46 protein-coding genes and 6 pseudogenes (2 of these 52 only partly in view) are annotated in these 57157 nt (G+C 71.3%); 27 read left to right on the top strand and 25 right to left on the bottom strand.

The window, feature by feature from the left end; all coding sequences use genetic code 11:
• Nucleotides 1–143, top strand: partial view of a dihydroxyacetone kinase subunit DhaK gene (locus QFZ82_RS06535; RefSeq protein ID WP_307717641.1) — the end only. 1258 nt of this gene lie to the left of the window's left edge; only the last 143 of its 1401 coding nucleotides appear in the window; its start codon lies beyond the left edge, outside the window; the stop codon is at nt 141–143.
• A gap of 258 nt (nt 144–401) precedes the next feature.
• Here the strand turns inward: QFZ82_RS06535 and gap are convergent, their stop codons facing one another.
• From gap to QFZ82_RS06560, 5 genes and pseudogenes are all read right to left on the bottom strand, one after another.
• Nucleotides 402–1400, bottom strand: a complete 999-nt coding sequence (gap, locus tag QFZ82_RS06540) for a type I glyceraldehyde-3-phosphate dehydrogenase (protein WP_307712227.1) — start codon at nt 1398–1400, stop codon at nt 402–404.
• A gap of 107 nt (nt 1401–1507) precedes the next feature.
• Nucleotides 1508–2464, bottom strand: coding sequence for a GlxA family transcriptional regulator (locus QFZ82_RS06545; RefSeq protein ID WP_307712228.1), 957 nt, complete (start codon nt 2462–2464; stop codon nt 1508–1510).
• Between the two features lie 10 nt (nt 2465–2474).
• Nucleotides 2475–4309 (bottom strand): annotated as a pseudogene (locus QFZ82_RS06550) (putative PEP-binding protein).
• Nucleotides 4306–4926 carry a dihydroxyacetone kinase subunit DhaL gene (gene dhaL / locus QFZ82_RS06555; protein WP_373429242.1) on the bottom strand — a complete coding sequence of 207 codons (621 nt, stop codon included), beginning with the start codon at nt 4924–4926 and terminating at the stop codon, nt 4306–4308. Before dhaL ends, QFZ82_RS06550 begins: the two are co-directional and overlap by 4 nt.
• A 152-nt stretch (nt 4927–5078) precedes the next feature.
• Nucleotides 5079–5303, bottom strand: a pseudogene (locus QFZ82_RS06560) (dihydroxyacetone kinase subunit DhaK); the annotation flags it as partial.
• On the opposite strand from QFZ82_RS06560, the pseudogene QFZ82_RS06565 reads away from it, so the two are divergent.
• Together QFZ82_RS06565 and QFZ82_RS06570 are read left to right on the top strand one after the other, a co-directional pair.
• Nucleotides 5297–6298 (top strand): annotated as a pseudogene (locus QFZ82_RS06565) (SpoIIE family protein phosphatase); the annotation flags it as partial. The pseudogenes QFZ82_RS06560 and QFZ82_RS06565 overlap by 7 nt on opposite strands.
• A gap of 36 nt (nt 6299–6334) precedes the next feature.
• Entirely contained in the window at nt 6335–6469 is a 135-nt protein-coding gene (locus QFZ82_RS06570) for a hypothetical protein (protein ID WP_307712230.1), read from the top strand.
• Nucleotides 6470–6589: 120 nt separating this feature from the next.
• Here the strand turns inward: QFZ82_RS06570 and QFZ82_RS06575 are convergent, their stop codons facing one another.
• Nucleotides 6590–7153 carry a TetR/AcrR family transcriptional regulator gene (locus QFZ82_RS06575; RefSeq protein WP_307717643.1) on the bottom strand — a complete coding sequence of 188 codons (564 nt, stop codon included), beginning with the start codon at nt 7151–7153 and terminating at the stop codon, nt 6590–6592.
• Nucleotides 7154–7288: 135 nt separating this feature from the next.
• On the opposite strand from QFZ82_RS06575, the pseudogene QFZ82_RS06580 reads away from it, so the two are divergent.
• The 5 genes and pseudogenes from QFZ82_RS06580 to QFZ82_RS06600 form a co-directional block, all read left to right on the top strand.
• Nucleotides 7289–7396: pseudogene (locus QFZ82_RS06580) on the top strand (FAD-dependent oxidoreductase); the annotation flags it as partial.
• 126 nt (nt 7397–7522) lie between these two features.
• Nucleotides 7523–7747 (top strand): SDR family NAD(P)-dependent oxidoreductase, encoded by a 225-nt coding sequence (locus tag QFZ82_RS06585; RefSeq protein WP_307712231.1) that lies wholly within the window; start codon nt 7523–7525, stop codon nt 7745–7747.
• Between the two features lie 249 nt (nt 7748–7996).
• Nucleotides 7997–10528, top strand: coding sequence for a LuxR C-terminal-related transcriptional regulator (locus QFZ82_RS06590; RefSeq protein ID WP_307712232.1), 2532 nt, complete (start codon nt 7997–7999; stop codon nt 10526–10528).
• Between the two features lie 154 nt (nt 10529–10682).
• Complete coding sequence (locus tag QFZ82_RS06595) at nt 10683–11390, top strand: dioxygenase (RefSeq protein ID WP_307712233.1); 708 nt, start codon at nt 10683–10685, stop codon at nt 11388–11390.
• A gap of 30 nt (nt 11391–11420) precedes the next feature.
• On the top strand, nt 11421–12581 hold the full coding sequence (locus tag QFZ82_RS06600; protein ID WP_307712234.1) for a hypothetical protein: 1161 nt from the start codon (nt 11421–11423) through the stop codon (nt 12579–12581).
• Between the two features lie 635 nt (nt 12582–13216).
• Here the strand turns inward: QFZ82_RS06600 and QFZ82_RS06605 are convergent.
• Nucleotides 13217–14482, bottom strand: coding sequence for an IS701 family transposase (locus QFZ82_RS06605; RefSeq protein WP_307712235.1), 1266 nt, complete (start codon nt 14480–14482; stop codon nt 13217–13219).
• A gap of 79 nt (nt 14483–14561) precedes the next feature.
• Between QFZ82_RS06605 and QFZ82_RS06610 the strand changes: the two genes are divergently transcribed.
• Nucleotides 14562–15446: a DUF2268 domain-containing protein gene (locus QFZ82_RS06610; protein WP_307712236.1), complete on the top strand. Its 885-nt coding sequence runs from the start codon at nt 14562–14564 to the stop codon at nt 15444–15446.
• 10 nt (nt 15447–15456) lie between these two features.
• The gene (locus tag QFZ82_RS06615; RefSeq protein WP_307712237.1) at nt 15457–16215 is read left to right on the top strand and encodes a MerR family transcriptional regulator; all 759 of its coding nucleotides are present in this window, start codon (nt 15457–15459) and stop codon (nt 16213–16215) included.
• A 302-nt stretch (nt 16216–16517) separates the two neighbouring features.
• On the opposite strand, the gene QFZ82_RS06625 is transcribed toward QFZ82_RS06615, so the two are convergent.
• Genes QFZ82_RS06625 through QFZ82_RS06645 form a run of 5 tightly spaced genes read right to left on the bottom strand, consistent with a single transcriptional unit; the run spans nt 16518 to nt 21795 of the window.
• Nucleotides 16518–17774 (bottom strand): ABC transporter substrate-binding protein, encoded by a 1257-nt coding sequence (locus QFZ82_RS06625; RefSeq protein ID WP_307712238.1) that lies wholly within the window; start codon nt 17772–17774, stop codon nt 16518–16520.
• Nucleotides 17771–19027 (bottom strand): branched-chain amino acid ABC transporter permease, encoded by a 1257-nt coding sequence (locus tag QFZ82_RS06630; protein ID WP_373429243.1) that lies wholly within the window; start codon nt 19025–19027, stop codon nt 17771–17773. The genes QFZ82_RS06625 and QFZ82_RS06630 overlap by 4 nt, the downstream gene beginning before the upstream one ends.
• Nucleotides 19020–19910, bottom strand: coding sequence for a branched-chain amino acid ABC transporter permease (locus QFZ82_RS06635; RefSeq protein WP_307712239.1), 891 nt, complete (start codon nt 19908–19910; stop codon nt 19020–19022). Before QFZ82_RS06635 ends, QFZ82_RS06630 begins: the two co-directional genes overlap by 8 nt.
• Nucleotides 19907–20935: an ABC transporter ATP-binding protein gene (locus tag QFZ82_RS06640; protein WP_307712240.1), complete on the bottom strand. Its 1029-nt coding sequence runs from the start codon at nt 20933–20935 to the stop codon at nt 19907–19909. Before QFZ82_RS06640 ends, QFZ82_RS06635 begins: the two co-directional genes overlap by 4 nt.
• Entirely contained in the window at nt 20932–21795 is an 864-nt protein-coding gene (locus tag QFZ82_RS06645; protein ID WP_307712241.1) for an ABC transporter ATP-binding protein, read from the bottom strand. The genes QFZ82_RS06640 and QFZ82_RS06645 overlap by 4 nt, the downstream gene beginning before the upstream one ends.
• 355 nt (nt 21796–22150) lie before the next feature.
• Between QFZ82_RS06645 and QFZ82_RS06650 the strand changes: the two genes are divergently transcribed.
• The 3 genes from QFZ82_RS06650 to QFZ82_RS06660 all read left to right on the top strand — a co-directional run bounded on the left by QFZ82_RS06650 (nt 22151) and on the right by QFZ82_RS06660 (nt 25673).
• Entirely contained in the window at nt 22151–23452 is a 1302-nt protein-coding gene (locus QFZ82_RS06650; RefSeq protein ID WP_307712242.1) for a CdaR family transcriptional regulator, read from the top strand.
• A 332-nt stretch (nt 23453–23784) separates the two neighbouring features.
• A complete protein-coding gene (locus QFZ82_RS06655) occupies nt 23785–24054 on the top strand; it encodes a hypothetical protein (protein WP_307712243.1) in 270 nt (89 codons plus the stop codon).
• Complete coding sequence (locus QFZ82_RS06660) at nt 24054–25673, top strand: cation acetate symporter (RefSeq protein WP_307712244.1); 1620 nt, start codon at nt 24054–24056, stop codon at nt 25671–25673. Before QFZ82_RS06655 ends, QFZ82_RS06660 begins: the two co-directional genes overlap by 1 nt.
• A gap of 352 nt (nt 25674–26025) precedes the next feature.
• On the opposite strand, the gene QFZ82_RS06665 is transcribed toward QFZ82_RS06660, so the two are convergent.
• The 3 genes from QFZ82_RS06665 to QFZ82_RS06675 all read right to left on the bottom strand — a co-directional run bounded on the left by QFZ82_RS06665 (nt 26026) and on the right by QFZ82_RS06675 (nt 29320).
• Nucleotides 26026–28359 carry a tetratricopeptide repeat protein gene (locus QFZ82_RS06665; protein ID WP_307712245.1) on the bottom strand — a complete coding sequence of 778 codons (2334 nt, stop codon included), beginning with the start codon at nt 28357–28359 and terminating at the stop codon, nt 26026–26028.
• Nucleotides 28356–28775, bottom strand: coding sequence for a hypothetical protein (locus tag QFZ82_RS06670; RefSeq protein WP_307712246.1), 420 nt, complete (start codon nt 28773–28775; stop codon nt 28356–28358). Before QFZ82_RS06670 ends, QFZ82_RS06665 begins: the two co-directional genes overlap by 4 nt.
• 278 nt (nt 28776–29053) lie before the next feature.
• Nucleotides 29054–29320: a hypothetical protein gene (locus QFZ82_RS06675; protein WP_307712247.1), complete on the bottom strand. Its 267-nt coding sequence runs from the start codon at nt 29318–29320 to the stop codon at nt 29054–29056.
• Between the two features lie 24 nt (nt 29321–29344).
• Between QFZ82_RS06675 and QFZ82_RS06680 the strand changes: the two genes are divergently transcribed.
• The 4 genes and pseudogenes from QFZ82_RS06680 to QFZ82_RS06695 all read left to right on the top strand — a co-directional run bounded on the left by QFZ82_RS06680 (nt 29345) and on the right by QFZ82_RS06695 (nt 32754).
• Entirely contained in the window at nt 29345–29833 is a 489-nt protein-coding gene (locus QFZ82_RS06680; protein WP_307712248.1) for an aldehyde dehydrogenase family protein, read from the top strand.
• Nucleotides 29834–30065: 232 nt separating this feature from the next.
• Entirely contained in the window at nt 30066–31289 is a 1224-nt protein-coding gene (locus QFZ82_RS06685; RefSeq protein ID WP_307712249.1) for a cation:proton antiporter, read from the top strand.
• A gap of 576 nt (nt 31290–31865) precedes the next feature.
• Nucleotides 31866–32217, top strand: a pseudogene (locus QFZ82_RS06690) (transposase); the annotation flags it as partial.
• Between the two features lie 204 nt (nt 32218–32421).
• On the top strand, nt 32422–32754 hold the full coding sequence (locus QFZ82_RS06695) for a hypothetical protein (protein ID WP_307712250.1): 333 nt from the start codon (nt 32422–32424) through the stop codon (nt 32752–32754).
• Between the two features lie 61 nt (nt 32755–32815).
• On the opposite strand, the gene QFZ82_RS06700 is transcribed toward QFZ82_RS06695, so the two are convergent.
• Nucleotides 32816–34066, bottom strand: a complete 1251-nt coding sequence (locus QFZ82_RS06700) for an MFS transporter (RefSeq protein WP_307712251.1) — start codon at nt 34064–34066, stop codon at nt 32816–32818.
• Nucleotides 34067–34126: 60 nt separating this feature from the next.
• Between QFZ82_RS06700 and QFZ82_RS06705 the strand changes: the two genes are divergently transcribed.
• Nucleotides 34127–35128, top strand: coding sequence for a helix-turn-helix transcriptional regulator (locus tag QFZ82_RS06705; RefSeq protein ID WP_307712252.1), 1002 nt, complete (start codon nt 34127–34129; stop codon nt 35126–35128).
• Between the two features lie 357 nt (nt 35129–35485).
• On the opposite strand, the gene QFZ82_RS06710 is transcribed toward QFZ82_RS06705, so the two are convergent.
• Nucleotides 35486–35638, bottom strand: coding sequence for a hypothetical protein (locus tag QFZ82_RS06710; protein WP_307712253.1), 153 nt, complete (start codon nt 35636–35638; stop codon nt 35486–35488).
• The gene (locus QFZ82_RS06715; protein WP_307712254.1) at nt 35614–36219 is read right to left on the bottom strand and encodes a carbonic anhydrase; all 606 of its coding nucleotides are present in this window, start codon (nt 36217–36219) and stop codon (nt 35614–35616) included. Before QFZ82_RS06715 ends, QFZ82_RS06710 begins: the two co-directional genes overlap by 25 nt.
• A 158-nt stretch (nt 36220–36377) precedes the next feature.
• Here QFZ82_RS06715 and QFZ82_RS06720 point away from each other — a divergent pair, with 158 nt between their 5' ends.
• Complete coding sequence (locus QFZ82_RS06720) at nt 36378–36635, top strand: hypothetical protein (RefSeq protein WP_307712255.1); 258 nt, start codon at nt 36378–36380, stop codon at nt 36633–36635.
• Nucleotides 36636–36685: 50 nt separating this feature from the next.
• Here the strand turns inward: QFZ82_RS06720 and QFZ82_RS06725 are convergent, their stop codons facing one another.
• The 4 genes from QFZ82_RS06725 to QFZ82_RS06740 are packed head-to-tail and all read right to left on the bottom strand — an operon-like array spanning nt 36686 to nt 46258.
• Complete coding sequence (locus QFZ82_RS06725; protein ID WP_307712256.1) at nt 36686–41116, bottom strand: serine protease; 4431 nt, start codon at nt 41114–41116, stop codon at nt 36686–36688.
• Nucleotides 41113–41487, bottom strand: a complete 375-nt coding sequence (locus tag QFZ82_RS06730) for a CU044_2847 family protein (RefSeq protein ID WP_307712257.1) — start codon at nt 41485–41487, stop codon at nt 41113–41115. The genes QFZ82_RS06725 and QFZ82_RS06730 overlap by 4 nt, the downstream gene beginning before the upstream one ends.
• 53 nt (nt 41488–41540) lie before the next feature.
• Nucleotides 41541–45872 (bottom strand): trypsin-like peptidase domain-containing protein, encoded by a 4332-nt coding sequence (locus QFZ82_RS06735; RefSeq protein ID WP_307712258.1) that lies wholly within the window; start codon nt 45870–45872, stop codon nt 41541–41543.
• Nucleotides 45869–46258, bottom strand: coding sequence for a CU044_2847 family protein (locus tag QFZ82_RS06740; RefSeq protein ID WP_307712259.1), 390 nt, complete (start codon nt 46256–46258; stop codon nt 45869–45871). The genes QFZ82_RS06735 and QFZ82_RS06740 overlap by 4 nt, the downstream gene beginning before the upstream one ends.
• Before the next feature lie 515 nt (nt 46259–46773).
• Here QFZ82_RS06740 and QFZ82_RS06745 point away from each other — a divergent pair.
• From QFZ82_RS06745 to QFZ82_RS06770, 6 genes and pseudogenes are all read left to right on the top strand, one after another.
• The gene (locus tag QFZ82_RS06745) at nt 46774–47514 is read left to right on the top strand and encodes a VOC family protein (RefSeq protein ID WP_307712260.1); all 741 of its coding nucleotides are present in this window, start codon (nt 46774–46776) and stop codon (nt 47512–47514) included.
• Between the two features lie 336 nt (nt 47515–47850).
• A pseudogene (locus QFZ82_RS06750) lies at nt 47851–48027 on the top strand (IMP dehydrogenase); the annotation flags it as partial.
• A gap of 549 nt (nt 48028–48576) precedes the next feature.
• Entirely contained in the window at nt 48577–50847 is a 2271-nt protein-coding gene (locus QFZ82_RS06755; protein ID WP_307712261.1) for a sensor histidine kinase, read from the top strand.
• A complete protein-coding gene (locus tag QFZ82_RS06760; protein ID WP_307712262.1) occupies nt 50844–51248 on the top strand; it encodes a roadblock/LC7 domain-containing protein in 405 nt (134 codons plus the stop codon). Before QFZ82_RS06755 ends, QFZ82_RS06760 begins: the two co-directional genes overlap by 4 nt.
• Entirely contained in the window at nt 51248–51613 is a 366-nt protein-coding gene (locus QFZ82_RS06765; RefSeq protein ID WP_307712263.1) for a DUF742 domain-containing protein, read from the top strand. Before QFZ82_RS06760 ends, QFZ82_RS06765 begins: the two co-directional genes overlap by 1 nt.
• Nucleotides 51600–52190 (top strand): ATP/GTP-binding protein, encoded by a 591-nt coding sequence (locus QFZ82_RS06770; protein ID WP_307712264.1) that lies wholly within the window; start codon nt 51600–51602, stop codon nt 52188–52190. Before QFZ82_RS06765 ends, QFZ82_RS06770 begins: the two co-directional genes overlap by 14 nt.
• A gap of 147 nt (nt 52191–52337) precedes the next feature.
• Here QFZ82_RS06770 and QFZ82_RS06775 read toward each other — a convergent pair whose 3' ends face one another.
• On the bottom strand, nt 52338–52877 hold the full coding sequence (locus QFZ82_RS06775) for a PP2C family protein-serine/threonine phosphatase (RefSeq protein ID WP_373429244.1): 540 nt from the start codon (nt 52875–52877) through the stop codon (nt 52338–52340).
• An 81-nt stretch (nt 52878–52958) separates the two neighbouring features.
• Here QFZ82_RS06775 and QFZ82_RS06780 point away from each other — a divergent pair, with 81 nt between their 5' ends.
• Both QFZ82_RS06780 and pstS read left to right on the top strand, forming a co-directional pair.
• Nucleotides 52959–53690, top strand: a complete 732-nt coding sequence (locus QFZ82_RS06780) for a hypothetical protein (RefSeq protein ID WP_307712265.1) — start codon at nt 52959–52961, stop codon at nt 53688–53690.
• A gap of 186 nt (nt 53691–53876) precedes the next feature.
• Nucleotides 53877–55001: a phosphate ABC transporter substrate-binding protein PstS gene (gene pstS, locus QFZ82_RS06785; RefSeq protein WP_373429245.1), complete on the top strand. Its 1125-nt coding sequence runs from the start codon at nt 53877–53879 to the stop codon at nt 54999–55001.
• Between the two features lie 43 nt (nt 55002–55044).
• Here pstS and QFZ82_RS06790 read toward each other — a convergent pair whose 3' ends face one another.
• Together QFZ82_RS06790 and QFZ82_RS06795 are read right to left on the bottom strand one after the other, a co-directional pair.
• Nucleotides 55045–55614 carry a DoxX family protein gene (locus QFZ82_RS06790; RefSeq protein ID WP_307712267.1) on the bottom strand — a complete coding sequence of 190 codons (570 nt, stop codon included), beginning with the start codon at nt 55612–55614 and terminating at the stop codon, nt 55045–55047.
• Nucleotides 55615–55850: 236 nt separating this feature from the next.
• Nucleotides 55851–57157, bottom strand: the 3' portion of a protein-coding gene (locus QFZ82_RS06795; protein WP_307717645.1) for a bifunctional transcriptional activator/DNA repair enzyme AdaA. The gene runs 67 nt beyond the window's last position; the window shows 1307 of its 1374 coding nt (coding positions 68–1374); its start codon lies beyond the right edge, outside the window — the gene reads right to left on this strand; it ends in the stop codon at nt 55851–55853.

Consider the following 57157-nt stretch of genomic DNA (forward strand, 5'->3'; position numbering starts at 1 on the left):
CCGCCGTCCAGGGCGCGTTGAGCACAGCGCCCCTCACCCCCCGGCGCGGCCGCGCCAGCTACGTCGGCCAGCACGCCATCGGCGTCCCCGACCCCGGCTCCTTCGGCGTGGCACTGCTGTTCACCGCGCTCGCCAGCGTCTAAGAGCCGGCCACCGCCACGCGCCTGCCCGACCCCCAGCGCATCACCTCGCGCTGAGCTGGACCGGCGCGGGTCACGCCGACCACGCCACAGGTTCGGCACGGCATCCCCGGCCAGAAGACCCGCGCCCTGCACGGGCCTGAGGGCGCGATCGCGCCCTCAGGCCCGTTCTCTGCGTCCAAGGCAGCAAGCCACCCAGGCAACGGGATTTCCAGCACCGCGTCGCTCGAAATGTGCTCGTGACCGCTCCACGGCGTCCGGTCAGCGGGAGGCCAGGAGCTGGAGCGTGTCGATCACGCGGTTCGAGAAGCCCCACTCGTTGTCGTACCACGCGACCACCTTGACGTGGCGGCCGTCGACGCGGGTGAGGGCCGAGTCGAAGATCGACGAGGCCGGGTTGCCCACGATGTCGGAGGAGACGAGCGGGTCGTCCGAGTACTCGAGGACGCCGGCGAGCGGCCCCTCCGCCGCCGTGCGGTACGCCGCCAGCACGTCCTCGCGCGTCACGTCGCGGGCGACAGTCGTGTTGAGTTCGACGATCGAGCCCACCGGCACCGGCACGCGGATCGAGTCCCCCGACAGCTTGCCCTCCAGGTTCGGCAGCACCAGGCCGATCGCCTTGGCGGCGCCCGTCGTGGTCGGCACGATGTTGACCCCGGCGGCCCGGGCACGACGGGCGTCTCGGTGCGGACCGTCCTGCAGGTTCTGCTCCTGCGTGTAGGCGTGCACCGTCGTCATGAACCCGTGCTCGATACCGGCGAGTTCGTCGAGGACCGCGGCCAGCGGCGCGAGCGCGTTGGTGGTGCAGGAGGCGTTCGAGACGATCGTGTGCAGGTCCGGGTCGTAGGCGTCGGTGTTGACCCCGAACGCGAGCGTGACGTCGGCGCCGTCCGACGGCGCGCTGACGAGCACCTTGCGCGCGCCCGCGTCGAGGTGGGCACGGGCGGCCTTGGCCGAGGTGAAGCGGCCGGTGGCTTCCAGGACGATGTCGACGCCGAGTTCGGCCCACGGCAGCTGCGCCGGTTCGCGCTCGGCCAGCACAGTGATCCGACGGCCGTCGACGACGAGGGCGTCCCCGTCGACGGTCACCGGACGCCCGAGCCGGCCGGCCGTGCTGTCGTAGGCGAGCAGCCGGGCGAGAGTGGCGGGCTCCGTCAGGTCGTTGACGGCGACGATCTCGAGGGCGCTGTCGCGCTCCAGCAGTGCGCGCAGCACATTGCGTCCGATGCGGCCGAATCCGTTGATGGCGATGCGAGTCATGAATGGTGTCCCTTCCCTTCGCCACCAGGCTCGCCCGCGGCTCGCGCCGCTGACAGTGGCGGGATCGCCACGGTTCAAAAGGATCCCGCCACACGGGTGCCGGGCAGCTATTCGCCCTGGGTGAAGGTGCGCCGGTACTCGCTCGGTGCGGTGCCGAGGATGCGCTGGAAGTGCAGGCGCAGGTTCGCGCCGGTGCCGAGCCCGACGTCGGCGGCGATCTGTTCGACGCTGCGCTGCGAGCGCTCCAGCAGTTCGCGGGCCTGGTCGATGCGGGCGCGCATCACCCACTGCATCGGCGTGTAGCCGGTCTCCTCGACGAAGCGCCGGGAGAACGTGCGCGGCGAGACCCCCGCCTGCCGCGCCAGTATGTCGAGGGTGAGGGGCTCGCCGAGCCGGTGCAGCGCCCACTCACGGGTGGCGCCGAAGCGCTCGCCGAGCGGCTCGGGGACGCTGCGCGGCACGTACTGGGCCTGGCCGCCGCTGCGGTAGGGGGCCGCGACCAGGCGGCGGGCCGCGTGGTTGGACGCGGCCACTCCGAGGTCGCCGCGCAGGATGTGCAGGCACAGGTCGATGCCGGAGGCGGCCCCGGCCGAGGTGAGCACACTGCCCTCGTCGACGAACAGTACGTTCGCGTCGACCTGGACGAGCGGATACCTGGCCACGAGTGCCCGCGTGTAGTGCCAGTGCGTCGTGGCGCGCCTGCCGTCGAGCAGCCCGGTGGCGGCGAGCGCGAAGGCGCCCGTCGAGATGGCGGCGAGCCGCGCGCCCCGAGTGTGGGCGGCGACCAGCGCATCGATGACGGGCTGCGGCGGGTCGTCGCGGTCCGGGTGCCGGTAGCCGGGGACGAAGACGATGTCGGCCCACGCGAGCGCGTCGAGGCCGTGGGCGACGGAGTACGACAGGCCATCGCCGCCGGTCACGAGACCGGGCGCCGCCCCGCACACCCGCACCTCGTACGGCATGCTCGCGCGGGTCGTGAACACCTGCGCGGGAATTCCGACATCGAGCGGCTTCGCACCCTCGAGCACAAGGACGGCGACGCGATGCAGGCGGGAGGCTGGCACGGGGAAGAGGTTACGCGGGGCGGGACTTCGATACGCACACTGCGCGGACCGGGCTGACGGATCGCACAGCGCTTGGGGAACGGGAAATCCCCAGCTCGCTGTCCGGGTGTCCGGTGCGCATGGAGGTCTGAGCCGGGGCGGAGCGGCGGGCCGGCGTTGCGGCAGGCGTCATGGCAGCGACGGCATGCAGGACTGCTGGACGAGTTCCCAGACCTCTTCGGGGGTCTCGCGGGTGAGGGCAACGGCTGCCAAGGAGGCGCGTGTCGAGGCTGAGGCGGCGGATGCGGGTGCGGACCTCGTCGAGCGCTGCGGGGGCTACAGAGAGGGTGTCGCAGCCGAGGCCGATGAGCAGAGGGGTGACGAGGGGGTGCGCCGCGGCGTCACCGCAGACGGAGACCTGACGGTGGTGACGGTGCGCGGCGGTGACGACCTGGGCGATCGCGCGCAGTACAGCCGGGTGTGCGGCCATGGCCGGGGTGGCGGCGGGATCGCGTCTGTCGATACCCAGGATCTGGCTGGTGAGGTCGTTGCTGCCGATGGAGATGAAGGCCGCTTCGCGGGCGAGTGCATCAGCCGCGGCGACGGCTTCGGGCAGTTCGACCATGATGCCCAGCGGGGGTGCGCTGACGTCGAGTTCGGCGGCCGCGGTATCGAGAAGGGCGCGGCAGGCGCGCAGTTCATCGATCTCGCGACCATGGGGATCATGATGCGCAGGTCGGTGTCGGCTCCGGCGCTGAGCAGACTGCGGAACTGGTTGGCGAAGGCGTCGGGTTGGGCCAGCATCAGAGGCAGGCCGCGGCCGAGCCGCTCTCCCTCGCGGCCCTGGGCGAGGAACGGCGGCAGTTTGTCGTCGGCGAAGTCGAGGGTCCGGGCGGTGACGGTCTGGCCGTGGAGGGTGCGCAGGACGGGGACGAGGGCGGCCGCATGCTGGTTGCGGGTGGGCCAGGCGGCGTGGTTGAGGAAGGGCAGCTCGGTGCGGAGCAGGCCGACACCGTCGGCGCCGGCCGTCAGGACTGCCCGGGCCTCGGCCGGCGTGGCCACGTTGGCCCGCAGAACGACGTCGTGCTCGTCCAGTGTCCGGGCCGGCAGGTGGCGCTCTTCCGCGAGCGCGCGCCTGCGGATCCGGGCAGCGTCGATGGCATCAAGAGCGGTGGCGCGTTCGTCGTCGTCGGGATGGACGACTGCGGTGGCCCGGTCCGTGTCGAGGAGGATTTCCTGCCCGTCGGGCAACTCGAGCAGCTGCGGGTCGACGCCGAGCAGGAGAGGGATGTCCTGCGAGCGGGCGACGATCGCGGCGTGGGAGTTCGGGCCGCCGGTGACGGAGATGGCACCGGTCACGGTCTGCCCGGGTTCCAGCAGGTCTGCCGCGCCGATCTCCTGGGCCACCAGAACGAGGGGCTGATCGGGTGCTGGACCGGGGTCGCCGTACAGGTGGGCCAGGACACGGCGGCCGACCTGCCGGACGTCGGCCGCTCGGTCGGCGAGGGTCGGGTCATCCAGGGCGGCGATGATTCCGGCGTAGGCGTCGATGGCCTGCCTCACGGCGACGGCCACCGGCTGCCCGTCGTTGGCTCGCTTGACGCGCAGATCCGGATCCTGCGCGATGTAGCAGTTGACCTCCATGATGTCGGCCTGTTCGTCCTTGGCCTGTTCACGCAGAGAGGTGGACAGGTCGAGCAGGCGGGCGGCGACGGCGTCAAAGGCGTCGGTGATCTGCTGCGCGCCGTCGCCGCTGGTGCGCTGGGGCAGCGAGCTGCGGGTGGTGGGGCGGTCGGTGCGGCGCAGGAAGCCCAGGGCTGTACCGGCTGCGGCAGTGCGCCCGTCATAGGTGCGGCGGTCGGTCATCGGGCTGCCGCCGTCTCGGCGAGAGCGCGGAAGATCAGAGCGGTGGAGGCGCTACCGGGGTCCGGGTGGCCGATACTGCGGGCGCCGAGGTAGGAGGCGCGGCCCTTGCGCGCCTGCATCGGGGTGGTGGCGCACATGCCGTCCTCGGCGGCGTCCGCTGCGGCCAGGGCGGCCGCAGCGAGGTCGGATCCGGCATCGGCCTGCTGCTGGAAGGCGGCCAGCGCGGGCGTATAGGCGTCGATCATGGTCTTGTCGCCCGGTGCGGCCGCTCCGAGATTTTGGCTGTCCAGGCCGGCGGCGAGTGCGGCGGCAAGTTGCTGGGTGGTGGCCGTGGGGTCCAGCATCTTGCCGATGGCGCGGAAGGCACCCCCGTACAGCGGGCCGGAGGCGCCCCCGACGCTGGAGATGAGGGTGGTGCCGGTCTTGACCAGCAGGGCCCCGACGGTGTCCGGCTCGATGCCGTCCAGGGCCGTGGTGACGGCGGAGAAGCCGCGTTGCATGTTGACGCCGTGGTCGGCGTCGCCAATGGCCGAGTCGAGCTGGGTCAGGTGGTCCTTGTGCTGGCCCACGGCGGCGGCGATGGCCTGCACCCACGCGCGGGCGAGGTCGATGTCCACGGAATTCTCCGTTCGATGCTTGCGTAGCGGGTTCACGAGGGGATGAGCCGGGGGCGAGGCCGGAATGCGCAGGGGTGCGGTCCGGGGAGAGCAGGCAGCGGGGAGACTCTGGCCCGGCCCTCGCGTATCGCGGGGCCCGCCCCCGGCTCGGTTCAGGCGCCCCAGCGCAGGGCGGGGGTGTTCACGGGCGCGTCCCACAGGGCGAGCATGTCGGCATCGGCCTTGCACACGGTGATGGAGACGCCCGCCATGTCCAGACTGGTCACGTAGTTGCCGACCAGGCTGCGGGCGATGGTCACGTTCTTCGCGGCGAGCGCGGAGGCCACTTCGTTGAACACCACGTACAGCTCGATGAGAGGGGTCGCGCCCAGGCCACTGGTACGACGTGATCACGCTGTCCGGCGCCCGCGTCGCCCTCGTCGTGGGCGACGTCGTCGGCCGCGGCCTGCACGCCGCCGCAACCATGGGCCGCCTGCGCACCGCCGTCCGCGCCTTCGCGGACATCGACCTGATGCCCGACGAACTGCTCACCCACCTCGACGACGTGGTCATCCGTCTCCAGAGGGAGGAGGCCCGCGAGGACGTCGAGATCAGCGCCACCTGCCTGTACGCGGTCTACGACCCCGCCACCCGCCTCTGCTCCCTCGCCAGCGCCGGGCACGTACCACCGGCCGTGGCGACTCCTTCGGCCGCTTCCAGGGCGGTCGACTTCCCGGATCTGCCGATCGGTCCGCCGCTGGGACTGGGCGGACTTCCGTTCGAGACGGCCCAGTGGGAACTGCCGGAGGGCAGTCTGCTCGCCCTCCACACCGACGGCCTCATCCAGGGCCGTGCGCGTGACGTCGGCGCCTCGCTGACGCTGCTGAGCGACGCCCTCGCACAGGCGTCACGGTCCTCGATGTCGCCGGACGAGGTCTGCGACCGGCTGCTGAGCACCTTGCTCCCGGGACGCCCCGCCGACGACGTGGCGCTCCTGGTCGCGCGCACCCGGGCACTCGACCCCAGCCACGTCGCCACGCTGCCCCTTCCCTCCGACCCGGCAGCCGTCTCCGGCGCCCGCCGCTTCACGACCGGGACACTGACCGCCTGGGGACTGGACGAGCTCTCCTTCGCCACGGAGCTGATGGTCAGCGAACTGGTGACGAAAGCGATCCGATACGGCAAGCCCCCCGTCCACCTGCGCCTCATCCTCGAATCCACCTTGACCTGCGAAGTCTTCGACGCCAGCAGCACCGCCCCCCACCTGCGGCGCGCCCGGACCTTCGACGAGGGCGGTCGCGGCCTGCTGCTGGTCGCCCAGCTCGCCGAGCGCTGGGGCACGCGGCACAGCCGTGAGGGCAAGGTCATCTGGGCGGAGCAGGCGCTCGCGTAGCCGCGCCTGTCGTCACCGGGCGCGACGCTGCTCGACATGCTGCGTACGCACGTCGACATCCGCCCCGACACCGAAGCGGTCGTCGAGTTCGGCGCGGACCGGCTCACGTACGCGCAGCTGTGGCGGAGCGCCACGCGGGGGTGGCCGGAGGGCTGGGGGCCCGCGGTGTGACACGCGGGGACCGGCCGGCCGTGCGGTACGCGGCGGGCACGGACTGAGCCCTCACCTTCTGAGGCACCGTGATGGCGGCATCGCCGTGGCGGTCAACACCCGGTCGGCGCGGCCGGAGAGTCAGCCGCGCCGCCCTGGCCCTTCGGAGACGTACGTCTCGAGATACGCGGTGACGAGGCGGCGCGCTTCGGCGATCGTGGCGTCGTCACCTGCGGGAGAGCGCCGGAACGCGATGTCGAAGAGCCGGCTGCCCACCTCGAAGGCGAGCAGCAGCGGCAGCAGCGGCGTGCCGGCGGGGATGAAGCCCCGCTCGACAAGGTGGCGCCAGAGCCGCTCCGCCTGCGCCTCGTCGAAGGCGCGCACCAGTTCGTCGAGCGTCTCATGGCGTCCCGCGAACCACAGTTCCGTGCAGCTCGGGTGCCGGCGGAAGTAGTCGAGGTGGAGGTCGATCATGACGTCGACGGCCTCGGGCAGCGTCTGCGCGCTCGGATGGTCCAGGGCAGCACCGATCAGCGTGTCGAGCTCGCTCAGGTGCTGCTTCAGGAGTTCGGCGTCGACCTGATGCCGGTCGGCGAAGTAGTGGTACATGGAGGCGGTCGGGATGCCCGCCCGTTCACCGATGGCCTTGAGCGTGGCGGCCTCGTAGCCCTGCTCGCCCAGCAGCGCCGCGGCGGCGTCGAGGATGGCGCGCCTGCGCTCCTTCCCGCGGCGCTATACCACGGTCGGGCGAGTCGACGGCTGGGTTGTCGGTTTCTTCTCGAACACGATTCGGGATCGCATCAGTGACGCTGCCGATTTCCACGCGACCTCGGCGTCGCCGGCCGCTCGGCGGTCCTGCTCGAAGCACGCGACAGGGTCGGCGGCCGGACCTGGACGGGCGAGGCCTTCGGCCACCGGCTGGACTTCGGCGGCACGTACGTGCACGGGACCCGGCCCCACACGGTGCTCGCGCCGCCCGGAACGTCGCCGCGGCGCCGGCCGGCGACCGCCACTGACCCACCGGCTTCCGCCGCGCTCCGCCCGACCCCGCCAGCCCCCCGTCCAGGAGAACCCATGACCGGCAGATTCGCGGGGCAGACCGCGATCATCACCGGTGTCAGTCGTGGCATCGGCCTCGTCATAGCCGAACGGCTCGTCGCCGACGGCGGCGAGGTCGTCGTCACCGGGCGGAGGCCGACGCTCTGGCCACGGCAGCTGGATCCCGCGGCGCACGCCGCTGGGCCACGCGCCCGCCACGGCCCACGCATGGGCCGTGAGTACGCGGTGATATCGGCGTGAGCAAGCCCGCCTGGGGGGCATCACCTGATGCGGACTGTGCGTACCTCGTCGGAGCACTGACCAGTGGGGCATGGGCACAGGAGACTGCCGGCGCACGGCGGAACGGCCTCAGTCGCCGGAGCGGGACCCGCAGCCGTCCACAGCGAGCGCAGAGCGGGCGCTCAGACCGTGCTCAGCCACCGTGGGGCGTGGCTCACGTTCTCCTGGGAGCGGTGGTGCCCGTGCGGCCGGTCGGCAAGGATTCTACGGATGAGTCCGAGTCGAAAGTGTGAGGAGTGCGGGAAAGAGCTGCCCGGCAAGGACCGGCGTACGGGAAGTGCGCCGCCGCAGGGCGGCCGGCCCGCCCGCTACTGTTCCGCCGCCTGCCGGCAGCGAGCCTTCCGCCGCCGCTCGGCACAGCACGGCACGGGCCGCACACAGCCGCGTGCCGCGGCCGGGACCCCGGCACCGGCTACGGCCGTGCCGGGCCGGGAACTGCCGCGCGCACTCGACTCCTTCGTCGGCCGTGGCCGCGAACTGTCCCGGCTGCGCGCCCTGATGAAGTCGGCTCGGCTGCTGACCCTCACCGGCCCCGGCGGAGTCGGCAAGACCCGCCTCGCGCTGGAATTCGCCGGGAGCATGCGCGGCGGCGCCGACGACCGGGCCCAGTTCGTCGAGCTGGAGTCGTTGCACGACGGCAACCAGCTGCCCCAGTCCGTCGCCACCGCACTCGGCCTGGGCGAACGCGGCGGCCGCAGCGGAGTGGACGTGCTCGCCCACACCCTGGGCGAACGCTCGATGCTGCTGATCCTGGACAACTGCGAGCACCTGGCCGAGCCGTGCGCACAGCTGGCCGCGGCCCTGCTGAGCCGGTGCCCCCGGCTGCGGATCCTCGCCACCAGCCGCGAGGTGTTGCGGGTCCCGGGCGAAGTGGTGTTCCGGGTCGGCGAACTGTCCCTGTCACCGCTCGCCGCCGAGGACGACCCGGCAGCCGTGCTGCAGGCCGACGCCGTACGGCTCTTCGTGGAGCGCGCCGCCGACCGCGTACCCGGATTCGCGCTGGACGCCGGCAACGCCCGTACGGTGGCGGAGATCTGCCGGCGTCTCGACGGTATGCCGCTGGCCATCGAGCTGGCGGCCCGCCGCACCGGAGCCCTTCCGCTGAGCGACATCCTGGCCGGTCTGGACGACCAGCTCGCGCTCCTGACGGACGGCAGCAGGACCGGGCCCCGCCGGCATCGCGAACTGGCCGCGGCAATCGACTGGAGCCATCGATTACTGGACCCGGAGGAGAAGACCCTCTTCCGCCGTCTCGCCGTCCTCGTCGGCGGATTCGACGCCGCCTGCGCGGCCGCGGTCTGCGCCGACGGCGAGGTGCCGCCGCGTGATGTGCTGCGCGTGCTGTGCGCCCTGGAGGCCAAGTCCTTGATCGTACGGCTGCCGGGTACCGAAGGACCCGCGAGATTCAGGCAGTTGAGCGCCATCCGCGCCTATGCGCTCGACCGGCTCGCCGACTCCGGCGAACTGCAGAGGACCTGGCAGCGGGCCCTGGACTGGCTGACCGGTCTGCTGGAGCCCACCGCCGGCCGGCTCTTCGCCGACCAGATCGGCGGAGCACCGGCGACGGAACGGGAGAACCTTGCGGCGGCAGTCTCCTACGCCACCGACCGCGACGGCAGGCCGCCTCTCGGACTGGCCCTCGCGCTGGCGCGGGTGCGCTTCCAGCAGGAGCAGCTGACGGCCGCCCGCGCCCTGCTGACCCAGGTGCTCGCGCAGGACGACGGCTCAGCGCACGGCGGTGCGGCACTGGCGCTCGCCGCACGCGCGGCCTGCCAGCAGCAGGACCCCGCGGCCGCGCTGCACTTCGCGGAGCAGGCGGTGGAGATCGAGCGGCGGCGCGACACCCCCACCGCACTCGCCAACGCCCTGGACGCCCGGGCCGCCGCCCTGGTGTGCGGCGGCGAGTTCGTCCGTGCCGTCGCCGACTTCGCGGAGTGCGTGGACATCGTCGCCACACTCGGCAGCCCCCGCGACACCGCGTCGTGCCGCCACCATCTGGCCTGGGCGCTGCTGCACATCGGCGAGGCGGCCGAGGCCGACGAGCTGATGGCGTCCTGCCTGCCGGTGCTGCGGGGACGGTCCTCCTGGGCCCAGTCGGCGGCCGCCCTGCACACGTCCGGTGCGATCCGGCTCGCCCTGGGCGATGCCGAAGCGGCCCAGGGCCTGTTCGCCGAGGCCCTGCGCACGGTACCCGGCGAGAGCTTCCACGCGCTGTATCCACTGGAGGGGCTTGCCGTCGTGGCGGCCGAGCGGGGTCAGATGAAGCGGTCACTGCGGCTGTTCGCGGCCGCCTCGCAGGCGCGCAGGCGGCTGGACACGGAGCCGGAGGCCGAGTGGCGACGGCAGGTCGAGTCGGCGACGGACCGAGCGGCGGCGGCGCTGACCCCGGCGGGACGGGACACCGCGGTGGCCCAGGGACGCGGGATGGGCTGGGAGCGGCTGATCGCGTACGCCCTGCGCGGCAACGGCGAAGGAGTGACGCCGGCCGCCCGTGAGGACAATGGGCGGTCCCCGCTCACAGGGCGGGAGATGACGGTGGCGGCGCTGGTCGCCGAGGGACTGACCAACCGCGAGATCGCCGCTCGTCTGGATCTGTCGGCGAGTACGGTCTCGACCCACCTCGACAACGTGCGGGACAAGCTGGGCATGCGCTCCCGCACGCGGATCGCGCTGTGGGTGGCCGGAAGGGAGAAGCGCCGGGCCGCCCCCGCGCACGATCCGCGCCGCGGCGAGGTTTCGTAACGCCGCCAAGCCGCCGGTCATCCGATCGATCCGCGCGCCCGCCGCAGCAACCAAGCTCACGTGGAACAGGGCATTCCAAGGGCCCGACGGCGTGGATCCGGGCCCTTCCCCCACGGAATGCCCTGCCTGGACAGTAATCCGGCAAGGAGACGCGATGCGGCACGACCACGATGCGGACGGCGAACACACGAGCTCGAGGCGGGCGTTCATCAGAACGACCTCGGTGGGCATGACCGCCGCCCTTGTGGCGACGAGTGCGGCCGGTGCCGCCCTGGCGGCACCGGTGAGCCCGGCGCAGGAGGCACGCGCGACGGGGCGCCCGCTCGCCGTCACGCCGGCCTGTGACGGTCACGAGACCCCGGCGGCGACGGAGGGCCCGCTCTTCAAGCCGCAGTCCCCCGAGCGGACGGACTTCATCACCCCCGCTGTCAGCGGTGTGCGGCTCGATCTGAGCGGCATCGTCTACGACACCGCCTGCAAGCCCCTGCCCGGGTCGCTCATCGAGTTCTGGCAGTGCGACCAGAACGGCGACTACGACACCGCCGGCTTCTCGCTGCGCGGACACCAGTACACCAACAGCAGGGGGGCGTTCCGGCTGCGCACGATCATCCCCCGGGACTATTGGGGCCGTTGGGGCACGCGAGCGCCCCACATCCACACGCAGGTCCAGGCCCCCGGGGGACCGGTGCTCGTCACCCAGCTGTACTTCCCCGACGACACTCAGGCGTACGGAAGGGACTTCGCCAGGCTCAACGCCTCGGACCGACTCCTCAACCGGGCCTGCACGATCACGCTGGCGGGCCCGCAGGGCGGCGGTTACACCGGCGCCTTCGACTTCGTCATCCAGACCACGGCCACGTAGCCGACCGCCGATCACTCAAGGAATTCCGCGATGAATACGAGCAAGTCATCCCGGCGCCTGTACCTCGGTCGGTCGCCGCTGGTGGCGGCGCTGGCCGCAGGCGCCATCGCGGCCGGGGGCCTGATCGCCGCCGGCTCGGGCTGGGCCGGACCCGCGCCCGCCGCCGAGGACGCGGCGGCCGCACCGGCACGGGTCGCCGGACAGTGGCAGTCGACCGAGGTCCCGGTCGCCAAGGGCGACATCACCGCCGTGGCCGCGCTCAGCGACAAGCAGGCCTGGTCCGTCGGCTACCGGCTGAAGAGCGACAGCGAGCTGGAGGCCCTGGCCCTGCACTGGGACGGCACGTCCTGGACGCAGCAGTCGACGCTGCCGGACGGCAGTTTCCCGCAGGCGCTGGCCGTACGGTCGGCCCGTGACATCTGGGCGGTCGGCGCGACGGCGGCCCACTGGGACGGCACCTCCTGGACCACGCGCAATCTCGACCGTGACCCCGCGGGCCGGTTGACACCCGACGCGGTGGTGACCACGTCCGACGGGAAGGCATGGACGGCCGGCCGCGCCGTGCCGCAGGGCATCAAGAACGGGGTCCCCGCCATCCAGGCGTGGGACGGCACGGCCTGGCGCCGGCAGACCCTGCCCGACGTCGGCAAGGGGGAACTCACCAGTCTCACCGCCGTCGCATCCGACGACATCTGGGCGGCGGGCACGTCCTTCGCCACCGACGGGGCAGCGGAGACGGCCCTGCTGCTGCACTGGGACGGCACCTCCTGGACGCGGGCCGCCGCACCCACCGCTGCCAAGGACGAGCACCGCTGGCTCAGCGGTATTACTGCGCTGGGTGCCGACGACGTATGGGCGGTGGGCGGTTCGGCGTCCAAGGACGGCGATCGCCCCTACGCGGTGCACTGGGACGGCAAGAGGTGGACCGACGTTGCCACACCCGAGATCGCCGACGGCCGGCTTCGAGCCGTCGGCAGGGCCGGGGACGGCACGCTGTGGGCGGTCGGCGGCAAGGGTGCCGTCTCAGTCGCCCTGCGCTTCGATGCGCAGCAGCGCCGCTGGGAGAAGGCAGCCGACCCCGGGGTGGTGGTGCGAGGGTTCACCACTGTGCCGAGCACCGCAGACCTGTGGACGGTGGGCATCGCCAAACAGGGAGACCTCGTCCCGGCGGTGACACGCTTCACTGGCTGACCGGCACCAGGAACCCTGGCCCGGACCGCACGCCACGGTCCGGGCCCCGTGCCCATGCGGACGGTCATGCGCGCTTGCGCTCCTGGAGCGAGGCCGGGTCGAAGCACGGTCGAGGATTCCGTGTGCCTTCGGGCCTCCTGGGCATCGCCGTATTGGGCTCGCTGCTCAGACCGCTACCAGCTCACCAGCCCGCCCGGGCAGGCCGATGTGGTGTCGGTTGCTGGTGCTGGCTCACCGCGCTGCGCGGGACAAGCAGGATCTGGCTGGGCGAGTGCGCGGGCTGTGGGTCGCGGCTCGGATGGCCACGGGTGCGGGGCGGCTGATAGGCGGTTCGACGACCGGCTCGGAGCGGCACCCGCGCCCGTACGCCGGGCCGGACCGCGCGAGATCAGCGGGCTGATCAAGTTGCGTGAGTCCATCGCAGCGGCGAACCGCCGGTCATGACGGGACTGGGTGACGGCATGCCGGCCGTACCTCGACGAAGAGCGCCGGTGGTTTGACCTTGACGCTGCGTCAACTCCTAGTAGTGCTTGGTCAGGTTGGTATCGCTGTGGGTATGTCGCGGTGACAGGTGGGGCAGGCGCCGGTCCAGACCGCGAGGAGTATCTGCATCTCGCGGACGACCTGGTAGAGGCTCAGGCCGGCGCCGTCTCTTTTGGGGTCCGGGCCAGTCGCTGGAGCGTGCAGAAGGCGTGGGCGGCGGAGACGAGGGTGACGTGGTGGTGCCAGCCGTTCCAGGTGCGGCCCTCGAAGTGGGCCAGGCCCAGGGCTTGCTTCATCTCGCGGTAGTCGTGCTCGATGCGCCAGCGGAGCTTGGCCAGCCGCACCAGCGTGGTGAGTGGAGTGTCGTCGGGCAGGTTGGAGAGCCAGAACTGCACCGGCTCCGGCTCGGCGGCGGGCCATTCGGCCAGCAGCCAGCACGCGGGCAACTCGGCTCCCCCGACGGCCTTGCGGATCTCGCGTCCGGCGGGCCTGATCCGCAGTGCCACGAACCGCGAGTACATCCGCTTGAACCCGCTGCGGCCGCTGCCTGGGCGGGAGCCCTCCCGCCACTGCACCGGCCGGGCCGCCTGCTTCCCCGCAGCGATGATCAGCTCCTTCACGCTCTTCGGCGCCTCGGGGTAAGCCGGCTGGGGCGGGCGCCCGCGACCACTGTGGGGCGGGATGTGAAGCGTCGCGTCGTGTGGGTGGGCAGTGACGGTGGTCGAGCTGCCCACTACGTAGTGCAGCCCGCGTTCCTCCAGGCCGAGCCGGAAGGCCGCAGTGTCCCCGTAGCCGCCGTCGGCCACGACCAGGGGCACATCGATGCCCCAGGACCGGGTCTCGTCGATCATGTCCAGGGCCAGCTGCCACTTCTCGACATGGCCCACATCCGGCGGGATGCCGCACCGCTCGCGACGGGCCACCTTGCCCGGGTCGGCCTGCGGCGAGGCGGGATCCCAGCTCTTGGGCAGGAACAAGCGCCAGTCGATTGCCGCCGAGGCGGTGTCCGAGGCCAGGTGCAAGGACACGCCCGCCTGGCAGTTGGTGACCTTGCCTGCGGTGCCGGTGTACTGCCGAGACACACAGGCCGAGGCGTCACCGTCCTTGAGGAAGCCTGTGTCATCGATGATCAGCGCGGTCGGGTTAATCGCTGGAGCCATCTTCCATGCGAGTCGGGCTCGGACATGCGCCGCCTCCCACGGGCTGGTGGTGATGAAGTGGGCCAGGGCCTGCCGGTTGCCGTCCTCACCCAGCCGGGCGGCCATCGGTTCCACCGATTTGCGCTGCCCGTCCAGCAGCAGTCCCCGCAGATAGACCCCGCCCCACCGACGCTGATCCGCCCGCGCGAACGGCTCGAACACATCCGCCGCGAAGTCCTCCAGACGGCACCGGACTTCATCCAACTCCTCAGGTGTCACACCCGGTCAACGACGCAGCCCCTCAACGGGACACGCCACCGACGAATGAACCTGACCAAGCACTACTAGCATCGGGGCCATGTCGATCACTGTTCTTGACACCTGCTCCGCCATGAGGCGGATCCTGCTGGCCCCGGTCGCGGACCGCGTCGACCTGCTGCGTTCGATGCTGGAGCCCACCAGGGGCATGTACCGCTACTACCCCGGCGAGGTCGACCTGGTGGCCATGCACCTCGAAGCGTCCGGGTTCCCCATCGACCGCGACGAGGAGCGTTGCCTCGACGCGCTCGAAACCCTGGCGGCGGCCGGAGCCTGGGAGCGGATGCAACGCGCCCTCGACGGAGCTCTCACCGTACTGCTGGAGGCGACGCCGGGGCTGGGGACCCCGGACATCACCGTGCTCTTCGTGCTCGGCGATCCGGGTGACGAGCACTTCATGGGTCCCTGCCGAGGAGTGACCGGGTTCGGCGGCATCTCGGGCCACATCGTGATCACGCTCTGGCCCTTCCCCGAGAACGTGGAGCGGCTGGAGGCCACCGCCGTGCACGAACTCCACCACAACCTGCGGTTCGGTCCGGGCGGTGTTGTGTGGGACCCGATGACCGTCACGGTCGGCGATCACATCGTCTCCGAGGGCCTGGCCGACGCCTTCGCCCGACAGCTCTACGGCAACGAGCTCGGCCCCACCCGCATCGGCGTGCCGCACCTGCACGACGACGAGATCTTCGGCAAGGTGCTCACCGGGCTCGACGTGACAGGCATGCAGAACTTCACTGCCTGGGTGCACGGCGACCCCAGCGCCGAGCGCTTCGGCCTCACCCCGGTGGGACTGCCGATGGGCGCCGGGTACGCCGCGGGCAACAGGCTGGTCGACGCCTACCTGGCGGCGACCGGGCAGACGGCGGCGCAGGCCCTGCACGCCGACAGCTCGCAGATCATCGCCGCCACGCTCCGCCGCGGGTGACACTGAAACGATGGAGTGGACGATCCAGGAACTCGCGACGAGGGCCGGCATCACCAGCCGCACCCTGCGTCACTACGACCGCGTCGGGCTCTTGGCCCCGTCCCGTGTCGGCGCGAACGGGTACCGCTACTACGACCCGGGCGCGGTCGCCCGGCTCCAGCGGATCCTGCTCATGCGCCGGCTCGGCATGGGCTTGTCGGCCATCGCCGAGGTCCTGGCCGACGAGGTGGACACGTGCGACGGGCTCCGCGCCCACATCGCCGCACTGGAAGAGGAACGCGACCGCATCGAACGGCAGATCCGGTCTGTGCGTCACACGCTCGAGGCTCTGCAGGCGGGGGCGGAACCGCGGATGGACGTGATGTTGGCGGGGTTCAACGACCGCTACAAGGACGAGGTGACCGCACGCTGGGGCGAGCGCGCGTTCCAAGTGAGCAACGACTGGTGGCACGGCAAGACCCTTGACCAGCAGCGGGCCTGGAAGCAGGCCACCGAAGACCTCGTCGCCGCATGGGTCGCCGCGGTGAAGGCCGGGGATTCCCCGACTTCGGAACACGCTCAGTCACTGGCCGCCCGGCACGTCCAGTGGCTGAGCCAGATCCCGGGTACCCCCACGGCCGAGGGCGACCGGGAGCGCTCGATCGAGATGGTGAAAGGCCTGGGGGACATGTACGTCGACGACCCCCGCTTCGCCGGCATGTACGACGACGCCGCGGGGGCGACGTTCGTCCGCGACGCACTGCAAGCGTACGCGCGGACCCGGATGTAGCTGTGCGGAGTCGGTACGGCCCAGCGTGATCCGGTCCATGGAGTCGGAGCCGTGCAGATGGTGATACGGCTCGGCTACGGCCACCCAGGCCATGCAACACTCCGGCGCCCCATGTGGGAGGTACCCGGCATCGGCGTCTGACCGAACGCATGCGCCCCCACCTCTTCGGCTCCATCACCCGCCCCGGCGCGGGGAGTCCGGCCCTCGGCCCCCTGAATCAGGGGGAGCCGAGGGACCGGAAGGGGCCTTCTTCCGGGTCCGGATGCTGACCTGCCGGTCAGCATCCGGACCGTCGGGGCGGCTCAGCCGTTGGGCAGGCTGTAGGTCTTCGCCGCGGGGACCTCGTGGGCCGGTTCGACGTTCACGAGGCCGCCGAGGGCCGTCTTCGCCGGCTTGTGGATGAAGGACTGGTACGTCGCGGGCTTGGCGCGGTCCGAGAAGTTCAGGGGCACGCCGAGCACCGTGAGCTTGGACTGCTTGCGGTGGGCCGCCGCTATGCCCTCGCGGGTCAGGTCCTTCGCCTTGCAGGCCGCCTTCAGGTCTTCGGCGAGGACACTGATCGCGTACCAGCCGCTGACCACACCGGCGTCGAGCAGATCCTTCGGGTACTTCGCCTTGTAGTCGTCGGCGAGCTTCTTCATCGCGGGGTTGTCGGCGCTGAACGCCGGGGCGGGGCTCACCACGTGGAGCATCTTCTCCAGGGCGGGTCCGACCGGGGTCGCCATCAGCTGCGGGGCGAAGCCCGGCGAGTTGGTGAGGACCGGGACGGCGAAGCCCGCAGCGGCCGCGGTGCCGACCAGGGCGGCCGTCTGGCGCGGGCCGGCGCTGATCAGAATCGCCTTGACGCCGGCCTGCTTGAGCGCGGTGACCTGGGCGGTCAGGTCCTGGTCGGTGGGCTTGATCTTCTGCCCGACGACCTTCAGCTTCGCCTTCTTCGCCGCGTGGGTGGCACCGGCGAGCGCGTTCTCGCCGTACTCACCCTCGAAGTAGACGTGGCCGATCTTGTCGCCCGCCTTCAGCTTGGCCGTGCGGACCACGAAGTCGACGCCATTGATCATGTCGACGTCGTAGGTGGAGCCCACCACCTGGACGTACTCGCGGCCCAGCAGGGTGGAGGCCCAGGCCATCGGGAACGTGAGCACGTGCTTGGACTCCAGCTCCTGTTCGAGCGAGGACACCACGGGAGAGCCGACCATCTGGGACACCGCGGCCACGTTCGGCTCGGTCTCCGTGAACGCGGACACGGCCTTCTGCACGTCGTAGCCGTGGTCCTTGACCGTGATCTTGACGGTCCGGCCGCAGATGCCGCCGGAGGCGTTGAGCTGGTCGGCGTACAGTTGCTGGGCGTTGACGATGCTCTTGCCGAGAGAGGCGTACGGGCCCGTGAGGTCGGTCAGCGCGCCCAGGGTGATGGTCTTCTCCGTCACTCCGGGGCCGGTCTTGATGCCGTCGCTGCCGGCGTTGTTCGCGTCGGTACCGCTCTTGGTGCTGCAGGCCGTGGCGCTCAGGGCGAGTGCGGCGATGACGGCTGCGGCCGGGGCAAGTCGGGTGTGTCTCACGGGGTGTGCTCCTTCGGGGTGGTGCGGGTGCGGAGAGGGAAACGCCGGGTGCGGGGGGAGTCGTCGCCCTTGCGGCGCGGCCGTCTGTGGGCCAGTCCGGCCAGGCCGCCGGGGGCGAAGATCAGGACGAGGACGATCGCGGTGCCGTAGAGGTAGCGGGCCGCGTCGCCCGGGGACACGCCCGATCCCGTGGTGCCGGGAGCGGTGAGCAGGGGCAGGTCGTCGGCGTACTTGGTGAGCAGGTGCGGGATCAGGGCGACGAAGACCGCGCCGCAGGCCGCGCCGCCGACCGAGCCGAGGCCGCCGATGACGATCATCGCGAGGTAGTCGATGGACAGCAGGAGCCCGAAGTGGTCGGGGACGACGCGCTTGAACACCAGGGCCAGCAGAGCACCCGCGGCGCCCGCGTACATCGAGGAGATGATGAACGCCGAGGCGCGGTAGCGGGTGAGATGGACTCCCATGACGGCCGCGGCGACCTCGCTGTCGCGTACGGCGCCGAGTGCGCGGCCGGGGCGCCCGCGCAGGAGGTTGTGCGCGGCGAGCCAGGCCACGGCGACCAGGGCCAGGCCGACGTACCACAGGCGCTCCAGCCCGCCGAAGGGGACGCCGATGACGGTGAGACCGTCGGGTGAGGTGTCGGTGAAGGAGAAGCCGAGGATGTCCAGCGGCGGTACGGAGCGGCCGTTGAACCCGCCGGTGATATGCGGGGCGTTGAGCATCATGTGGTGGCCCAGGAAGACCAGGGCGAGGGTGGCGATGCCCAGGTACATGCCGCGCAGCCGGCCGGAGATGGGGCTGAACAGGCCGCCCACCGCACCGGCGAGGATGGTGGCCAGCCCGAAGGCGAGCACGGGCGGGAGCCCGAGACCGTACAGGCTGCTGGAGCCGGTGCCGGACGGCTCGGACGCCAGCCACACATAGCCGTACGCGCCGACGGCGAGGAAGAAGGCGTGGCCGAGGGAGAGTTGTCCGGTCGTCCCGGAGAGCAGGTTCAGCCCGATGGCGCCGATGACGGCGGCCATGGCGAACAGGCCCGTCTGGAGCCAGAACGAGGTGACGTAGAAGGGCAGGGCCAGCAGGACCAGCACGCCTGCGGCGAGGGTGGCCGCACGCCGCCCGCGCGGGGAGACCTTGCCGGACCACCTGCCGGAGGCGGACGGGGAATCGGGGGGCGCCGCGGCGGAGGCCGTCACGGTGTCCGTGGTTTCGGTGATGGCGGGGGTTTCGGTGATGGCGGGGGTGTCAGACACGGGTCAGCTCCTTCGATCCGAAGAGACCGGTGGGCCTGACCAGGAGCACGAGCACCATCACGAGGTAGGGGGCCACATCGGAGAATCCGGCACCCAGGACGCTCAGTTCGTTCTGGTAGCCGGCGGCCATCGCCGCCGTGAGGCCGATCACCAGGCTTCCGACGAGAGCGCCGACGGCCGAGTCCATGCCGCCGAGGATCGCCGCAGGGAAGGCACTCAGGGCTATCTGACTGGTCGTGCGGTCGAGTCCCGGTGCGGGGAAGGCGGCGAGGAACACGGCGGCGATGGCGGCCAGTGCCCCGGCGATGCACCAGGCGATGAGGCGTACGCGGTCCAGCCGTATCCCCATCAGCGCCGCGGCTTCCGGGTCGGCGGCCGCGGACCGCATGGACAGGCCCCAGCGGGACCAACGGAAGGCGGCGAAGAAGGCGGCGATGACGACGACCGCGACGACGATGCTCGCCATCCGCGCGTCGGCGACGGTGATACTGCCGAGCCGGGTCACATGGGCGCCCCAGGGGTCGCCCATGGTGAGGTAGTCGGCGCCGACCTGCCGGTTGAGTTCGGTGCTGAGCAGGACGTCCACGCCGATGGTGAGGATCGTCAGCGTGTGGATCTCCGCGCCGCGCAGGCCGCGGGTGGCCAGAAGCTGCACCAGGCCGGCCAGTGCCGCGGCGAGCGCGGCGCCGACGAGCACGGCGGGGATGAACCCGATGGCGTCGTTGAGGCGGGCCGTGACGTAGCCGCCGAAGAGCAGCAGGGAGCCGTGCGCGAAGTTCATGACGCCGGACGCCTTGAAGATCACGACGAAGCCCAGGGCTATCAGCGCGTAGACGGAGCCGAGCGCGAGTCCGTTGAGGACGGTTTCAGTGAGCTTGATCATGATTCTTCCTCCGAGTCGCGCTCGGTGTCCTTGGCGGGGTCCGAGGCGGCGGGCGTGGCAGGTTCCGGGTCCGGCTCGGTGTCCGGTTCGGTCTCCTCCACCGGCTCGGGTGCCGCGATGGGCTCTGGATCGGGTGCCGGACCGGGTTCTGGTTCGCGTGTCGGGCCGGGCTCTGGACCCGGCTCTGCTTCCTGGACCGGGGTGCCGAGATACGCGCTGATGACCGCCGGGTCGTTCTGGATGCGCTCGGGCGGTCCGTCCGCGATGAGCCGGCCGAAGTCGAGCACCGTCACCGAGTCGGCGATCCGCATGATCAGGCCCATGTCGTGCTCGACGATGAGGATCGAGATGTTCAGGGCGTCACGGACCCGGGCGATCGTCTCGGCCATCGCCGAGCGCTCGGTCGGGTGCATGCCGGCGACGGGCTCGTCGAGCAGCAGCAACTGCGGCTCCATGCACAGCGCGCGCGCCATTTCCACCCGCTTGCGGTCGCCGTACGCAAGCCCGCCGACCGGCTTGTCGAACGCGTGGCCGAGCCCCAGGAAGTCGGCGATCTCAGCCGCCCGCTCCCGGTGGCGGCGCTGCTCGCGCACGGTGTGCGGCAGCCGCAGCGCGCTCGCCGTGAAGCCCGCCCGGGTCAGCCGGTGACGGCCGAGCATGAGGTTGTCGGCGACGGTCCCGTGGGTGAGCACGATGTTCTGGAAGGTGCGGGCGACGCCGAGCTGCGCGATGCGGTGGGGTGCGAGGCGGGTGAGGTCCTTGCCCGCGTACCGGACGCTTCCGGCGGTGGCTCGGTAGACGCCGGAGATGACGTTGAAGCAGGTGGACTTGCCGGCGCCGTTGGGGCCGATGAGGGCGTGGATCGTGCCGGGCGGGACCGTGAAGGACAGGTCGTCGAGGGCGACGAGGCCGGAGAAGCGCACGGTCAGGTTCTCGACCGTGAGGGCCGGGACCGGGTCGGGCCCCGTGTCCGGTCCGGGGGCCGTGGCGGCCTCGGGGGTGGTGGCCGTCGCGTCGATGCTCATCCGTTCCACCTGCCAAGCTCGGTCAGTCCCGGTCCGGTCACGGACGGAGTGCTCGCGGGCATCGCGTACCGCGCGTCGGCGTCGGGCGCGCCGCAGCCGGTCTCGTAGCTCTCGCCCAGATACAGCCGCCGCACCTCGTCCGCCGCGGCGAGATCGGCCGAGGCCCCCTCCAGCCGCACCTGGCCCACGTCCAGCACCGACGCGCGGTCGGACAGTTCCAGCGCCATGGCGGCGTTCTGCTCGACGAGCAGGATCGAGGTCCCCTGGGCGTTGATCTCGCGGATGATCTCCGCGATGCGCCGGACCATCAGCGGCGCGAGGCCCAGCGAGGGCTCGTCGAGGAGCAGCAGGCTCGGCCCGGCCATCAGCGCGCGGCCCATCGCGAGCATCTGCTGCTCTCCGCCGGACATCAGCCCGGCAGCCTGCCGCCGGCGTTCGGCCAGTACCGGGAACTGCGTGAAGACACGCTCGCGCGCGGCTCGCAGCTCGGCGCGCGAGCGGCGTGCCGACCCGAGGAACCCGGCCCTGAGGTTGTCCTCCACGGACAGGGCGCCGAAGATCCGCCGCCCCTCGGGCACCTGCACCACCCCGGCGGCGACGGCCCGCGCGGCGTCGCCGCTCAGCCGTACGCCGTCGAAGTGCACGGTGCCGCTGTCGACCGTTCCGCGGTGCAGCGCGAGGGTCCCGGAGACCGCCCGGAGCAGTGTGGACTTGCCCGCGCCGTTGGAGCCGAGCACGGCGACAATCCGGCCCTGCGGGACGGTCAGCGACACACCGTGGAGCGCCTGCACGGACTGTCCGTAGCTGACGTGCAGATCGTTGACCCGGAGGGTCCCGGCCTCGGTCTCTGGTGGGCTCATCAGGGCGTTCTCCTTGCTCCTCGCCGAGCGGGCGTCGGCCGGGAGCGCTACGAGAACACGGCGGGGGCAGGGCGTCCATGGACTGGGAACGAGTCGCTGTCAGTTCCCAGCCGGCGCGCGGCCCGCTTGTGAGGGGGAACAATCCGTACCTCCTCCTGTGCGTGGATCATCACGATTTGGCGGAGGTCTCGCCCGAAGGCATGACCGACTGCTTAGCATGTGGATTCCTTGAAGGGTGCGCCGCCGCCACACGCCGATCGCCGACCGGTGGAGCATCCACACCTGCGCCCCGCGCAGCACAAGACATGGCGACCCGCCGTGGTGTCCTCGCACGCCCCGTCCGTCTGGAGGGTCCATGCACACCCGTTCCGTCCGTGGCGCGGTCCGCCCCCGCGCCACCCCCGTCTCCACCGTCGGTACGCTGCCCCAAGCCGCCGCCGATTCCTCGCCGCTCCAGCTGTTCGACCAGGCCTGCCGGCGGCTTCTTGTGCAGGGCACCTCCTTCACCGACTCCGTGGTGCACCAGATCCGCACCGAGGTGCCGCACTACGCCGACCCGGTCCTCTCGCCGCCCGACCTCAAGCAGTCCGCGGACACCGGCATCCGCTTCGGACTGGAGGCCGCCCTCGACCCGGGCCGCATCGTGGACATCGAGCGCTACACCCGTGAGCTCGGCATACGCCGTGCCGAGGAGGGCCGCCCCCTCGACGAGGTGATGCACGCCTTCCGGGTCGCCGGCTCGGAGGTCTGGAGCGGGATCATCAGCGTCGTGGAGCGGGACGGGCTCGGCGACCAGCGTCACCTCGTGCGCGTGGCGGAGCTGGTGTGGAAGATGAACGACCGCGACGCCGTCCTGCTCGCCGACGCCTACCGCCACGTCGCCAAGGGCGTGGCCAGCCGGCACAACGAGCGGGTGCGCCTGATCCTCGCGGCCGTCCTGGAGAGCCGTAACGACCCGGCGTTCATCCAGGACGCCGCGTCGATCCTCGATCTGCCGCCCGACGGACGCTTCGCGGTGGCGGAGCTGCGGGCCACGCCGCCCTTCGGCCGTGCACCCGACGCCGTCCCGGAGATCCGTGGCATGCGCCTCCTGCGCCACGTCGGCGCACAGCGCGATGTGCTCGTCGCCCACCTCGGCGACCGCCCACTCGACGCGCTCGCCTCCGCCCTCGACGCCGGACCCGGCATGCGCATCGGCATCAGCCCCGTCGTCCACGGCCTGGAGAACCTGACCCGGGCGCGGGAGATGGCGGGACTCGCCCTGCGCACCTGCCGCGCGGACGGGGAGGTCGCCCGGCTCGACGCCCGTCTGCCCGACGGTCTGCTGGTCTCACGGCCTGACCTGTCCGCCGAGCTGGCCCTGCGGGTGCTCCGGCCGCTGTACGACCTGGAGCCCGCCGACCGCGAAACGCTGATCGACACGCTCGGAGTGTGGATCGAGAAGGGCGGCTCCGCGGTCCAGGCGGCCCGGCACATGCTGTGCCACCGCAACACGGTGCTGAACCGGCTGCGCCGCTTCGAGCAGATCACGGGTCTCGAACTGTCCCGCCCCCGCGATCTCGTACGGCTCACGCTCGCCTTCGACACGCTTCAACTGCTCGGGCCGGCGGCCGTCCTCGGCTGCGGGGACGCCCGGGACTCCGACCCGGAAAGCTGAAGCCGCACGGCGGTACGCCCGTCTGGCACGCGTAGTCCGCACGGGAGTACGGCCACCTGGCACGCGTACGGCTTCACGACGGTGGACAGCTCCCGGCACGCGTATGACCATGGCCGGATTCCTTACCGCGGATGGCCGAATGGGCATCAGCACAGTCGCGCCCCTGCGGCGTTGGGAGCGGACAGCGGGGTGCCCGAAGCGCATGGACTGACTGGTCGGTACGTGCTCTGGTGAGCCCTCATCAGGGGGCAATGCCATCAGGGGCAACGCCCTCGTCAGGCATCGCCCGAGCGAGGCGATGCGCGCGCATCCCTGCCTGCCCGGAGAGTTCCATGGCCCATCAGCACGCCCATCCGTTCCATCAGAGACCCCGGCCCCACCGGCCGGGCAGATCCTTCGCGCTCGTCAACGGACTGACCTTCGCGGTCCATCTCCTGCTTGCCTGCGCCGCAGAGGGCCTGCTGGCCACCCGTGTCGCCGGACAGATCAACCTCGGCGTCGTCGCCCTTGTCGCCCAGGGCTCGCTCCTGTTGTGGACGGCGGCGCGTTACGACCGCGCCGCCCACGAGGAGGCCGCGTACGAGGCGGAGGAGGAGCACTGATGCTTCCTCAGGTCCTGCTCGCCGCAGGGGATCCCGGCACCCTCGACCTGGACACGGGCACCCGCTCCTGGGTTCTCGTCGGCTTCCTCGCCTTCATCGTCCCGATCCTGTTCATCTGCGTGCTCAACGGCCCCGAGCGGGACCGGGTCGACGACTTCTACACAGCGGGCCGCAGGCTGCGGCCCGTCCAGGGCGCCCTCGTCCTCACCGGCGTCTACCTCTCCGCCGCGACCGTGCTCGGCACGACGGGAACCGTCGCGGTCTTCGGCTTCGACGGCCTGTTCATCGCCCTGTGCACCGTGCTGTCGCTCGGCGTCCTGCTCCTGCTGTCCGGTCCGCTGCGGGAACGCGGCACCTTCACCATCGGCGACACGTTCGCCCTGCGGACCCCGGGGCCCGCGGTCAGGATCGCGGTCGCCGTCGTCACGCTGAGCGCGTGCGTCCCGTATCTGATCGTCCAGCTCTCCGGTGCGGGCAGGACCACCGCCATGCTGCTCGGCCTGTCCGGCCCCGGCGCCGAGCAGACCTCCATCGTCATGATCGGCACCCTCGTCGTCTGCGCCACGGCCTTCGGCGGGATGCGCGGCATGATCGCGATCCAGGTGATCAAGACGGTGATCCTGCTCGCCATGGCCGTGGCCGTGGCGGCGGTGCTGCTCCACCGCTTCCACTGGAGCCTCGACTCCCTCATCGAGGCCGCCGGGCGGGGCAGCGGCCGACCCGAGGGCTATATGCGGCCGGGCCTGCGGTTCGCCGCCAGCAGCCCGGTCGAGGGGACGCTCGACTTCATCGGTCTGATGATCACCGTGGTGCTGGGCGTCGCATGCATGCCCCATGTCGCCACCCAGCTCAACACCGCGCCCGACGCCGCCGCGGCACGCCGTACGGTCCGCCACACCATCACCGTCGTCGGTGTCATCTGCCTGCTCACCACCGTGCTTGGATTCGGGGCCGCGGCGCTGATCGGCGCCCCGAAGATCCTCGCCGCCGACCCCGGGGCCACCAGCAGCCTGCTCATGCTCACCGCCGATCTGACGGGCGGCTCGTCGGCGCAGACGGGCGAGGCATGGCTCGTCGTGCTGGTCTCCTGCGCGGTGTTCCTCACCACGCTGGCAGTCGTCGCGAGCGTGACGCTGGCAGCCGCAGGCTCGGTCGCCCACGACCTCGTCACCAACGTCGTCCGCCGCGGGCGCACGACCGAGGGCCGGGAGGTGGCCGCGGCCCGTATCGCGTCCGCCGCGGTCGGGGTGCTGAGCATCTGCCTCGCGGTGTGGGTGCAGGGCTGGAACATGGGCTTCCTGTCCACGATCTCCCTGGCGGTGGCGAGCTCCTGCCTGCTCCCGGCGCTGGTGTACTCGCTGTTCTGGCGCGGCTTCATGCGCAGGGGACTGCTGTGGACGCTGTACGGAGGTCTCGGCTGCGCGATCGGACTCCAGGTCGTGAGCCCCGTCTTCTCCGGCAGCCCGATGGCACTGTTCCCCGAGTGGGACATCGCCTGGTTCCCGCTGCAGACGGTCGCCCTGGTGTCGCTGCCCGTCGCGTTCCTGCTCGGCTGGCTGGGGAGCGTCACGGGCCAGCGGCGTGCGGCCGCGTTGCCGGAGCAGCCCGTCAGGGCCTGACGCACGAATGCGGCGGCCGGCGGAGCGCCCTCACACGCTCCACCGGCCGCCGCCCCGTGCCGCGTTCAGCCTGCGGCGACGTCGTCGATACGCTCCGCGCAGGCGCCGCATCCCGCGCAGCCACCGGTCGGTGTCAGTCGCGCGGTAGGCCGGGGAGGCCGAGCGGGTTTGCCGGCGAGCTGTCAGGTCAGTCGCGCCGCACCACGATTCCCCGCCCCCGCAGGTGGCTCAGCCCCCTGCGGACGGGCTGCGTCCGTCCGGCCGTGCCTGGTAAGGAGGCCAACCGGAATACGCTGAGAACGTGCCGTAGCCCGCTGTGATCAGCCCCGGCGGCGTGCGGCCGGGTCGCAACTCACATCCGCTTGGGCCCGTCGACAGCACGCTTGGCGAGAGCAGAATCACGAGCGTGGCGGACTGATTGCGTCAGTGGGTGGTCCTCGCCGAGCACCCGCACCACGGCGGCCAAGGTCTGCTCGTACAGCGCGATGGCCCGGCCGAGGTCTCCCGCCGACCGGTAGGCGCCGGCGAGGTCATTGCGGGTGGCCAGGGTGTGCGGGTGGTCTTCGCCCAGCACTCGGACCCGGTCCCTCAGGGTCCGCTCGTACAGGGGGACGGCGCGGCCCAAATCCCCCGCCGCCCCGTAGGAGTCGGCGAGTGCATTGCGGGTGGCCAGGGTGTGCGGGTGGTCTTCGCCCAGCACTCGGACCCGGTCCCTCAGGGTCCGCTCGTACAGGGGGATGGCCCGAGCCAGGTCCCCCAACGCTTCGTAGCCGCCGGCCAGGTTGTTTTGCAAGACAAGGGTGTGCAGGTGGTCTTTGCCAAGGATCCGCACCGCATCGTCGAGATTGTGCTCGTGCAGGGGGATGGCGCGGGCAAGATCCCCCGCAGACCGGTAGGCAAAGGCAAGGTTGTTGCGGGCAATCAGAGTATCCGGGTGATTTTGGCCATGAATCCGCACCCGGTCCCGCAGGGTCTGCTCGTACAGAGGGATGGCGCGCGAAAGATCCCCCGCAGACTGATAGGCCATGGCGAGGTTGTTACGCGAGGAGAGGGTGAGCGGGTCGTCCTCACCATGAATCCGCGCCCGGTCCCGCAGGGTCTGCTCGAGCAGGGGGACGGCGCGGGCCACATCACCCGAAAACTCATAAGCCCGGGCAAGGTTGTTGCGCACGGTCAGGGTTTGAGGGTGGTCCTCGCCCAGGATCCGCACCCCTGCGGCCAGACCGCGTTCGAAGTGTGTAATCGCACGACCGGTAGAGCCCTGAAGGTTCAGGAAGAGTCCGGCTTCGTTGAGGATGAGCGCTGTATCGGCGGTGTCCGTCTCGGGGGACGACCGGTCCGTAAGGGCGTCGATGTGTGGGAGCAGGGCACGCCACGTCGACCAGGTGCCCGGGTCCTGCCAAGTGGCAGGCAGGGCGTCACGTAAGTGGGCCGTGGCATCGTTGCGGGCCTGCTCGATGAGGTCGGGGGTGCGGTGGGGATCGTTTGGGTCAAAGGTGCGGGCGAGGGCTTGAACGAGGCGGTGGACGGCCAGGGTGCCGGTGGAGGGATCGGCACTGGCCATGCTGTAGGCGGTGAGAAGGCCGAGTGCACTGGTGACGACGGGCGGGTCGGCCGCATCGCTGAGGAATGTGGCGGGGATGTGGTCTGGCGCGTACCAGGCCAGGGTGCGGAGGAGGTCGGTGGCCAGGGGCAGGGTCTGGTGGATGCGGTCCAGGGTCAGGCGCCAGATGCGGGCGATGGTGCGCTCGGTGTCGGTGACGCCGGCTCCGCCGGCCTTGTACATGTCGGCCGGGTACTGGGCAAGGAGGGCGAGGTAGCCGCGGGGAGTCAGCAGGGGGCTCTGGGCGAGGTAGGCGGCGGCCTGCTCGACGGCCAGCGGCAAGTGCCCGAGTTGCGTGCACAGTTCGGCGGCGCCGTCCAGATCCCGCGGCCCGACGGCGGCGGTGGCGATGCGGGTGAGCAGGGCCAGGGCTTCGGCCTCTTCCAGGACGTCCAAGCGGATCACGGTGGCAGCGGTGTGCCATGCGGCGGCGAGCCGGCTGGTGATCAGGAACCGGCCGGAGGTCGCGCGGGCGAGGAGGGGTGCGATGTCCTTGGGGTCGTTGACGTTGTCCAGGATCAGCAGCCAGCCGGTGTGGGTGGCCAGCCACTGCAGGGCCAACTCGGCCAGCTCCTCGACCGGCAGCGCCTGGGCCAGGGCGGGCTGCAGGGCAGTGGCCAGGTCGGCCAGCCCCTGCTGGACAGTGGAGGCGTTGTCGGCGGTGATCCAGCGAATCGGCGCGCAGCCCTGGGTACGGGCGCGGGTGGCGGCCCAGTGTGCGGCCAGGCTGCTCTTGCCGATCCCGCCGAGCCCGTGCACCGCCTGCACCACCACCTCGCCGGGCACAGCGAGCGCCATGTCGAGTCGGTCGAGTTCTGCAGTGCGTCCGACGAACACGCCATGGTAGGGGAGGTTGTCCAGTCCGGGCGGGGCGCCGACCTCGGCTGGTGGCCGTAGTGCCTCGGGCGGCAGCGCGACCGCCCGGGCGTTGTCCCCGGTCTGTGCGATCCCGAAGAAGCCGCCGGGTGCGGCGATGGCGATGGCTCGTGTGCCAGAGGCGTTGGCGGAGGGCATGGTGCCCGCAGCGGGCAGTTGGTTCCTGCTTTGCTGCGCACGACGCCGCTTGCGGAACAGGGGCGTCATGTCTGGTCGTGGGTGTCGCCGGTGGACAGACGTCCGTGGTTGTCGCCTCCGATGGCGATCGAGCGCTCGCCTGAGGCGGCGGCGGTGGCCGAAGGCGGTGCGGCCGGCGGTGGCGTCGAGTGGGAGGGTGGCCTGGTGGAGGGTTGTGCGTAGGTGTCGCCGGTGGAGATGTCGCCGGTACTGCTGCCGCTGAGGGCCACCGAGCGAGTCCCGGACGCGCTCGCGAACCCGGCCGTGGCCGGTCCCGGATCGGCGCCGCCGGTGGCGAAACCGTAGCCCCACATGGCTGCCAGTGCTGCCAGCGCCGCTCCCATCCCGCAGGCCACTGCCCATCGCACGGAGGGGTCCTTCATCACCGGCGGCAGCGCCAGCACCCCGCAGATCCACGTGCCCACGGCGAAAGCGACTGCGGTCACGGCGACCGCCATCACCCACCTGCCGAACCGATCCAACGTCCACTCCCCAGGTCCGCCCGGCCAATGGGCCCCACGATGACATTAATTGCCCTGCCGTATAACCCTTTTCGGGATTCGCGCCCGTCAGAGAGGAGCTCTGCGGTCGGCCCGCAGACCAGCTCACGGTCAATCCGCCAGAGACGTGCGGCGACCCAGGGACGCCTCAAAGGGGCTCCGGCCGGGCTCGACGGTGAACGCCGCGCGGGTGAATCAGCCTCCAGTTGACGTGCGGCGGTGGTTCACTCCGCAAACGCCAAGACAAGGCCGACGAAGCCGAGGAGCAGACCGCCGGGCAGCGTCATGCCTCCCACGAGCCTGAAGAACCAGGGGCCGAACCGCGACGGCTCCGTAAGTCCCAGGTCCATCGTTCGGGCAGCAGTCACAGCCCGCACAGCATTGCGACGTGCCGCAGCCTTGTCTGCTGCGCCACGCAGGTTGAAGAGGAACATAGCCCCCCAGCCCACGCCGGTCATCCCCAGCACGAGCAACCCGATTCCCACACCCACAGCAACCCTCCCCAACATGCCGCCATGCCGCGGCCATCCGCCGGACTCTGCCAGCCGGCTGCGGAGAGAGCAAGCGATCTTGAGGCGGATCGCCGAACTCGCGAATCCAAACGGCATGAGACGTCCGGCCAGCCGAGGCACCGTCGCACAGCACTGCCTCCTCACACCAGCATCCGCCGCTCGACCACCTGTAGGAGCATCAGTCCCGGCCCGGCCGAACGGCGCCGACCTCGGTGGTCCGGAAAGCACGGGCACAACGGCGGCGACATCCAGGTCCTGGCCGACGGCGCCCGCGCGCTGACCGGCGGCCACCGAGTCGGCGAGCAGGGCTACTACATCGAGTCGACCGTCCTCATCGACGTACGGCCCGGGATGAGCGTGGTCCGCGAGGAGATCTTCGGCCCTGTCGTGGTCGCCGCGCCGTTCAGCGCGGCGCGGGGGCACCGGCCCGTCCACTCCCCCACAGCGACGACGATGCCGGCCTACGCAACGCCCCTCGGAGTATCTCCGTGAGCACCGTCACTGTGGCACCTGGAGCATGTCACCCTGCCCCGGGGGGCTCGCCAACGGCCGGCATGGCAGTGAAAAGTCACCCGGACGCCGGGCGTATCCGACGGCCATGGCATCCGCAGCGAGGTCACCCCGCCGGGGGGAGACTCTGGGGTGTCCAGGCCTCGGATCTCCGTCTCACCTGCGAGGATGTGACCTCTGGCTTCGTCTGTCGCTCCCGCTCCTGCGAGTCGCCGTGATCGCTCTCCTCGTCCTGCTGTCCCTGCTGTTCCTGTGGGCCGTCGTGTCGGACCGGCTGGCGCGGTGGAGCATCACCGCGCCGATCACGTTCGCCATGGCGGGCATCCTGCTCAGCGGCGGTGACCATCCGGTCGTGCCGCTCGACATGGACACCCACACCTTCGAGCGGACCATCGAACTCGTCCTCGCCGTGATGCTGTTCACCGACGCCACCGAGGCGCGGGACTACGCCCGGCTGCGGGGCCCGGTGGGTGAGAGACGGCTGCTGGGGCTCGCCCTGCCGGCTTCCCTCGTCCTCGCCACACTGGCCGGTGCCCTGGTCTTCCCCGGAACGAGCTGGTGGCTGCTCGTGGTCACGGCACTCGTCGTCATGCCCGTGGACCTCGCCCCGCTCCTGACGTTCCTGCGCGACGAGCGCGTGCCCCTGCGGGTCCGCGCCGCGCTCAACATGGAGGGCGGCTTCAACGACGGACTGATCTCACCGCTCTTCGTCTTCTGCGTCGCCAACCTGGCCTCCGCCGAGGGCGCCTCCTTCGCCGATCTTCTCCTCAACGCCCTCAAGGGCGCGGTGTACGCCGCGATCGCCGGCACCGTCCTCGGGTATCTGGCCTCCCGGGTGGTGCGTCGGGCCCTGGAATCCGGGTGGGCCAAGGCCGCCGGTCTGCGCCTGGCGGGGCTGGCACTGCCGTTCCTGACCTACGCGGCCTCCGTCCTCGTCGGGGGCAACGGCTTCGTCGCGGCGTTCGTCGCGGGCCTTTGGTACGCGAACACCGTGTTCGTGATCGGCGGCGACTCACTCGACCTGGTGCATGACGTCAGCCATCTGCTGGCCCTGGCGGCCTGGTACGCCTTCGGCTCTGTGGCCGCGGAGGCGTTCGCCGACGGGATCGCCCTCCAGGTTCTCGCCTACGCGGTGCTGGTGCTCAGCGTGGCCCGGTTCGTCCCAGTGGTCGCCTCACTCACCGGAATCGGGTTCAGTCGTCCCGAACGTGCCGCGGTCGGCTGGCTCGGCCCGCGCGGTGTCACCTCGATCGTCTTCGCCGTCCTTGCTTACGTTCAACTCCCGAAAGACGACGCGGCCTTGGTCGTCAACGTGACGGCCGCGACCGTCCTGCTCAGCGTGATCCTGCACGGAGTGACCGCGGAACCTGTCGCCCGCTGGTTCGCACGGCACCCGCAATCCGAAGAGCCGGTATCGCCGCCGGCTCCCGGCCCGTGAGAGATCCTTCGCACCGAAGGTGGGAGCCCAGGGCAATCCCGCAGCCACTGGACTGTCCTGCACCGGTCGCCAGTCACGCCCCGAACGGCGGCGCAGCCGCCGCACGGTGCGTGCCATTCCTGTCCGAAGCCGCCGGTTGCGTCATCACCGCGTCCCATCCGGGGATCACGTCGCGCGGTACCGTCCCTTCTCCACCTCGGTGACGAGTCCCCCGTGAAACTCCTTGCAAGGGCGGGAAGTTACTTACCGGGGGAAAGCCGTCACGTAAAGGGCCCGCGTCATGACTTACGGCGCCGCCACGGCAACCGCCCCATGAGCGGTGACAGGTCCGACAGGAGCGCGCCCAGGGCCTCGCTCTCTACGTGGGAGGTGGCGTGTCCCGCCGCCGCGCCGGCAGCGCAGCGGCCCGCAGCCCCGGAGTACCGCCCAACTCCCCGGCGGGGGTTCGGGTGGGAAGCCGGCGCGCCAGAAGACCGGCCGCCCTCCACAACGCCACACGGCTCGGGTACGGGCTGGCCCCAGCCGGCCACCCCACCGAGCCGGGGGCCGCAAGCTCAACTCCGCGCTGTGGAGGGGCTTCGCAGTCCGGAGGCGGCTGACCGGTGGGCATGGCTGGTGATCGCCGCCTATGCCCAGCTCCGGCTCGCCCGTCCGCTCGCCGCAGACCTGCAGCGGCCCTGGGAGAAGCCGGCCGAACCGAACAGACTCACGCCCGCCCGCGTGCGGCGGGGATTCAGGCATATCCGCACGAAGACCGGCTCCCCAGCCGGTGCACCCAAACCGACGCGTCCCGGTCCCGGGCGGCCACCGGGCTCGAAGAAGCCGCCCGGCCATCCGTCACGATGTGGGCCGGGTCCTCGCCACTGCCGAGGCCTGTACTCGCCCGTCCCACCACAAGAGAGTGACGAAGCCTCGGCGAACTGCATGAAGCAGCAGCTCAGAGCACAGGTGAGACGTCGGCAGGGTTTCTCCTCGGCAGAATGAGCCACATGGCCATAGACAAGGACGCAGCGTTCACACTGCCGCGAGGCCCACGGGCTTCTTCCAGCCGAAGGACGGGCCGCTACCGGAAACCGACCAGCGGACGTTCCGTGCAGCGCTGTATGCAGCCGCCCGGGCAGCCAAAGGCCATGTGGGCGAGACAGAGGAACAGACGTACCCCCGTACGTTCCACACCGCGACGATCATCGAGGGCACAGGCGAGTGCGTCATCCTGTGTCACGCCTACCACCCCTGGATCGCATTCGCTCAGGAACGCCGGGACTGGTACACCGAGGAGTTCCTCGCACCGCCACCATGGGCCCATACCTTCGCCGACCTGGGGTTTGTAGTGCTTGATCGCGCGCAGCTCACCCTGCCGCTCGCGGACATCGACACCTCGGTCCTAACCCAGGACGAGTGGCGCGAAGTACGCCACTACGGCATCACCACATTGGGCGGAGCGCTCTTCAACGCATGGGACTGACGTCCAAGCAAGACCTCGACGCTGGACGACAAGTGTCAAGCCTATAGCGCGTCCGGGGGTCTCAGGCCGCGTGCCTCGGCCCGAAGTCCTTGGCTGTGTCGGTGTGCCCGCGGTCGGGGTCGGCTCCCGCCGGCATGCCTCTGGCCGCCGGTCGCATGCGCCGGAGACCGGGTGTGAGGGCGAGGGTGACCGCCGCAGAGGCGACGGCCATCACGGTCATGGCGGTTCCGGGTGAGGTGAGCTGCGCGATGCCGCCTGCGACCGCCGCGGCGATGCCCTGCAGGGTGAACATCCCCGAGTGGTGCAGTCCGAGGGCGTGACCCCTCAGCTCGCTCGGGACGAGGGACATCAGGCGTTCCTGGAGCAGCAGGTTGGCCGAGAAGCCTGTCGCCGCCACGGTCACTGCGGCGAGCGCCAGGGGCATCGCCGGGTGCAGGGCGAAGATCAGATATGGGGCGGCAAGCAAAAGCAGCAGTGGCGGGGCACCGAGTCTTTCGCGCCAGTGCCTGGGCAGGAAGCGGCCGGTCAGGGTGTCCCCGGCCAGCATGCCCACCGCGGCGGAGGCGAACAGAAGCCCCGCGTGGCGTGGTGCGTAGGAGACGAAGAGGGACTCGCAGCCGACGACGAGTCCGTTGGGCACCCACAGGGCGAGGTACACGCGGCGCCGCGGTTTCGCCGCCCACAGGCGTGTGTTGGTCCGCCAGGTCTCGCTCGCGGACGGACGGCCCTGTGCGCGCGGCGGCCGTCTCGCGAGACCGAGGCGGGCGACGGCCGCGGCGACGAGGAAAAGGGCGGCACCGGTGAGCAGGGCCCCGCGCGGCGTCAGGACGTTGACGAGGACGGCGCCGACGGCGTAACCGCAGATCTGCAGGCTTCCCGCGCACATGTTGAGCACCGAACGGCCGAGCAGGTAGCCCTGTGCGGGGAGGATCTCGGTGAGCAGTCCGTAGCGCACTCCGCCGCCGAGGGAGCCGAGCATGCCCTGTACCGACAGGATCGCGAAGATCGCCCCCATGGACAGGTCGGGCAGAGCCAGGGCGGTGGTGGCCACGGCGAAGAAGAGCGCCAGGCCGATGGTTGCGGCGCGCGGTGGCAGGCGGTCCGTCGCCGACAGCAGGAAAGTCGCGCCGATCATCTGCGCCAGCAACGGGCCGAACATGCTGAGGGCGGTAAGGAGCGGTGAGCCCGTCGCGTCGTAGACGAGCGTCCCGAGCGCCGTTCTGCTCACCGTCTGAGCCGCCACGTGTGCGGCAAAGGCCGCGAGCAGCGGGGTGAACTCCGGGGCTTTGAAGAGCTCTTGGTAGGTGCGCATGGACGGAGTGTCGCCAGACCTTCGGGCGCGGAGTTAATGTTTCGCGGGGAGGCGAAACCATTGGGCTGGTGGGAGGTCGACGCGGATACGCTCGCGAGCAGCCGGTTCGTCGTGTCGCCGCTGTGCGAGACGACAGCGAGCCTGATGGTCCTGGAAAAGGAATCCCCCGCGCATCCCGGCGAAAGCCGCTGGCTGGACAGTCACAGATCCGCCTACCGGGAACGGCTGGCCGCCGATCCGGTCACCGCTCTGCTGGTGCCCGTCGCGCTGGGCAGGCACCGGTGGATCGCCGACTTCCTGACACCGGTGCCGTCCCGGGAGGGTGAGGCACGGGGCGGTGCCGAGTTCCACGACGAGCTGGCACGGATACGCGAGACGCCGGCCGACACCGCCCGCACCGACCTCGAGATAGCTCACCGCGGACCGTTGCCGGGCCCGTTGCTGCGCCCCGATCTCCCGGAGCGCATCGCCGGCCTTTTGGAGTGGGTGTGGCGGGAGACCGTGGCGCCCGACTGGCCGCGGCGGCGGCGTGTCATCGAGGCCGACGTCATCGCGCGTACGGGCCAGCTGAGCCGGGCGGGCTGGGCAGCGGCACTGGACGACATGCATCCGCAGATGCGGTGGCTGGGCGACAACCGGCTGCAGATCAACACCCGCGCCTTCCCGCCCCGGCAACTGATGGGATCACAGCTGCTGCTCGTCCCGGTCACGCCGCGCAGGGGATGGATATCCACGGACCGGCCGGACTCCCACGGCGCGGTGCACCGCAACGCCGTGGTGTATCCGTGTTCGGGCACCCTGGCGGAGCCGGAGCGGGCCGCTGCTCCCGAGGCGCTGGCCAGGCTGCTCGGTGCCGGGCGTGCGAGTGTGCTGGTGTTCCTGGACAGCCCGATGAGCACGACGCATCTGGTGGCGATGACGGGCCAGGGCCTCGGCTCGGTGGGCCGGCACCTCAAAGTGCTCCTGGACGCCGGGCTGGTCGGCCGCCGCCGTGCGGGGCGGTCCGTGCTCTACTACCGCACGGTCGCCGGCGACGTGCTGGTGCGGGCGCAGGACTCCTAGCGTCCACGGGGCCTTCATCGCTGGGCTGCGGGGTCGCGCGTGATCAGGGGGCGGGGGTGGGAAAGGCGAGCCGCATGCGCCGGGATCGCTGAGGCGGCGATCCATCTGCCAGCAGGCCGGCGGACCTCGCATCATGAGGTGTTCACGCAGCACAGCGCTCGACGTCGTCAGGGAAAGGCTGACCAGGGGCCTGGACGAGCAGCAGCCATGTGCCGCCGAGGGCCATGCAAATACTGCGCTGCACCCACGGCACCGCCCGCTGGCTTTGTCCACGAGGAACGGACAGCACTTCGACAGCGGTTCGCCAGGCACTCGGCCGCCGCAGCCGGGCGTCGCCCGTTCGACTCGTCCGACCGGTCAGGAGGGCGCGCCGGCCAGAACTTCCACCTTGCCGGTGTCGAGCGAGTAGTAGGCGCCGACCACGGCAAGGGCACCCTTTCCCACGAGTGGGGCCAGGTCCTGGTTGGAGCGCAGTTCGGCCGCGGTCAATCCGACCTGGGCGCGGGCCATGGTCTCGACCGGGTCGGCGCCACCCTCCCGGACTGCCTGCTCGTACGCCGGCTGCAGGGCCTGACGATCGCCTGCAGGTTGCCGGGCAGCGGTTTGCCCTCACGAAGTGACGTGTACGCCGCCTTGACGGCGCCGCAACGCTGATGCCCGAGGACCACGATGAGGGGGGTGCCACTCGTCATGGGCCCGTACTCGACAGAACCAGTGACCACCGGGCCGACAGCCTCGCCACCCGTGCGCATCACATAAAGGTCACCGAGGCCGGTATCGAAGAGGAGTTCAGGCGGCACTCGAGAGTCGATACACGAGAGGACCGCCCCGAAAGGCTCCTGCTCCTGGGCCACGAGCTGACGCCGGTTCGGATCCCGGTCGGGGTGTTGAAGGTCTCCGCTCACCCAGCGCTTGTTGCCTTCCATCAGCCTCGCAAAAGCCGCGGCGGGCGTGGTGGGCCGCACTTCCGGCGAAGCGCCGGTCGCAGACGAGGCGGCCCTCATCGATGAGCACCCCGCAAGCGCGACCGTGGCGCCCATAAGTCCGCCGACAAGCAGCGCTCTACGATCCGGACGTCGGGCTCTGTCCATCGGTCGCTCCCCTCGATGTCGCTCAAGCACGTCCCTGCGTTTGACCAGGCCAATTGTTCAGCGTGGTGTGGGCGCCTGGCAGCAGGCGCAAGCGGGCGCGGGCCACATTGCCGCAGACGGCCCACAGAACCGGCTCGGGGGGGCAGCGTGGAGCCCTCATGCCGAGACCGGCCCTGCCCGACCGGAGAGCCGACAGCCGGGTGCTGTCCGTTCTCGTGAACATCAACCTCGACCCGATCCGGGGTGCCTGCCGGAACGAGGAGGGCGGAGGGTGGAAGCAGGTTGTCGAGCAGCTGTCCTTCGAGCGCGGCGGCGCCGAGCGCGTCCTGTCCGGCTACCCCGTACTCGTCGAGCTGATCGCCGCGTCGGGCGCGCGGACGGGGACCGTGAACTGCGTTCCCCGCTCGGCTCGTTGACCGCACGGCGCGCTTCACGGACCTCCTCGGCGGTCCAGCCGGGCCGTGTCTCAGTCGTCCTCGGCACAGGGTTTCCGGCTCCTCGGATCGGCAGGGAGCAGGTCCACCTCGTCAGGGGTGAAATCCCGGTCGCCGATGATGTCGCACAGCTCGCGGTACCACCGGCCCGGCGCCAGGTGGAGCGGTCCGCCGGTGCCGTCGGGGCCGATGTGGAGCACGGTGCTGCCGTCTCTGGAAGCGCCCATGAAGGAGTGCTGCCCGTCGAGTGTGCTGTCGCGTGGGCCGGTGAAGGAGTAGAGGGTCTCGTAGCCGGGCTTGCCGATCCGGTAGACGCGTACGGCGTTGTTCGCGGCGATGAGATAGCGGCCCTCGCCTTCCAGAAAACTTGCGGCGTACGGCGTGTCGTCCGACTCGGCGATGCTGCGCAGGGGGCCGATCTCCTTGTGGGGCGGGTCGCCGCGCCGCCAGAGTTCGAAGACCGAGCCCCGGCGCAGGATCGCGAAGTACTTGCCAGTGGAGTCGAATTGGGCGGCGAGGATGTCGTCGCCGGTCTTCACGGTCTCGGTGGTGCGTCCGGTAGTGATGTCGACGACGTGGATGCCGGGCCGGTCCAGGACGATGACGGTGACCCGGTGAGGTCCCGGGTAGGGGCCGATCATCAGGTCCGCGTCCTTGGCTCCTCCGGCTCGGGAGCGGACCGTCGTGGCGTCGAAGCGCGCGAGTCGCCGGCCGGTGCGTGGATCCCATTGCTCGACGATGCTTCCCGAGACGGTGATCAGTTTCCCGCCGCGGTCGAAGAAGTAGCCGAAGTCGTACTTCGGGTGTCCGCTGCTGCCGCGTTCGCCGCCACCGAACTCGATGTCCCCGATCGACGGTGCGGAGTCATCGAGTCGGGGAGGTTCGGCGGTGGTGACGGTGGTGGTGCGGCGCAGCGTGGTGGCGTCGCGGACGGTGACGATGTTCGCGCCCTCGCGGTCGGCGACGAGCCGTCCGGTGCGGTCGAGGGCGAGGGGTTCGATGCGTTCGGGCACCCAGTACGGCTTGCGGCGCGGTACGTCGGCGAGGACGCGCGCGCTGGCATTGCGCGCATGGTGCACCTGTATGCGGGAGCCGTCTGCCAGGACGGTGATCGTGTACTTGCCGTCGTGCGTGAGAAGCTGCTGGGCGACGTCGAGGAACCAGTGGCCGGGGCGCAGTTGGACGAAACCGATCATCGCCTCGTCGTGGCGGACGTAGTAGAGCCTGCCGCCGGACTCCACGAGCCATGGGCTGCTCTTGGCGAGCGAGGAGGTCGAGGCGGGCAGGCCGTTGCGGGAGAGGACCTTGCCGTCGCGCATGTCGACGACGGTGAGGCCCTTGCGCGAGTTGAAGGCGACCCGGAGGCCCGATCCGTCGACGGACTGCACCAGGCAGGTGTCGGACGCGAAGTCCTTGTTCCTCTCCCGGTAGGCAGGGCCCTCCCGGGAGCCGTCCGGGAGCCGGTGGACGGTGACCTCGGTGGTCTTGCCCCGAACGTGGCACAGGACGGCCCGGGTCCGGTCGCCGGAGATACGGATCTGGTCGGCGTCGGCGCGCACCACGAGCCGGCTCCTGCCGGTCTCGAGGTCGAGGGCGAGCAGGCTGCCCTTCTCGCCCTGCCCGAAGTCGCGGAACCGCTTGTAGACGGGGACCAGCAGCGTCCGGTTGTCGGAGGCGGGCCACATCCTGAACTCGATCCCCTTGGGCGCCGGGAGATTCCCGGCGAGGGTGCCGTGCGGGCCGCTGTCCAGGTTCCACCAGACGATGCGTTTGCGCACATGGGCGACGATCACCGCGCCGTCGAGGGACATCGCGGGGGTCACGGTGTCGCTCCAGTTCGTGCCGATGCCGGGGGCGTCGGGGAGCCGGTGGAGCGGCCCGGCGGGCCGCTTCGCGTCGGGGCGCACCTCGAACCACACGGCCTTGCCGTCGTACTGGACGTAGGCGGCGCGTTTCCCGTCGGCGGACACCATGACGTACTCGACTTTGTCGGTGGACGGCACCCGCACGGTCCGGACCGGTCCGGTCAGGGCGTGCACGAACAGGATGGCTCCGGAGCGCTTGGCCGCCGCGAGGACCACGTCGCCGTCGCGGCTCTTGTCGAAGACGGTGTCGCCGAGGCCGCCCGAGAGCACCCGGTCGTAGTCCGTGTACTGGAGGTACTGGCGCAGCAGTTCGTTCTCGGCCTCCTGCGTGGGGGACGTGTCGTAGGCGGCGAGGGAGAGCAGCACAGCGCGGGCCGGGTCGGTGACCGTGGACTCCTGTGCGGCCTGGGCGAGGGCGCGGGAAGCACCGAGGGCGGCGCGTTCCTGGCTGCTGCGGCGTTCCACGACGTAGAGCATGCCGAGCACCAGGGCGAACGTCAGGGCCGTGGCCAGTCCGGAGAACAGGGCCCGGCGTCGGCGGGCGCGGGCGCGGCGGTGGGTCCGGCCGGCGGTCAGGTAGTCCCGCTCGGCCTCGCTCAGGGCCGCGTCACGGTCAGGAAGCCACTGCTCTGCGCCGGCCATCGCCGCGGTGGTCGGCAGGTGTTCGGGTGCCCGGTCCGCCTCCTGCCAGCGGTCCATTTCGTGCCGTACGGTCTCCCGCCAGCCGAGGAAGGACCGGTCCTCTGCCACCCACCCGGCGAGCTTCTCCCACTCGCCGATCAGCGCCTCGTGCGTGAGCTCCACGGTTTCAGTGCCCTCGGCGCTGCGGTCGGTGACGAGAAGCCGGGTGTGCGCGGCGAGCCGTTGGGCGATGCGCCACTGATCCGCGCTGAGGTCGCCGCGCCGAGCGAGGCGCCGGGTGACCACCGCGGCTCCGAGCGGCAGCCGGACAAGCTGGGTGAACAGCCGGCGGGCCGTCGCCTCGTCGTCCGGTGGCACGTGTTCGGCCCAGACCCGGTCGGCGTGGTTGCCGAGGGCACCGGTGACACCGCCGAGTTCGTCGTACGCCCGGTGGGTGAGCACGCCGTCCTCCTGTCGCTGCCACAGCAGGTCGAGGGTAAGGGCGAGGAGCGGCAGGGCGCCCGGTCCGGTGCCGGTGTCGGCGAGGATGCGTTCGGTGAGATGGGGCTCGTAGGAGACGCCGGGGAGGGTGTCGACGGGGGTGGTGACGATGTCGCGCAGCCCGTCCTCGCCGAGCGGGCCGAGGGCGTGCAGGTGCCGGCCGGTGACAGGGCCGAGGTGCGGGTGGCCGAGGACGGGTTCGAGGAAGTCGGCGCGCAAGGTGGCGAGTACGCGGACGGCGGGTGGCAGGGCATCGGCGGCGAACAGCACGTCGGCCAGTTCGCGCACGGCGTCCGGGGGCTGCTGAAGAAGTTCCTCCAACTGGTCGATGACAACGAGGAGTTGACTGCCACCTTGGAGTTCGAGCAGGCGGTCCGTCGTCTCGGCGAGGCCGTGGAGGCGCAGCTCGCCGGACAGTTCGGGTATGCGTGCCAGTCGGCGGGTCTCGGGCAGGTCGGGTTCCAGCAGTGGCAGCAGCGCGGAGGCGAGGGCCGCGAGGGGGCTGCTCCCGGACGCGGGCCGCATGACGACGACGCAGGCTCCGCGCGCACGCAGCCGTGGCGCCACACCGGCGAGCGCGAGCGACGACTTGCCGGAACCGGAGGGGCCTATGACAGTGACCCACTGCTGCTCGTCGAGCGCCCGGGCGACCCTGTCGCTCTCGTTCCGCCTGCCGTGGAAGACCGCCGCGTCGGCCTCCTCGAAGGCCTCGAGTCCGCGGAACGGCGAGGGGGGCAGCACGAGTGGGCCCAGTTCAGGCCAGGCGGCCACCAGACCGCTGGTGGGGATCAGGTAACTGACCGGCGGCTGCGCGGACTCGGCGACGGCGACCATGCCGACCACACCCGACAGCCGGTCGTCCCACACCGGCCCACCGCTGAAGCCCTGCGACACCGGGTAACCGACACCGACGAGATCAGCCTGCACCCAGCCGTCGGCCTGCCGCCCCCGCAGCACGCCCGCGTGCCAGACCCCACCGGGACGCCCGGCGGGCAGCCCGAACGCCCGCACCCGGTGCCCCCACAACCCGTCCGCCGGCTCATCGGCCGGCTCGTCCGCCACCGCCAACGCGTCCGCGTCGACCAACCGCACCGGTCCCGCCCCCGGCGGCGGAGCCGCGAACCGCAGCACGGCGACATCGGACGCACCGGAGGGCGCACCGGAAGCTGAACCGGAGGGCGCGCCGCCCGACCCCCGAGGCGGCACCCACAGCTCGACGACCGCGTCCGAGTGCGGCGCGGCGGGCACGAGGGGCAGGTCGACCAGGACACGCGCGCCGGGTTCCGGTGGCGTGCCGGCCGGTGTGCCGAGGGCGGCGGAGACCACGTGCGCGCAGGTCAGGGCGACCGTGTCGGACACCAGGAAGCCGACGCCGACGGGTTGCCGCCGCGCATCGAGGATGCGCAGCAGCGCCCTGTCCAGGGCCTTCGGGCCGATGGCCGCCGGCTGCCGCTCCGGCCCCTGTGCCGACGTCATTCCGCCGCCCGGTCCGACGGCCGGCGCCCGGCCAGGGTGACCGTGAGGTCGGCCTGTCCGGTCGTCCGGGAGATCACCAGGTCGGCGTCGGCGGACAGGGACAGGGACAGGCCGAACTCGACGCCGATCTCGTCGGGGCCGTCGGGCATGTCGCGGAAGGTGCTGACGAAGTTCTCCGCGACGGGCCGGATCGCGGCGAGCATGTCGTTCAGCGACCGGTTCGCCCGCGCCACGACCCGCCCCGGCCGGGGGACCTCGCCCAGCGCGTCGGACACCTCCTCGCTCTGCACCCGGACCATGTCCGTCATGCCCCGCGGTGCGGCGCCCGAGGCGCCACCGGCCGCGGACACGGGTAGTTCGACCAGATACATGCGTCCCCCTTCACACGGTCCCTCATCGTCAACGCTCGCCGGACAACACGGCGCTACGCGCACAGTCGCCGTGTCTTCGCCTCCGCCGGGAGATCGTCGCGCTCGTCCGCCGTGAACGCCCGGTCGCCGACGATGCGGCACAACTCCCGTCTCCACAGCTCGGGGTCGAGGACCAGGGCTCTGCCCGTTTCCTCGAAAGCGCCCTGGATCACGGTGTTCCCGTCCTTGGACACGTCCAGGTAGGAGAGCTCCCCCGTCGTCGAATCGCCGATCACGTACGAGTCGTCGTAGCCGCGCTTGCCGATCCGGTAGGTGCGTACGGCGTTGTCGGCGGCGATCAGGTAGCGGCCGTCGTCGAGGAAGACGGCGCGGTAGGGGGTGATGCTGCTCTCGCCGACGGTGCTCAGCGGGCCGATCATCCTGCGCGGGGAGTCTCCGCGCTGCCACACCTCAAGTCCCGTGTCACGTCGCATGACCGCGAAGTACCGGCCGCCGGAGTCGAATTGGACGGAGAGGACATCGCCCTCGGTACGCACGCGGTCCGTGATCCGTCCGTCCGTGATGTCGACGACGCGGATGCCGGGCTGTCCCTGCACGATCACGGAGACCTTGTTCCGGTCGGGGTACGGGGCGATCGTCATGATCGCGTCAGGGTCGTCGTCGGGGCGCAGCGCACCGGCGTCGAAGCGGGCGGTCTGCCGGCCCGTGCGCGGGTCCCACTGCTGGACGACGGTGCCGGAGACGGTCAGCAGGTGGCCGGTGTGGTCGAAGTAGTAGCGGAACTCGTACCTCTGCTCGCGCCAGCTGAGCGCCCCGCTCACGTCCAGGTCCCGGACCCGTCGGGTGCCGGGCCGGGTCTTCGGCGGCCGGACGGCGGTCACGGTGGCCACCTTCCGCAGGGTCGACGTGTCACGGACGACCACCACGTTCCGGGCCTCGCGGTCGGCGATGAGCCCGTCGGTGCCGTCGAAGACGGGCAGGTCGGTCTCCTCGGGCACCCAGTACGGCTTCGCGCGTGACGTCCGCGCGAGGACGCGCCCGCTGCGCCTCGGGTCGGCCGGGCGCAGTTCCATCCGGGAGCCGTCCGCGAGGACGAGGATCGTCCGCTTCCCGTCGGCGGTGAGCCGTTGCTGAGCGGCCTTCGGCAGCCGCCTGCCGGGAGGCAGGTTTACAAAAGCGATCATCGAGTCCTGCCGGCCCGCGTAGTAGAGCTTGCCGTGCGACTCGGAGAGGAGAGGTGCGGGTGTGAACTGCGTAGAGGCGGGTTCCGGCAGCGAAACGCTGGAGATCGCCTCGCTCCTGTCCAGGTCCATCACGCGCAGTTCCTCGCCCCATCGGAGCGCAACGCGCCGCCCGGTCGCGTCTACGGCGGCCACCGTGCACAGGTCCGTGGTGTACACCTCGTCCCGCTCGCGATAGGAGCGGCCGATGTCGGCACCGTCGGAGGTCCGATGACGGCTGACGACGGACTGATCGTTCTCCTCGCGGCACACGACCGCAGTGCGGCGGTCTCCGGACAGATAGATTTCTTGGGCGCCGGACAGGAGTTGCGTGGCGCGGCCGGTTCCCATGTCGACGGACTTCAGGGCCTGCGCGCCCGTCGCCGTGTAGACCGTCGTCAGCAGCGTCCGCCCGTCCGGGCCGAACCAGAGTGCGTTGGTCATGTCCTGGGGCGCGGGCACGTCACCGGCGAGCGTGCCGCTGTCCAGGTTCCACCACACCAGGCGGCTCCGGACACGCGCGGCGAACATGCGGCCGTCCGCCGACATCGCTGGGCGCACCGAAGGATCCCAGCTGACGCCGGTACCCGGCGCGTCGGGCAGCCGGTGCACCGGGCCGAGCAGGTCTTCGGCGTCGGAGTCCACCTCGAACCACACGGCCTTGCCGTCCGCCTGGGCGTAAGCGCCGCGCCCGCCGTCCGCGGACACCGCGACCTCCAGGACCTGCCCCGTCGAGGGCACCTGGGCGCTGCGCACCCGTCCGGAGGTCGCGCCGACGTACAGGGTGGCCCGGCCCAGTTGCGAGGTGGCCAGCACTACGTCGCCGTCCCCGCTGGTGGTGAACTGCCTGACCGTGCCCAGCACTCCGGACAGCACCCGGTCGTAGCCCTGATATCGCAGGTACTGCCGAAGGAGTTCGTTGCGCGCCTCCGGCGTCGGCGCGGTCCGGTGAGCGGCAAGCGCCTTGAGGACGCCGAGGGCCGGTTCGGTGCGCGTCTCGTCCTCCGCGGCCACGGCGAGGGCGCGGGACGCGGCCTGTGCCGCGCGTTCCCGACTCTCCTCCCGCGTGGCGTAGAACAACGACAGGGCCACCAGGACCAGCAGCACGACGAGGCTGACTGCCGAGAGCACCGCCCGTCGCCTGCGGGCCCTCGCACGGCGGTGGGCGCGGCCGGCGTCCAGGTAGTGCCGTTCCGTGCCGGTCAGTTCATCAAGACGCTCGCTCAACCACTGTTCCGACTGGGCGAGTTGTAGGACCGTCGGCAGCAACTGCGGGGCACGATCGGCCTGCTCCCAGCGGTCCAGGTCCTGTTGCAGCGCGGCCCGCCACTCCAGGAAGGCGCGGTCCTCGGTGGTCCAGTCGGCCAGTTTGTGCCACCCGCCGATCAGCGCCTCGTGGGCGAGTTCCACGGTCTCGTTGCCCTCGGCGTTGCTGCCGATGACCAGCAGCCGGGTCCCGGCCAGCCGTTGCGCGACGCGCCACTCCTCGGCGCCCAGTTCGGTGCGCAGTGCCATCCGGCGGGTGGGCGCGGGCATGCCGGTCGGAACCCGGACGAGCCGGGTGAACAGCCGCCTGGCCGCCTCCTCGTCCTCCGACGGCACGCACGCGTCCCAGGCCCGATCGGCGTGCTCGCCCAACGCGCCGGTGACACCGCCGAGTTCCTCGTACGCCCGGTGCGTCAGCAGGCCGCCCTCCTGCCGCTGCCACAGCAGGTCGAGGGTGAGGCCGAGGAGCGGCAGCTCGCCCGGTCCCGGGCCGGTGTCGGCGAGGATGCGCTCGGCGAGATTCGGCTCGTAGGACACGCCGGGTACGGCCTCGACGGGTACGGTCACGATCTCGCGCAGGCGCTCCGGGGCCGGCGAGGCGAGCGCGTGCAGGTGTCCGCCGGTCTCGGGGCCGAACCGCGGATGGGCCAGCACCGGCTCCAGGAAGTCGGCGCGCAGCGTGATCAGTACGCGGACGGTGTCGGGCAGTGTGTCGCCGGTGAGCAGGTCGGCGAACTCGTCGACGGCGGCCGGTTCCAGGGCGAGGACCTCCTCGAACTGGTCGACCACGACGAGCAGTCCGCTGCCACGCCGAAGCTGGAGCAGCCGGGCCACGACGTCCGCCGGGCCCTGGCGACGCAGCAGTTCGGCGAGTTCCGCGATCCGGTCGGGGTGCTCGGCCTCGGGCAGGTCGGGTTCCAGCAGCGGCAGCAGCGCTGCGGCGAAGGCGGCGAGTGGGCTGCTGCCGGGCGTCGGCCGCAGGACCACCACCTGAGCGCCTTCCGCGCGCAGCCGAGGTGCCACACCGGCCAGGGCCAGCGACGACTTGCCGGATCCCGAGGGTCCCACGACAGTGACCCGGTGCTCGACGGCCAGCGCCCGCACCACCTCGTCGCTCTCAGCCCGCCTGCCGTGGAAGATCGCCGCGTCCGTTTCCTGGAACGCCGACAGCCCGCGGAACGGCGACGGCGGCAGCGTGACCGTGCGCAGCTCGGGCCGGGCGGCCAGCAGCCCGCTGGTGGGGATCAGGTAACTGACGGGCGGCTGTCCGGACTCGGCCACCGTGACCATGCCGACCACGCCCGACAGCCGGTCGTCCCACACGGGGCCGCCGCTGAAACCCCGCGACACCGGATAGCCGTTGCCGACGAGATCGGCTTGCACCCAGCCGTCGGCCTGCCGACCCCGCAACACCCCCGCGTGCCAGACCCCGCCGGGACGGCCGGCGGGCAGCCCGAACGCCCGCACCGGGTGCCCCCACAACTCGTCCGCGTCCACCAACTGCACCGGTCCCGCTCCCGGAAGCGGCGCCTCCAGCCGAAGCACGGCGACATCGGCGGGCTCGATGACATCGTCGCGTGCGGAGGCCCCGTCGGGCGCCCGCGGCGGCACCCAGTGCTCGACACCGGCCGTCGTCGCAGGCGTGCCGCCGTCGCGCTGCGGGGCGGGCACGAGGGGAAGGTCGACCTGGATCCGGGCGGAAGCGGGAGGCGCCGCGTCCCCCGTCGTGCCCAGGGCCGCATGGACCACGTGCGCGCAGGTCAGCGCGAGCGTGTCGGAGACCAGGAAGGCAACGCCGACGGGCTGCCCGCGGCCGTCGCGGACACGCAGTACGGCCGCGTCCAGGGACTGCGGGCCCGGGCCCACTGTACGCTCGGGCGGTAACGCGGGCACTGTCATCCCGCCGCGTCCGCCGCCGGTTGGCCGGACAACGGATTGCGCCAGGTCAGGGTGACCTTGAAGTTGGCCTGACCGGTCGTCCGGGAGATCACCACGTCCGCCTCAGCCGACAGGGACAGGCCGAACTCGACGCCGATCTCGTCGGGTTGCCGTGCCATGTCACGGAATCCGTCGACGAAGTTCTCCGCGACCGGCCGGATCCCGGCGAGCATGTCGTTCAGCGACCGGGTCGCCCGCGCCACGACCTGCCCGGGACGCGCGACCTGCACCAGCCCGTCCGCGGCCTCGTCGATCTGGACCTTCACGATGCCGGTCGCATCCGACGGAGCGGATCCCGCCCCCTCGCCGCCCGCCCCGGACACGGGCAACTCGACCAGGTACGCCATGCTTCCCCCTTCGCAGCACCTGCCACGCAGCTCCGTACCCTACCGATTCGACGGCATGTCGGGACCGAACCTGCTCAAACCGTCCCCGCAGCGTACCGACCTGGCGGTACGTGAACGAGGGCATCGCGGCGGCGTCAAGTCGGCCAACGACCTCGGCTGACCGGGTGCCCCTGGCGCGGATTCGGCTTCGGTCCGGTACAGCGGCCGCAGGTCAGAATGGTTGACCAGCCAGCGGAACGAACGGGTCACGACCCGACCGGCACCATGGGACAACACGAGCCTGCCGACATGGGCTTCGACCGACTCGATCGTCCACTCGACCCCGTTCGGCGCGATCCGCCGGCCCGCCGAGACCCGCAGCAGCCCTGCCGCGACGCCATCGGCCACCCGCCCGTGAACCGGCTGCAGAACCGACGCGATCGCTGCCTCCACCGCTGCCCTGACACGCCCACAGCAGCAGAACGGGCTGCCGGTACGGACTCGATCTCCGCAGACCGGTGCATAGGATCGTCGGCATGGCACTGCGACCTGTCATGGTGAACATAAAGGCTCTTGATGCCTCGGCGGTCGGCCGGTTCTGGGCGGAGGCGCTCGGCTGGAGTGCTTACAGCCCCGGCGTGACCACCTACGTCGGCCCCGTCGGCGGCCTCGTGTGGCCGCACCCGGTCGCCGTCGGCATCGACGTCGTTCCTGTCCCGGAACCCAAGACAACAACAAAGAACCGTGTGCACCTCGATCTCGCCACCACCTCTGCGGCCCATCAGGCGGAGTTGGTCGCGCGCCTCCAGGCTCTCGGTGCGACGCCCACCCACGTGGGCCAGGGCAAAGTGCCGTGGACGGTCCTCGCCGACCCCGAGGGCAACGAGTTCTGCGTGCTGGAGCCTCGGGAGATCCACCGGGACACCGGGCCGATCGCCGCGGTGGTGGTCGACTGTGCGGATCCGCGGGCCATGGCCCGGTTCTGGGGTGAGGCGATGGACTGGCCCCTGCATGAGGTGACTGGCGATCATGCGGTGTTGCGCTCCGCCAAGGGCGTCGGCCCGTATCTCGAGTTCCTCCGCACGCCCGGCGTGAAGACCGTGCCGGACCGCGTCCATCTCGACCTGCTGCCGTACCCCGGTGACGACAAAGCAGCGGAGGTGGCCCGGCTGCGGGCCCTCGGCGCCACCGACCTCGACCTCGGCCAGGGCGACGTCCCGTGGACGTGCCTGGCCGACCCGGAGGGCCACGAGTTCTGCGTCCTCGCCCCGTCCTGACGCGGAGCCTTGACGACGCCCCCGACACGTGAGTGCTCACCGCGTTTCTCGGCAAGCTCCTGTTCCCACATGACGACGCGCCGCTGAAGTTGGTGGATGCCGCGGTGAGGCCCCCGAGCCTGGACTCGCTCCATGCCTGCTCGCCAAGCTGCTCGGAGAGCCGCTTCTCCAGCTGGCCCACTCGCGGCGAGACGGGTGTCCCGCTCCAGCGCGTCGGCGAGGTCGGCCTGCAAGGAGGCTCGACTCACAGCCCGACGGCAGCTGTACAGGAAATGCACGCACTGGTACGTCTACCCCACGAGCCGGTCGCAACGATCCACCACTCGCCGGCATCCACGTGGAGGGCGGCCCCGCCCCGTGCGCCGGTTCCTGCTCGAGCCGATCCAGCTCAACTGGGACCGCAGGATCGACCCCGGCAAGGTCTTCGACCTCACCCTGCCCCTGGACCAGGCCGCAGAGGGCTGCAAGGCGACGGACGAGCGCCGCGCCACCAAGGTGCTCCTCACCCTCTGACGCGCCTGCGCACCTCTCGGGACCGCTCCGCATCCCTGCGACGGGCGGAGCGGGCCCCGAGAGCGCTCGCCTGCCCCGTATCGCCGGAGAGCGCTGCGGCGAACTGCTCACCTGTATATGGCGAAATTTCGACCATCCGCTGAAGGGGCGCACCGCCACGGCTGAGCCGTCCGCCCCGTCGCGCGAAGCTCGGTCTCCCTCCGCTGGAGGTGGCCGCGGTAGGCGATCGGTGACCACCGTGCACGGCACCGGATCCCTTCGGGGACGTACGCGTTGGCCCGACGCAGCCTCCGACCCTCAACGCTTCCGGGGCCATTACCACGCAATTGATCTCTGCCGCAAGCCCTCTCTTTCTCGGCGTGGCTGGTTATGATCGGCACCCCTACGTCCCACCGAAGCGGACCGGGCGTTCCTCAAGTCCCCTCCCCAGGACTACGCCTGGCCCGGCTGATGGTCTGCCGCCCGCTTTCCCCCCGCTCCCGAGGATTGATGTCTCCCATAGAACCCGAAGGGTCACAAGGCCGGTCGACGGCTCGTCGGCGGCGTACCGTGCGCCTGCGTACGCTGCTCATCTGGCTGGCGGTGGTCCCCACCACGGCCATGGGTGTCCAAGCCTTCATCACCGCCGACCGGTTGCTGGAGCGTGCGCATCACCTGCGCGCCGACGTGGCGGCCGGTGAGCGGATCGGCGTACCCCTGTACGACCTCATGGTCGAGATGCAGGCCGAGCGGACGATGACTGCCGCGCTGTGGGCGGGCTCTTCCGTGCCCGAGGAGGACCTGCGGAAGCGGCGTGCCGCCACGGACCGGGCAGCCGCCGAGTTCCGCCGGTCGTCTTCCACCGGCGGGGCGCGATCCGAGCAGGCGGACCGTCGCCTCGTGGCGGTGATGGAAGGCCTCGACGACCTGGATGCCTACCGCGAACGCACGGACGCCCGCAGCGGCAGCGCCGACAGTACGATCGCCTACTACACCGGCGTCATCAGCCAGATGGTGCGCTTCTACCAGGACGAGTTCAGCCACACGGAAGACGGCGGGCTCACTCAGGAAGGCCGCGTGGTCGTCGCCATGTTCTCGGCCTCCGAGATGCTGGCGCAGCAGGACACGATCCTCGCGCAGGCCGGGCCGTCCCGGGAGCTGACCACCTCCAGGTTCGCCGACATCGTCAATGCCATCGGCGCCCACAGGTACCTGTACGACATGTGGATCGTGCCGTATCTGCCTGCCGAGGACAACGAGCTCTACGCTCGGATGGCCCACTCGGAAGCGTGGCAGACCAAGACCCGCATCGAGAACGAGGTCGTCTCCGAGCACACGGACACCCGGTTCGGCGTGAAGCTGCCCCAGGCGGCCGGCGGCTGGCCGGCCGCGCACGAGAAGTGGGCGCCGCAGTTGGAGACGCTGAACGCCGGCCGGGCGCGGGGGCTGCTCGCGCAGGCCGACACCAAGGCGGCGGAGCTCGAGGCAGAGGTCGCCTGGCTGATCACGGGAAGCGGCGGCGCGCTGCTGCTTGTCACCGCCGTCGTCGTGTTCACCACGCGCTCGGTGCTGCGCCGCCTTAGCCGTCTGCACGAACGCACGGTGACCATCGCCGAGGACACGCTGCCGGACGTCGTCGACCGCCTGCAGCGGGGGCGGCCCGTCGCGGCCGACATGCTGCCCACGGTCCGCGGGGACCAGGACGAAGTCGGACGTATCCGCGACGCGTTCGCCCGGGTCGTCGCCGTATCGGTCGACGGACACAGGAAACTCGCGGACGAGCGACAGGGCTTCGGCATGTTCGCCGCGGGCATCGCCTCACGTACCGGAAATCTGGTCAGCCGCCAGTTGAGCCTCACCGAGGACCTCCAGGACACCTTCGGCCACGACGAAGCGCTCCTCGCCCAGTTGATGCGATCCGACCAGTTGACGGTGGGCATGCGGCGGCAGATCGAGAACCTGCTCATCCTGGCGGGCGGTGAGATCCCCGACCCGCACACCGAGCCCATGCGCGTCGCCGACCTGCTGCGCGAAGCCGCCGCGGAGGTCGAGGACTTCCGGCGGATCGAGCGGCAGGCCCTGGACGAGATCAGCGTGGAACCGCGCGTGATCAGCCAGATCAGCCACCTGCTGGCAGAGCTGCTCGACAACGCCACGCGGTTCTCCCCGCCGAAGTCGAAAGTCGTCATCCGGGCGGACCTGGTGGCTGACGGCCTGTCGGTCGAGATCGAGGACCGCGGTCCGCGCGTGACACCCGCGAGCTACGAGGAGATGAACGGACGGCTCCACTCGGCCCCGCCGTACGCCGTCCTGGCGGAGAACGCACACCGGCTGGGTCTCTTCGTCGTCGGCCACCTCGCCGAGCAACTCCGGGCCAGGGTCACGCTGCGCAGGTCGGTGTACGGCGGGACGTCGGCCATAGTGATCATTCCCAAGGAGCTGCTCGTGCCGACCGAGCGGGAACAGCCACGCACCTCGGCCCGGCCCGTCCCCCCTCAGCCTGTCCCCGCCGAGCCTCTCCCCGCACCGGGCCGCCTCGATGAACGCAAGCCCGAGCTGGTCCTGCATTCGCGGTCCGGTCTGCCGAGCCGTCGGACGCAGGAGCGGTCGAGGGAGAGCACGCTCCCGGTGCGGCCCGTGGCGCCGGTCGGCGACTCGCGGCCCGTCCTGCCCGAGCGGGTCCCGCAGACCCATATCGCCGAGCAACTGCGCGAGCCACGCGCACCGGAACCCGTGGTCGGCCAGAACGCGGCGACACCCGAAGAGGTGGCCGACGCGTGGGCGGACTACGAACACGGAACCCAGACAGCAGAAGAAGAGCTCCGACAGGATCAGCCATGACGACGACAACGAACGACATGATCTACAGCATCCTGGACAACAATCTGAGCAGGATCGCCGGTGTCCAGGGAGCCGTGCTCCTCTCCAACGACGGGATCAAGCTCAGCGCCTACCTGCTGGAAAGGCCGCAGGCGGAGCGCATAGCCGCGGCGTCTTCCGGGATCGCGGCCACGATGAAGGCGATATCCAGGGAGGTCGACGGCGGCCGGGTGATCCGCCAGCTGGTCGAGATGGACGACAGGTATCTCTGCATCGTCGGGTGCGGCGAGGGCAGCACGCTCATCGTCGTGACCTCCCGCAAGGCACGGCTCGGGGAGCTGGGCGGCGAGGCGGTGCGGACCGCACAGGCGCTCGGTGAGTGGCTGGGCACACCTGAACGCACCCAGGCGCCCACGTCGTAATGCCGGACGCCCCGCAGCACAGAGGCCGCCGCCGGACTCGGCTGTACGCGCTGACCGACGGCCGTACAGCCGCCCCGCACACCGTCCTGACCATGGACACCACGATCACGGCGGCGGTCGCCGCGGAGGCCCGCGGTGGCCTGCCCACGGAGTGGCAGACCATCCTCTCCATGTGCCCGGCTCCGGACGGGCGCGCGGTCGCCGAGATCGCGGCCCGGATGCACATGCGCCTCACTCCGATGACGGTCCTTCTCGGCGAACTCGCGGACCGCGGGCTGATCGACCACCGGCCGCCCCTGGAGGAGGCCGAGACCACCAATGTCCACCTGCTCATGAGAATCAGGGACAGCCTTGCCCGTATATGACTCCCCTGCCCGGGAAGCGGCCCCCGTCAAGATCCTGATCGCCGGGGGATTCGGCGTCGGAAAGACGACGCTGGTCGAGGCAGTCTCCGAGATCGAGCCGCTGCGTACGGAGGAGCGACTGACGGCCGCGGGTGTCGGCGTGGACGACCTCGACGGAATCGAGTCCAAGACGGTGACCACCGTCGCGATGGACTTCGGCCGTATCACCCTCACCGACGCCGGGGTCGTCCTGTATCTGTTCGGTACGCCGGGCCAGGAGCGCTTCTGGTTCATGTGGGACGACCTGCTGAACGGAGCTCTGGGAGCGATCGTGCTGGTCGACACCCGGCGCCTGGACCGCAGCTTCCCGGCCGTCGACTTCTTCGAGAACCGCGGGCTTCCGTTCGTGGTCGCCGCGAACTGCTTCCACGGCGAGCAGCTGTACACCGCGGAGGAGGTCGGGGCGGCGCTGCATCTGCGTGACCCGAACACGCCCATCCTCATGCTCGACGCCCGCTCCCGTCACGACGCCCGTGACGCCCTGCTCTCGCTCCTCGACCTGCTCATCGCCAAGGCAGAGACCTCTGCGTCCGTCTGACGGAGCAAGCCGGCGCGCATCGGCGTGGACGCGTCGGCGCTGACACGTGCCCACCAGCGTGCCCCTGGCCGTCCCGAGCCGGCTTCGTCGAGCCGGCTCTTCAGTCGCGATCCCCATCGCCTGGGTGTGGATGGCGCTGGATAGCGATCATGACGGCGTCGTCGCCCAGCCGTCCCCCGACGTGGTCGAACAGATCACGCCGGAGGCGACGCAGGAACGCGTCGGGGTTGCTCTCGGTCCAGCCCGTGATCCGCTCGGTGAGTGGACAGAGACACCGGTGGAGTCGCGGGCCTCGACAACCCCGTCCGTGTAGAGCAGCAGGAGGTCTCCCGCCTCGAACTCGAATGCGTCGATCTGGTATCGAGGGCGCGCAAGTTCACCGAGGCCCAGCGGAGGCGCGGGCTGGTAGGCATCGATCGTCGTGGCACGGCCGTTTCGCAGCACAACGGGCGGCGGGTGGCCGCAGTCGATCATGTGAACCACGCCGCCCTGGTCGGGGATGTCCGGAATGGCGGCGGTGATGAAGGTCTCTCCGGTCCGGTCCGTCTCGCCGGGCTCGGCCAAGCCCCAGCACACGCTGCCGTCGAGATACGTGACCAGTTCGGCCAGAGTCGCCTGGCGGTGGGCGGCGGCCCGGAGGGAAGCCCGCCTCGTGTCTCCGGGCAGTCGGCGGAACGGCGGCCGCACCGAGCTGAGAGCATCGACAGCCGAGGACCGTGAAGCGGGAACGTATGCGCACCGCACCGCCCATGCGATGAGGAGGACCTGATGAATGCCGCCGAAGAAGGACGGCAACAGCTGGACGCGGTCAGCGTTCTCAACGCCAGGACGACGCTCCTCCAGCTCCTCGCGCGGGCGGGCGTCTACTCCGGGGACGCGGAGGAGCTGATCGGACTCGTCGAGGCCGGTGCCCTCGCCCTCGCGCACCGGGAGCTCAGCGGAATCGGGCGGAGCGCGCCGGGAGACAAGGGCGAGCTCTACGAGTCCGGCCGGCTCGACGGCGCCCAGGCCGTCGCCGACGCACTCGGCGCCATCGCGGAACGAGCGCTGCAACACGTTGTCGGCTCCGACCCGTCGGCCTGCTCTGCCGACCATCGTCCTCCCGTCCGGAGGATGGAGGTGGAGCGGGCGAAGGTGGCGGTCACGCCCCTCTACCTGTCGTTCACCGCGGCCTCCGACCTCGATCCCGAGGTCACCGAACAGGTGCTCACCGCCGTCCTCGGCACGATGACCTCCAGGCAACGGGCCGCTTATGCCGGGCTGCTGGCGGATTTCGCCTCGGCCCATCGGGCACGCCTGGAGCGGCTCTACGCGGGCTACGGGCCCGGCAGCAGCATCGCGATCCACGGCCGCTACTCCCTCATCCACTCCCCGACCAGCGTCGCCGTGCTGGAGCGACTCGCCACGGCGCCGTCTGCGCTACGGGAGGAGTGGGACGCCGGCGAACTGCCGCCCGCGTGGCTGGACGGGCTGACAACGGCCTGGGGGTCGTCGGCCTGACCGCCGACGGTCCCCGACGGCGGCCGCGAGGCGTTCCCGTGGCTCTCGCCCCACGGCACAGCAGGCCGCGGTGTCGGCCTCGAGGCCGAAGAACACCTGAACGACGCCCGCCGTTTGCCTGGGCGTCACCGAACGAGCATCCATGTCGGAAAGCATCTGTGTCCCTGGCTCAGGGAGGGAACGCAGGTGCGGCAGGGACGGATCAATCGGCTACGTCGGCTCGGCGCAGGGCTGGCGGCCTTGGCAGGCGCCGCGTCGCTGTCCGCGTGCGGGACCGGTGCGACCGGCGACAGCGAGCAGGCTGCCGCAAAGGCGCCGAGCGACATCGTCTGCGCGCAGAAGGGGCAGCTCGCGGCGTCGGGCTCCACAGCCCAGCAGAACGCGATGAGGCACTGGATGCGGGAGTACCAGCAGGCGTGCCCCGGGGTGCAGATCCGCTATGTGGCCATCGGTTCGGGCGGCGGTGTCGCCCAGTTCCTGCGCGGTGCGACGGCGCTGGCCGGCACGGACAGCGCGCTGAAGCCGGACGAGGTCGAGGCGTCCCGCCAGTCCTGCCCCGGGGGCCGGGCCATAGACCTGCCCATGGTGGGCGGGCCGATCGCCGTCGGCTACAACGTCGACGGCGTGGAGGAGCTGGTCCTCGACGCGCCGACGCTGGCCAAGATCTTCGACTCGGAGATCACCACGTGGGACGCCCCGGAGATCCGGCGGCTGAATCCCGGCGTCGCGCTGCCGCCGACCCCCATCAGCGCGGTGCACCGCTCCGACGGTTCGGGCACCACGCAGAACTTCAACGCCTATCTGGGTGCCGCGGCCCCCGAGGACTGGCCCTACGAGGCGGAGAAGGCGTGGCAGGCCAAGGGGGGCCATTCGGCGGCGGGTTCCGACGGCGTGGCCTCGCAGGTGTACACCACGGACGGTGCCATCGGGTACTTCGAGTTGTCCTCCGCCGCGGAGGAGGGGATTCCCACGGTCAGGCTGGACACCGGTGCGCCGGAGCCTGTCGCCGTCTCGGCGAAGGCGGCGTCGGCGGGCATCGCCGCGGCCGAGGTGGGTGCCGGCGGCGGCAAGGACCTGACGGTGGAGTTCGACTACGCGACCAAGGCCCCGGGGGCGTACCCGCTGGTCCAGGTCACGTACGAGGTCGTCTGCGACAGGGGCACACCGGCCGCGGCGCTCCCGGCCCTCAAGTCCTTCCTCACGTACACGGCCGGCGAGGAGGGCCAGAACCACCTGGCGAAGCTCCACTACGCCCCCTTGCCGCCGGCGCTGGCCGCCCGGGTGCGGGACGTGGTGGCGAGCCTGTCCTGACGGGCGGGCGCGGCCACGGGACGTCGGTGCGGCGGACTGCGGGTCACTCGTCGAAGGGGTCCTCGGACTCCGCGTCCGGGTCCGGCTCCGCCTGGTCCTTGGCGCGCTTGCCGACGACGGCTGCCGCCGCGAGCGCGCTGGCGAGGAAGGCGGCGGCGACCGTCCACGGCTGGTTGAAGCGGTGGCCGGTGAGGTGGTCGAGCGAGTACCGGCCGGGACCGGCGACGCCGAGAGCCGCCGCCGAGAATCCGAGGAACGCCGGATACTCGAAACCGCCCGACTGCGCGAAGAAGCCGGCCGGCGCGTGGACGGAGACGGCTCCGGCCATGTTGCCCGCCGCCGCGGCGCCGGCGGCCGGAGTCGCGAGCCCCAGGGCCAGCAGCACACCTCCGCCCGTTTCGGCGAGGCCGGCGGCGAGGGCGCTCCCCTTGGGCGGGTGGAACCCCATGGCCTCCATCCCCTTGCTGGTTCCCTCCAGGCCGCCTCCCCCGAACCAGCCGAAGAGCTTCTGCGTGCCGTGGGCGGCGAGCACGGCGCCGGTGCCGACCCGCAGGACGAAGAGTCCGACGTCGCGGCGGTTGAGTCCGACGTCACGGCTGTTGAAGGTGGTCATGGCTGCTCCCGGTGCGGACGACATGGGCGACGCCATCCACTCTCGGCCCGCCGGGCGTCCGGGCCGAGACGTTGCTGGTCCGTACGGGTGACGGGGCACGCGGCGGCGCCCCTGGCGGATGAGGCGCCCCTACGCGTGCCGAGAATGCGCTCCGGGCGGCGGTCCTGGGGGCAACGGCGTTCACCCGTCCGCCCGTTGATGCCACGGTGTCCGTGCGGCTGCCGCTGGACCGGCGTCTACTGACGACCGTCCTCGGCTCCCCGCAGATGCTGCAGGGCGTACGAGCGCCACGGACGCCAGCGTTCCGGGTCGGCGCCGGCCGGCAGCGCCGGGTCGTCGGGCAGCAGTACGTCCGGGTCGCCCAGGGCGTGCATGCGGATGCGGGCGGCCGTCGCGCCGTCGACGCCCGGGAGGGCGAGCAGACGGCGCTCGGTCTCGTCGCGGTCCGCGCCCGGGTCCAGCGTCAGGTCGCCGGAGGCGAGAGCGGTCGCCAGGGAGCGCAGTGCCGGCGGACCGGCCTCCGTCAGGCTCTCGGCGCGTGGGAAGAGGCGGGTGAGGCCGCCGCTGGGGACGCACAGCTCCTCTCCGTACGCCGCCACGAGATCTGCCGCGGATCCGCCCGCCACGACCCGGATCGCGGCCTCGTGCGGGTCCGCAGCACCGGGGACGCGCAGGCCGGGGCGGGCCGCGACCAGCAGGGCGAGGACGGGGTCGGCGCCGAGGCGGTCCGCGACCGCGCAGGGGTCGGCGTCCAGGTCGAACAGGCGGCGCACGCGCTGCGTCGCCGTGGTCAGGTCGCGCAGGTCGGCGAGGTGCAGGCGGCACTCCAGCCAGCCTCCGGGACCCGGCCGTTCGGACACCTCGGCGACTCCGGCGCCGCCGGGCAGGCGCAGGGTGCGCCGGTAGATGCGCGAGCCGTCGTCGCCGACGACTTCCTCGACCCCCGGGATCGCGCCGGCCGCCAGGTGGTCGACCATGTCGCGGGCGGCGTACGGGCCCCGGTAGGCCAGCCGCAGCGGGACGCCCGCGCCCCCGCCCGGCGCGAGAGCGCGTCCCGCGCGGGCGGAACGCAACTCGCTGGGAGTGGCGGCGTAGATCTCGCGGATGGTGTCGTTGAACTGCCGTACGCTCGCGAACCCGGACGCGAACGCGATCTCCGCGGCCTGAAGCGTCGTCGTCTGCAGCAGGACGCGTGCGGTGTGACCGCGCTGCGCGCGGGCCAGCGCGATGGGCCCCGCGCCCAGCTCGGCGTTGAGCTGGCGCTGCACCTGGCGGGCGCTGTAGCCGAGGCGGGTGGCGAGTCCCTCGACGCCCTCGCGGTCCACGACGCCGTCGCCGATGAGCCGCATGGCGCGGCCGACGACGTCCGCGCGGACGTTCCATTCGGCGGAGCCCGGCACGGCGTCGGGGCGGCAGCGGCGGCAGGCGCGGTATCCGGCGCTCTGGGCGGCAGCGGCGGTGCGGTAGAAGGAGACGTTCCGGCGTTTGGGCGTGACCGCCGGGCAGCTGGGGCGGCAGTAGATGCCGGTGGTGGAGACGGCGA

Origin of the sequence: Streptomyces sp. V4I23 (assembly GCF_030817975.1) — a bacterium.
Lineage (GTDB): Bacteria > Actinomycetota > Actinomycetes > Streptomycetales > Streptomycetaceae > Streptomyces.

What these genes read in the sequence shown, in the direction of transcription:
- QFZ82_RS06570 (WP_307712230.1), top strand. Translation starts at nt 6,335, where the DNA reads ATGCTGCGTACGCACGTCGACATCCGCCCCGACACCGAAGCGGTCGTC.
- QFZ82_RS06645 (WP_307712241.1), bottom strand. Translation starts at nt 21,795, where the DNA reads ATGAGCCCACCAGAGACCGAGGCCGGGACCCTCCGGGTCAACGATCTG.
- QFZ82_RS06660 (WP_307712244.1), top strand. Translation starts at nt 24,054, where the DNA reads ATGCTTCCTCAGGTCCTGCTCGCCGCAGGGGATCCCGGCACCCTCGAC.
- QFZ82_RS06725 (WP_307712256.1), bottom strand. Translation starts at nt 41,116, where the DNA reads ATGACGTCGGCACAGGGGCCGGAGCGGCAGCCGGCGGCCATCGGCCCG.
- QFZ82_RS06585 (WP_307712231.1), top strand. Translation starts at nt 7,523, where the DNA reads ATGACCGGCAGATTCGCGGGGCAGACCGCGATCATCACCGGTGTCAGT.
- QFZ82_RS06590 (WP_307712232.1), top strand. Translation starts at nt 7,997, where the DNA reads ATGAGTCCGAGTCGAAAGTGTGAGGAGTGCGGGAAAGAGCTGCCCGGC.
- QFZ82_RS06595 (WP_307712233.1), top strand. Translation starts at nt 10,683, where the DNA reads ATGCGGCACGACCACGATGCGGACGGCGAACACACGAGCTCGAGGCGG.
- QFZ82_RS06610 (WP_307712236.1), top strand. Translation starts at nt 14,562, where the DNA reads ATGTCGATCACTGTTCTTGACACCTGCTCCGCCATGAGGCGGATCCTG.
- QFZ82_RS06730 (WP_307712257.1), bottom strand. Translation starts at nt 41,487, where the DNA reads ATGTATCTGGTCGAACTACCCGTGTCCGCGGCCGGTGGCGCCTCGGGC.
- QFZ82_RS06710 (WP_307712253.1), bottom strand. Translation starts at nt 35,638, where the DNA reads ATGGCCCGCGCCCAGGTCGGATTGACCGCGGCCGAACTGCGCTCCAAC.
- QFZ82_RS06780 (WP_307712265.1), top strand. Translation starts at nt 52,959, where the DNA reads ATGAATGCCGCCGAAGAAGGACGGCAACAGCTGGACGCGGTCAGCGTT.
- QFZ82_RS06665 (WP_307712245.1), bottom strand. Translation starts at nt 28,359, where the DNA reads ATGACGCCCCTGTTCCGCAAGCGGCGTCGTGCGCAGCAAAGCAGGAAC.
- QFZ82_RS06740 (WP_307712259.1), bottom strand. Translation starts at nt 46,258, where the DNA reads ATGGCGTACCTGGTCGAGTTGCCCGTGTCCGGGGCGGGCGGCGAGGGG.
- QFZ82_RS06635 (WP_307712239.1), bottom strand. Translation starts at nt 19,910, where the DNA reads ATGATCAAGCTCACTGAAACCGTCCTCAACGGACTCGCGCTCGGCTCC.
- QFZ82_RS06745 (WP_307712260.1), top strand. Translation starts at nt 46,774, where the DNA reads ATGGCACTGCGACCTGTCATGGTGAACATAAAGGCTCTTGATGCCTCG.
- QFZ82_RS06600 (WP_307712234.1), top strand. Translation starts at nt 11,421, where the DNA reads ATGAATACGAGCAAGTCATCCCGGCGCCTGTACCTCGGTCGGTCGCCG.
- QFZ82_RS06715 (WP_307712254.1), bottom strand. Translation starts at nt 36,219, where the DNA reads ATGGACAGAGCCCGACGTCCGGATCGTAGAGCGCTGCTTGTCGGCGGA.
- QFZ82_RS06680 (WP_307712248.1), top strand. Translation starts at nt 29,345, where the DNA reads ATGCCGCGGCCATCCGCCGGACTCTGCCAGCCGGCTGCGGAGAGAGCA.
- QFZ82_RS06700 (WP_307712251.1), bottom strand. Translation starts at nt 34,066, where the DNA reads ATGCGCACCTACCAAGAGCTCTTCAAAGCCCCGGAGTTCACCCCGCTG.
- QFZ82_RS06650 (WP_307712242.1), top strand. Translation starts at nt 22,151, where the DNA reads ATGCACACCCGTTCCGTCCGTGGCGCGGTCCGCCCCCGCGCCACCCCC.
- QFZ82_RS06655 (WP_307712243.1), top strand. Translation starts at nt 23,785, where the DNA reads ATGGCCCATCAGCACGCCCATCCGTTCCATCAGAGACCCCGGCCCCAC.
- QFZ82_RS06735 (WP_307712258.1), bottom strand. Translation starts at nt 45,872, where the DNA reads ATGACAGTGCCCGCGTTACCGCCCGAGCGTACAGTGGGCCCGGGCCCG.
- gap (WP_307712227.1), bottom strand. Translation starts at nt 1,400, where the DNA reads ATGACTCGCATCGCCATCAACGGATTCGGCCGCATCGGACGCAATGTG.
- QFZ82_RS06615 (WP_307712237.1), top strand. Translation starts at nt 15,457, where the DNA reads ATGGAGTGGACGATCCAGGAACTCGCGACGAGGGCCGGCATCACCAGC.
- QFZ82_RS06640 (WP_307712240.1), bottom strand. Translation starts at nt 20,935, where the DNA reads ATGAGCATCGACGCGACGGCCACCACCCCCGAGGCCGCCACGGCCCCC.
- QFZ82_RS06765 (WP_307712263.1), top strand. Translation starts at nt 51,248, where the DNA reads ATGCCGGACGCCCCGCAGCACAGAGGCCGCCGCCGGACTCGGCTGTAC.
- QFZ82_RS06790 (WP_307712267.1), bottom strand. Translation starts at nt 55,614, where the DNA reads ATGACCACCTTCAACAGCCGTGACGTCGGACTCAACCGCCGCGACGTC.
- QFZ82_RS06760 (WP_307712262.1), top strand. Translation starts at nt 50,844, where the DNA reads ATGACGACGACAACGAACGACATGATCTACAGCATCCTGGACAACAAT.
- QFZ82_RS06720 (WP_307712255.1), top strand. Translation starts at nt 36,378, where the DNA reads ATGCCGAGACCGGCCCTGCCCGACCGGAGAGCCGACAGCCGGGTGCTG.